This window comes from Paenibacillus sp. CFBP 13594 (assembly GCF_014842675.1).
In the GTDB taxonomy this organism is placed as follows: domain Bacteria; phylum Bacillota; class Bacilli; order Paenibacillales; family Paenibacillaceae; genus Paenibacillus; species Paenibacillus amylolyticus_B.
Genome location: NZ_JACYVQ010000013.1, coordinates 115,343 through 167,413, shown reverse-complemented (window position 1 = coordinate 167,413; position 52,071 = coordinate 115,343). Strand labels below are relative to the sequence as shown.

Sequence of the window (52,071 nt, the reverse complement as noted above, 5' to 3'; positions counted from 1 at the left end):
GCAATGCATGGAGCTGACCAGTACTAATCGGTCGAGGGCTTATCCAAATATGCAAGTGATAATTCGCATGTTTCGTTTCGAATCTAGTTTTCAGGGAGCAATCCTTGAATGATGTTGATGATTGTTATTCGGAGAGATACCCAAGTGGCTATAAGGGGACCCTCTGCTAAGGGGTTAGACTGCGTAAGCGGTGCGAGGGTTCGAATCCCTCTCTCTCCGCCATCTTTACCTAAAGATGGACAAGCAATCAAAACACAATTAATATGGCGGTGTAGCTCAGCTGGCTAGAGCGTACGGTTCATACCCGTAAGGTCGGGGGTTCGATCCCCTCCGCCGCTACCATATTACCCAGGAGGCTTAGCTCAGCTGGGAGAGCATCTGCCTTACAAGCAGAGGGTCGGGGGTTCGATCCCCTCAGCCTCCACCATATACGCCGGTGTAGCTCAACTGGTAGAGCAACTGACTTGTAATCAGTAGGTTGGGGGTTCAAGTCCTCTCGCCGGCACCATTAATGCCTGGAACCGTGGTGTAGTTGGCCTAACATGCCTGCCTGTCACGCAGGAGATCGCGGGTTCGAATCCCGTCGGTTCCGCCATTAATCCTAAAAATTAAATATGGCTCGGTAGCTCAGTCGGTAGAGCAGAGGACTGAAAATCCTCGTGTCGGCGGTTCGATTCCGTCCCGAGCCACCTTTAATCCCTGGAGGATTAGCGAAGTGGCCAAACGCATCAGACTGTAAATCTGCTCCCGTACGGGTTCGGTGGTTCGAATCCATCATCCTCCACCAGTTTTATGAGTCATTAGCTCAGTTGGTAGAGCACCTGACTTTTAATCAGGGTGTCGAAGGTTCGAGCCCTTCATGACTCATCTTTAAGAAAAGAGTGATTAATCATTAATTTGATTAATTGCTCTTTTTTTGTTATGTGATTTTAACTCAATATGGATATTTATTAATGCTGGGCAAGATATGATAAACTAATAGAAAACATGCAGAGTGGTGACGTTCATTATATGAAGCTCATACCTGATCTAAAACAGCAAATTGAAGTCATTATAGGCACAACTTTGGACGAATATGAAATTACAATACAAGAATGGACGCAATCCGTTGCTAATCTGGTTGGTCATCATGAGAATTTAGAGACCGTTGGTGATGAGGGTGAGCGTCAGGAGTTATCTGTTCAATCTACATCTCCAAGTTCAGCCGATGTAATCAGTTTGAATACGGGAAAGCGTATCTTTTTTAAGGTTCGGATGAATGAGCAAGAAGAGACTGCCGTGTGTTGGGGATGCCCTGCAAAATCTATTACCGTGGAAACACGACAATTGATTGAGCTTTTAATCCGCACTAACACGGTTCTACCCGATGAGGTACAACCTGTTGTATATGAGAATGATAGAGAGCAGTATTTGACTGAATTGGGTCTCTGGCTTAAAGAGCAGATCGAAGAACCAACCAAGCAGGAATCTGAAGCGGTTCCTGATCGCTTTGTGGTGCCCGCAGGATTAAATGCTGAGAAGATTCTGTTCTTGCTGCAAGGGGATACACCGGATGCACATCGTTTACGATCCAAGGAACTCAACAAGTTGCTTGAGAGTTACTTTGGCGAGGAAATTGTCTTGATTCCTTTGGGGGAGCAAGAGTGGATCTTCATGGGTGATAAGGAAATTGTTACAGAAGAAGCCGAGGAAGATACAACGGAGGCCAAAAAGGATTCACTGAACGCTTTTTGTCTGGGGTTGCATGAATTGGTTGCCAGTGAGTGGGCTGGGGTGTTCCATCTGTCTGCATCTCTGCCATGCATTCCTGCACAACAACTTGTATCGGTCACAACTCTTCTTAAAGAAAGTGTTCACTTGGGGAGAGCATTCCATGTTACGCAGCATATTCATCTCCCATGGGATCTGCACCTGGAGCGGTTGGTAGCGAGCATTCCAGATGAACAACGTACACGGTTTATACAGGAAACAGGCAAAGACACGGTAATCTTCAATGACAGTGAGACACTTGCTACGCTGGAAACCTTTTTTAGCCTGGACTGTAATGTCAGCGAGACAGCGAAACGACTTTTCATTCATCGTAATACGTTGGTTTATCGTCTGGACAAGATCAAACAGGAGATTGGTTACGATGTGAGGCACTTTGAAAGTGCTGTTCTAGTGCAGTTTTTACTACTAATGTACAAAGTGACGAAAAAGCATTGATATTTTTGTGCAGTTTGCGAATAGTCAAACCTCACGTAGATAGGGTATTATAAAAATACAAATTGTATTCGATTACAAAATGATCTCTGAGGAGGCAACAATCATGGCTGGAGTACGTTTAGAGCATATTTTCAAAAAATACCCGGGTTCTGATAAAGCAACTGTAGTTGACATTAACCTGGACATTAAAGATAAAGAATTTCTGGTACTGGTAGGCCCGTCCGGTTGTGGTAAATCAACAACACTGCGTATGATCGCAGGCCTTGAGGAAATTTCTGAAGGTAAACTCTATATCGGTGACCGTGTCGTTAATGATGTTGCACCTAAAGACCGCGATATCGCGATGGTATTCCAATCCTATGCCTTGTATCCGCATATGAGCGTATATCAAAACATGGCATTTGGTTTGAAATTGCGTAAGGTTAAAAAAGACGAGATCGACAAACGTGTACGTGAAGCAGCTAAAATCCTGGATATCGAGCATTTGCTTGAGCGTAAACCTAAGGCATTGTCCGGTGGTCAACGTCAGCGTGTCGCTCTAGGACGTGCGATTGTCCGTGATCCACAAGTCTTCTTGATGGATGAGCCTCTCTCCAACTTGGATGCTAAACTTCGTGGTCAGATGCGTGCGGAAATCACTAAACTGGCTAAACGTTTGGAAACAACAGTTATCTACGTAACGCATGACCAGATCGAAGCAATGACGATGGGTGATCGGATCGTTGTTATGAAGGATGGTATCATCCAACAAGCAGCTTCTCCGGAAGAGCTGTATAACCTGCCGGCTAACCTGTTCGTAGCTGGTTTCATCGGTTCCCCGACAATGAACTTTATCTCGGGTAAACTCGCTGAGCAAGGTACTAGCATGCATTTCATAGCTCCTGGTGTGGATGTTGAAATCCCGCAAGGTAAAGCACAAGTGTTGAAATCTAGAGGATACATTGGCAAAGAAGTGATTCTGGGTGTTCGTCCAGAAGATATTCACGAAGAGCCAGTATTCCTGGAAGCATCCCCGAACTCTGTATTCTCTACACACGTAGATGTTACAGAGAACCTGGGTCACGAAATGCTCCTCTACTTGAGCGGTGTTGGTAATGATACAACGATCGCACGTGTAGACGGACGTTCTAACACTCGTGATGGTTCCACAGTTAAAATGGCCATCGACATGAACAAAGTTCATATCTTTGACAAAGAGACTGAAGTGAACGTACTTCTTCAAGACAAATAATACTGGGATTCCTCGGTGACGATGGAACCTGACAGTTAACGCAATTATACATTGTAATGAGAGCCCCTTCCGTTATTGCTGGAAGGGGCTTTTTTAAGATTAATGAATTTATAAGTTTCGACAGAGTTGAAGGATTAATAATCGTAAGAAAAACACCCCTTAAACTACGAATGTAGTATCCTAGAAGGTGCTTCGATCAGAAGAATTTTCTTACTAATGGTTGTCGGAGGCTGCGATTGCATTCATCCCGGAATTCATTTAAGATTATTTGAAGGTCTGTCTTCATTTATTTGAGAGAATCGACTGTTGGAAGGGTATGCATTCTGTACCCCATGTTGTGAATGCGCTAATAATGGAAATAACTGATACACGATCTGATGTACATAGAGGGACAGCTAATGCTGAAAGGAAGAGACAAATGGCGAAAAAAGTGAAAGTATCTGAACTGGTGCAGCAATTTCAGTTGGAGGTTGTTTCTGGATCTCACGGATTGAAAAGAGTCATTACGGTAGATGACCTGAACCGTCCTGGTCTGGAAATGGCCGGTTATTTTGAATACCATCCACAAGAACGGGTACAGCTACTTGGAAGAACGGAGTTAGCTTTCTTTGCAATGTTACCTGAGCAAGAGCGGCGTGATCGTATGCAACGTCTTTGTACAGAAGAGACGCCTTGTATCGTTGTAACGCGCGGACTTGAAGTGCCGCAAGAACTGATTGATATCAGTGAAGAACGGGACCTGGCTGTATTACGCAGTAATATGGCAACAACGATTCTGTCCAGCCGCATCACCGGGTTTTTGGAGGGGAAATTAGCACCAACAGCAACCATTCACGGTGTACTTTGTGATGTCTATGGCGTAGGCATGCTCATCACGGGTAGTAGCGGTATTGGTAAGAGTGAAACAGCACTGGAACTGGTGAAACGTGGACACCGACTGATTGCCGATGATGCGGTAGAGATCCGCCAAACGTCAGATTTTCAGCTCCACGGTACTGCACCTGAATTGATCCGCCATTTGCTCGAAATTCGAGGTGTTGGTATTATCAACGTCATGACATTGTTCGGAGCTGGTGCAGTTCGGAATAACAAACGTATTACCTTGGTTGTACGTCTGGAAGCATGGCAGCAGGATAAACAATACGATCGTCTGGGTCTGGATGAAGAGACTACACGTATCATTGATACAGATGTGCCTCTCGTTACGATTCCTGTTCGTCCAGGACGGAACTTGGCGGTTATTATTGAAGTGGCAGGTATGAACTATCGCCTGAAACAGATGGGTTTGAATGCTGCACTGCAATTCACGAACAAGCTGACAGCAACCATCTCGGAAGATATGGAAGACATGGATTAAGAAACATTTTATACAAGGAAATGAAGATAAATGGTTGACATGTACTGCTTCTCTTAAGGCGCAGTGTATGCCAACCATTCGTCATGCGTGCGATTGATTGAATAAATAGGAGTGTGAATGAATGGATACATTATTACTGTTGAACCCGATTGCGTTCTCTATTGGAGCGTTAAAGGTTCACTGGTACGGGCTTATTCTTGGTGCTGCGGCACTTATAGGACTGCTGCTCGTGATCCGGGAGGGCAAACGCTACAACATTCCACAGGAAGTGTTCATGGACATGGTCCTGCTGGGTGTACCTTCTGCCATCATTGGTGCCCGCATCTACTACGTAGCATTTAAGTGGGAAGATTATAAGGATAACTTCTGGGATGTCTTTAAAATATGGAATGGCGGTATTGCCATCTATGGTGCCCTTATTGGTGCAATCATCTGTGCAGTTATTTTCTTCCGTCGTAAAGGATATAACTTCTGGCGTATGGCCGATATCTGTGCGCCTGGACTGCTCGTTGGACAGTTGATCGGACGCTGGGGGAACTTTGTGAATCAGGAAGCCTACGGCGGTCCTGTGGAAGAATCATTTTTGAGAGACAAGCTTCATCTGCCGGACTTTATTGTGAATCAAATGAACGTAGAGGGTGTATTCCACCATCCTGCATTTTTGTATGAATCGATGTGGAGTCTCGTTGGCCTGGTCTTGCTCTTGGTTCTGCGTCGTCAGAAGTTTCTCCGTTCAGGTGAACTGTTTATGTCTTATTTCATCTGGTACTCTATCGGTCGTTTCTTCATTGAAGCTCTACGTACGGACAGTCTTGGCTTCCAGGCTCCGCAATGGGTTGCTTCATTAGTGAACGGGCTGTGGTCTCCAATGACTGCAATGGGCTTTGAACAAGGATATCTTGATCCTGCTTACGGTAACGTAAGAATCTCGCAACTGCTGGCGATTGGTATCATTATTGTTGCTGTTGTATTCATTGTGGTGAGAAGAGTGACAGGTAAAGCAGATGTTCGTTATAGTGATCCGATTGTATCGTCCAAAGTTACCTCAGATGATATGGAGCATACGGGAACAGTTGCTGGCAAAGAGAATAAGGTAACACCTCCAGCCAAAGATGAATCCAAGCAAGTTGATGATAAAAAGGAGTAATGCAACATGATTGACACGGTATTGTTTGATCTGGACGGAACGATTATTGATACCAATGAGTTGATTATCAGCTCATTCCAGCATGTCATGGGAGGATGGGAGCATTCAGCTCCATGGACTCGGGAACAGATCATTCCACATATGGGTGGCACACTGGAGCAGCAAATGCGTACCTTCTCTGGCCAGGAGGAAGTCTCCGAGTACGTGAAAGGTTACCGTGCTTATAATGATATTCATCATGAAGCGATGGTTAGACCTTTTCCACATGTCATTGAGGTAGTAGAGGCGCTGCATCAGGCGGGCATTGTTATGGGTGTGGTCACAACCAAAATTCGTCCATCTACATTAAAGGTGCTAGAACGTTTTGATCTACTGAAATATATGAAAACAATTGTAACCGTGACCGATGTGACGAATCCGAAGCCACATGCTGAACCTGTACTGAAGGCCATGACGGAACTGGGTGCAGATCCTGCTAAAACGTTGATGGTAGGTGACAGTCCGGTGGATATCCAATCGGCACAAAATGCGGGCGCACTCTCGGCGGGGGTTGCATGGTCTCTTAAAGGGGAAACAATCCTGAACGGATATGGTCCCGATCATATGTTGCACGACATGAGAGACTTGTTGAAACTCATCCGTATTGAAACGGGACGTTCATGAGAAAAGTAACCCGCTATCCGGTAGAGGACCAGAATGCACTTTGGCATATCTACAAGACAGTGAGTCCGTGGAAGGGCGTTCGTAATTTTATCTGGATCCAGTTGTCACGTTACTGTCCGATCCTATCAGTGAAGAACTGGATTTATCGCCGAATGCTGGGGATGAAGGTGGGAAAACACACGGCCTTTGGCCTGATGGTGATGGTGGATGTGTTTTTTCCGGAGAAAATAACGGTCGGCGAAAACTCGGTCATCGGTTACAACACAACGATTCTGGCTCATGAGTATCTCATTAAGGAGTACAGGCTGGGCGAGGTCATTATCGGGGAAAATGTACTGATTGGTGCCAATACAACGATTCTGCCTGGGGTAACCATAGGGGATGGAGCGGTTGTAGCTGCTGGAGCAGTCGTACATAAGGATGTTGCACCAGGGGCTTTTGTTGGTGGCAATCCACTACGTGATTTATCCCGTGCGGCAGCTTCTACGGAAGAGACTGTCTTTAACACGGATGATTCTTCTCAGGGTAGTGTGCATTGAGTCAATAAAGTAATGAATGAAGATGGGTTGAAGTAAAAAGCTGCTTATGGCAGCTTTTTTCGTATATAAATACCGATTAGTGAGGGTAACGGTGTGTATATAAAACGATATGTCGATCCAAGGGCAATCAAGCATTGGTATTGTTGACGGTAGTGCGGATTTCATGTTATCATATCCCATATCCTTTAGTTTGTTAGCACTTTACCATGTGAAAGTATTATTGGAGAAATGAAGCATGATAAAGATTGAACTAAACCAATAGTATGAAGGCTTATGAGATCATACTGTGATTCAAGATTTATAAGATAGAATGGGGATTTACACTACATAAATCCTGTTGAAATAGAACGAGTGCGACCTTAAACTACTGACTCGGGGTGAATATTACCAATGTCCAAACCAAAAGGTTTTGAAAAACCGACCGGATTCCGCGACTATACACCACATGTAGTATCCAAGCTGCGGACGATTGAACGCAATGTACTGGAATGTATGGAACGCTGGGGTTACCGCCAGATCATCACACCAACGATTGAATATTACGACACGGTAGGTGTGGCAAGCTCTACATCGGATCGCAAATTATTTAAATTGCTAAACAGCCGGGGAACCACGCTGGTGCTCAGATCGGATCTAACGGCTCCGATTGCTCGCGTCGTTTCATCCATGCTCAAAGATGAGCAGTTGCCGCTGCGTTTATCCTATCATGCGAACGTATTTCGTTCCATTGAAGAGGAAGCTGGGCGTGAGGCTGAATTTTTCCAGACCGGCGTGGAGCTGGTTGGAGACGACTCACCTGAGGCGGATGCAGAAGTTGTTGCGCTTGCGATTGCCTCTTTGCAGGCAGCGGGCGTGTCTTCTTTTAAAATAGCGATGGGCCATATGGGATTCCTGAACGGATTACTGGAGGAAGTGATTCCAGGCCAGACAACGGAGCAGGAGCACTTGAAGGAAGGGCTGCTCGGACGTGATTATGTCGGCTATCGCCAGTCGATTGAAGCATTGAATCTGGAGCCCAAGTTGAAAGAACAGCTCGAAGCGATCCTGCGTCTGCGCGGTGGCAAGGAAGTATGCACACATGCGGTAGAGCTAAGTTCAAGCGCTGAAGCAGCACAGTCGATTGCACATCTGTGTGCAGTATTCGAAGTGTTGGAAGCGTACGGTGTATCCGAACATGTGCTGATTGATCTGACGATGATCGGTGATTTCTCCTATTATACGGGCATGACGTTTGAAGGGTATGCAGCCGAACTGGGATCTCCGGTATGTAGCGGTGGACGGTATGATAATCTGTTACAACAGTTTGGTCGTTCATTGCCAGCTACAGGATTTGCACTGAAAACGAACCGTATTATTGATGGTGTTCATGGCATTACGATTGAAGAGAAAAAACCTGTACTTATCCAATATACCCCGAAACGTCGGGCCGAGGCACTAACAGAAGCGGCAAGATTACGCAGTATGGGGCAAAATGTAGTGACACTCCTTCTTCCTGAAGACGGGGCTGGGGCAAGTGCCGTATCGGTTGAAGCAAGAACCGCTCAGGCTGAGCAGGTTATTACTTACGGATCTGAAGAAGGAGGACGCTGAAATGTCGGATATTCTGAAGGTGGCCATGCCGAAGGGCCGAATCTACAAAAAAGCCTCCAAATTGTTTCGTGAAGCGGGGCTGGATATTCCAGAAGACGTGGATGATACACGCAGATTGGTCATTGAAGTGCCGGAAGCTGGAATGGAATTCATTATGGCTAAGCCAGTAGATGTTCCAACATATGTGGAGTACGGTGTTGCCGATATCGGAATTGTTGGTAAAGACGTGCTGCTGGAGGAAGATCGGGATGTGTACGAACTGTTGAATCTGGGAATCGCTCAGTGCCGTATGTCTGTGATCGGACTTCCCGACTGGAAGCCAGGCATCCAGCAACGTGTTGCAACGAAGTATCCAAGGATTGCTTCACAGTATTTCCGGGAGCAGGGGCAACAGGTCGAGGTGATCAAGCTGAATGGTTCCATTGAGCTTGCGCCTTTAATTGGTCTGGCAGACCGGATTGTCGATCTGGTGGAGACAGGTCAGACACTGCGCGAGAACGGATTGGTGGAGATGACGGGTATTCTGGACATCACCAGCCGTCTTATCGCTAATCGGGTAAGTTATCGGATGAAAAACGCACGAATCCAGGCTTTGTGTGATGCACTTCAGCAGGTCATTCCGGCATCGAATGAGATTTCAGCGGGAAGCCTTCGGGGATAAATCACTGAGAAGCAAGAAATGCAAGGTAGCAAGGAACGAGAAATATACAAGCGGAATAACCAAAGAATGAAACGATAGAAGCAAGAAACGAGAAAAACAGATTTGAATCGGCCATATAGGATAGGCATTACAAGGGATAAGGAGGTTGTACACATGAAAATTGTACCTGCACGGGAGTTTGATCTGAAGCGGGAAGTGGAGTATGGCACGCCGGAGCAAAATGAAACGGTACGGCGTATTGTCAGCGACATTCGCCGTGAGGGTGATGCGGCACTGCTGCGTTATACGGAGCAGCTGGACCGCACGAAGCTGACGGCCGCGGAATTGCGCGTGCCGCAGGAAGAGCTGCAGGCGGCTTATGCAGCCGTGGAGCCATCCTTTGTGACGGCGATTCGGCAAGCCGCCGCCAACATTCGTGCGTTTCACGAGAAACAGAAACGAAACTCGTGGATGGATTGGCAGCCGGACGGCAGCCTGCTGGGCCAGGTCATCCGGCCGCTGAAGCGGGTCGGCGTCTATGTACCTGGCGGCAAAGCAGCGTATCCATCGTCTGTGCTGATGAATGTAATTCCGGCACAGGTGGCAGGCGTGCCGGAGATCGTTCTCGTGACGCCACCGTCTACGAACGGTGGCGAAGGTATTAACCCGTACATCCTCGTTGCTGCTGCGGAAGCAGGCGTGAGCGAGATGTACCGGGTTGGCGGCGCTCAAGCCATCGCCGCCCTTGCTTACGGCACGGAGAGTATTGCCCCGGTTGACAAGATCTGTGGACCGGGCAATATTTACGTGGCGCTCGCGAAGCGCGAGGTGTACGGTGCGGTCGATATCGACAGTATCGCCGGGCCGAGTGAGATTGTGGTGCTCGCCGATGATACGGCGAATCCGGTGTACGTCGCCGCCGACCTGTTGTCGCAGGCGGAACATGACGAGATGGCATCGGCCATTCTCGTCACGAATTCGGCCGCGCTGGCGGAAGCCGTGCAGGGCGAAGTGCAGCGGCAGCTTGAAGTGCTGCCGCGGCGTGATATCGCTGCTGCTTCGGTGGAGCAGTATGGCGCGATTATTGTGGTCGATTCCATCGATGAGGGAATCGACGTGGTGAACCGACTTGCACCGGAGCATCTGGAGATTATGGTGCAGGAGCCGATGGCTTACGCTGGCCGGATCGAGAATGCCGGAGCGATCTTCCTCGGCCCGTACAGCTCGGAGCCGGTAGGAGATTATTTTGCCGGACCAAATCACATTATTCCGACCAATGGAACTGCGCGGTTCAGTTCGCCAGTGGACGTGGACGATTTTATCAAGAAATCGAGTCTGATCTATTATAGTAAAGAAGCGCTGCTGCAGAACGGAGCGGCTATTATAGAGTTGGCCCGCCATGAGGGTCTTGAAGGGCATGCCCGTGCAATCGCTGTACGGTTAGAACAGGAAGGAAAGGCGGAATCGGACAATGGATAAGCAAAATAATGGTGTGGAACTTGAAAACAAAGGTGCAGTGCGCCAAGCAGAGGTTGACCGTAAAACAAACGAGACCAATATTCAATTGGCCTTTACTGTAGATGGCACAGGACAATCCACGATTGAAACGGATGTACCTTTCCTGAACCATATGCTGGATCTGTTCACGAAGCACGGACAATTCGACCTGAACGTACAGGCCCGTGGAGACATTGATATCGATGATCATCACACGGTTGAAGACATCGGAATCTGTCTGGGACAGACGTTGCGAGAAGCGTTGGGTGACAAACGCGGTATTAAGCGCTACGCCAGTGTTTTTGTCCCGATGGACGAGGCACTCGCTCAGGTTATTATTGATGTGAGCAACCGACCTCACTTTGAATACCGTGCAGAATACCCTTCCCAACAGGTAGGCAGTTTCTCCACGGAGCTGGTACATGAATTCCTGTGGAAATTGGCGCTGGAAGCACGGATTACGTTGCATGTCATTGTGCACTATGGTCAGAACACCCACCACATGATTGAAGCAATCTTTAAGGCACTGGGACGTGCACTGGATGAAGCAACGATGATTGATCCACGGGTAACAGGTGTGCCTTCCACGAAGGGAGTGCTGTAGACGATGGCGATTGCAATTGTCGATTACGGTATGGGTAACCTGCACAGCGTCGGCAAAGCGGTCGAACGTCTTGGCTACGAAGCGCTGGTCACGGGTGACCGGGAAGAGATTCTTGGCGCAGATGGTGTCATTCTGCCAGGCGTAGGTGCTTTTGGTGATGCAATGGTTCATCTGCGGGAGAGTGGCCTGGATACGGTGGTGAAGGAAGCTGCTGCCGGGTCCAAGCCACTGCTCGGAATCTGTCTGGGGATGCAGTTGTTGTTCAGCTCAAGTGAAGAGCATGGCGAGCATGAGGGACTGGATATTTTGCCAGGGAAAGTGGTGCGATTCGCATCAGGAGAGCTGAAGGTTCCTCATATGGGATGGAACCGTTTGGAATTCCTGCACGCGGAAAATCCGCTATTTACGGGGCTGGAGGCAGGTCACGTCTATTTTGTCCATTCCTATCATGCGCTTACTGAAAACAGAGACGATCTGCTGGCGGTAACGGATTACGGACATCCGGTGACAGCCATTGTAGGCAGAGGATCCAACTTCGGCATGCAATTCCACCCGGAGAAAAGTGGAGAGCTTGGCATGAAGCTGCTCGGCAACTTTTTGGCTCTGACAGGAGCACCTGTACAAAGGTAAAACATCAACTCTTCTTAACTATAGAAAGCGTACAAATCTAATTCATATTCAGGAGGCCTTGTATGTCATCTTTTATCCTATATCCGGCGATTGATATCCGGGACGGCAAATGTGTAAGACTGGTGCAGGGAGATTATAATCAGGAGACCGTGTATAACGATGACCCGGTTCAAGTGGCTTTATCCTGGGAGAAACAAGGCGGTACATACGTTCATCTGGTGGATCTGGATGGTGCGAAAGCAGGACATCCTGTTAACGATGAGCTGATTGGGCGGATTGCGTCGTCTGTAAACGTACCTGTTCAGGTGGGCGGTGGACTTCGTACAGTAGCGGATGTAGAGCGTTTGCTGGGTCTTGGTGTTAGTCGGCTGATCATTGGAACAGCAGCAATTGAGGATCGTGCTTTTACAGAGGAAGTACTGGGACGTTACGGGGACAAAGTGGCAATTGGTATCGATGCACGTAATGGTTACGTGGCAACTCGCGGATGGCTTGAAACATCGGAAGTACAGGCAGAGGTACTCGCGAAGGAATTGGCGGCATATGGGGCAGAAACGTTCATCTTTACGGATATTTCCCGTGATGGCATGATGCAGGGTCCTAATGTGGAAGCGATTGTGTCTCTTGCCAAGGCGAGCGGACGTACGGTTATTGCTTCCGGCGGTGTAAGTGTAATGGATGATCTGCTTCGTTTGAGTCGCCACGCGGATGATGGTGTTGGTGGAGCAATTGTGGGTAAAGCACTGTATACAGGAAGTATCGATCTGTCTGAAGCAGTACGTGCGGTCAATAAGTAAGGGATATTCGGATAGAGAGGAAGAGGTAGCATGCTGGCAAAAAGAATCATCCCCTGTCTGGACGTGAAGGACGGCCGGGTCGTCAAAGGCGTCAACTTCGTTAATCTCCGCGATGCGGGTGATCCGGTAGAGCTGGCGGCACTATATGACCGCGAGGGCGCAGACGAACTGGTGTTTCTCGATATCTCCGCTTCGGTAGAAGGGCGCGAAACGATGGAAGAAGTCGTGCGGCAGACGGCGGGCGAGATCGCTATTCCCTTTACGGTAGGTGGTGGCATCTCCAAGGTAGAGGACATGAAGCGGATTCTCCGTGCGGGAGCGGATAAAATCGCAGTGAATACAGCCGCGGTACTTAATCCGCAGTTGATTGCAGATGGTGCACGTCGCTTTGGCTCGCAGTGTATCGTGGTAGCGATCGATGCCAAGTATAACGAAGCTTGGGGCGAGTGGGAAGTCTATACCCATGGTGGACGGAAACCCTCCGGGATCAAGGCGCTGGAATGGGTTAAACAGGCTGAGAGCTTGGGCGCGGGGGAGATTCTTCTCACAAGTATGGACGCGGACGGAACAAAAGACGGCTTTGATCTGAAGCTGACGGCAGCGGTATCCGAATCTGTGCGTATTCCAGTCATCGCATCGGGCGGTGCGGGCAAGGAATCTCATTTCTATGATGTATTTACCACAGGCAAAGCGGACGCAGGGCTGGCCGCAACGATTTTCCATTACAAAGAAATCGCCGTACCGGCGTTAAAACAACATTTGAGAGAACAAGGGGTGGAGATCCGTGACTAAAGTGAGCGATGAAATCAAGGAACAGTTGTCCTTGGAACAGGTTGTGGAACACATTCGTTGGAGTGATGGTTTGGTTCCTGCCATTGTGCAGGATGTGGATACTCGGGAAGTCTTAATGATGGCTTATATGAATCGCGAATCTCTGAAGTTGTCGCTTGAATCCGGTGAAACGTGGTTCTGGTCACGCTCGCGTCAAGAGCTGTGGCACAAAGGTGCAACATCTGGTAACGTGCAGACCATTACTTCCCTGAAATATGATTGTGATGGTGATACCTTGTTGGTTGAGGTCAAACCGAACGGTCCGGCTTGCCATACAGGGGCGGTAACTTGTTTCCATAATGAAATCATTGGTTTGCCAGAGAAATCGGCAGACAAGGCTTCGGATGAATTGGGTGCGGCATCTGCTTCTGCAAATTCCGGTTCCGAAAGTCGCTTCGAGGTTTTGGCTGATCTGGAGTCCGTTATTGCAGAGCGTGAACGTGAACGCCCTGAGGGTGCATATACAACGTATCTGTTTGATAAAGGTGTAGACAAAATATTGAAAAAAATCGGTGAAGAAGCATCCGAAACGATCATCGCCGCCAAAAATAAAGATAATGACGAGCTTCGTCTGGAGGTCAGTGACCTGATGTATCACCTGCTCGTCCTGTTACAAGAGCGCAAGCTGCCGCTGGACGATATTATGTCAGAGCTGAGCCGCCGTCATGAACGGCCTCGCCGCGATTAGGAGGCGAGCTTCGTGCGTATAGATTATCACACACACCATGAGCGGTGTGGACATGCCGTTGGCAAACTGGAAGAGTATGTGCAACGTGGTGTGGAGATCGGACTATCCCAGATTGGATTGTCCGATCACATGCCCTTATTGCATGTTGATCCAGCTCAATATTATCCGGAAATGGCGATGCCTATGGATGAACTGCCGCGTTATGTGGAGGAGTGTTTCTCCCTGAAAGAACGTTATCGTGGGCAGATTGACGTACGTGTTGGTCTGGAAGGTGACTATATTGAAGGCTGGGAAACAGAGATCCGAGCGATCATTGAGCGTTATCCATGGGATTATGTGATTGGTTCCGTTCATTTCCTGGGAGAATGGGACATTACGGATTTCCGCCAGACCCATCACTGGGAGGGCAAAGACATCCTTGAAGTATATCGTCAGTACTATGATGCCGTAAGCAAGGCAGCTGCGACGGGCATGTATGATATTATGGGCCATACGGATGTCATTAAACGGTTTGGCTATGTTCCTTCAGAGGAGCAAACAGAAGAACGTATCTCACTGGAGAACGCAGCACTACAGGCTATTGCCAAAAGTGGCTGCGCCATGGAACTGAATGCTTCCGGGTTATCGAAGCCTTGCGCCGAGATGTTCCCTAGTCGCAGAATGCTGACGGAAGCCATTCGCATGGGCATTCCATTAACCACGGGCTCTGATGCACATGACCCAATGAAGCTGGGCGATTATCTGCCTGAAGCTGAAGCACTTTTGCATGAGTTGGGCTGTACGGAAGTCGCTGTTTTTGAAGGCCGTCATCGCTCGTTCATTCCTTTAAATGTATAAGCCAGTAGAGTATAATGAGGGTAGGAAATAACCTTTTAGCTAAGGGATTATATAGGGACTTCAACCCTCGGGAGGGCATTATGCAGCATTCGTTACGTATTTTTTCCGGTTCATCGAACCCTAAGCTGGCAGAACAGGTATGTGACAAGCTGGGTGTACAACTGGGCAAGATCAAGCTGTCCAGGTTCAAGAGCGGAGAAATATACGTTCATTATGAAGAAACGATCCGTAATTGTGATGTGTTTCTAGTACAGTCGTTGTCTCATCCGATTAATGAGCTGTTTGTTGAGCTGCTTGTGATGATTGATGCCGCAAAGAGGGCTTCAGCGCGCACTGTGAACATCATTGTTCCGTATTACGGCTATGCTCGTCAAGAGCGCAAATCCGCACCACGGGAACCGATCTCGGCCAAGATGGTAGCAGATGTATTAACGACAGCTGGCGCCAATCGAGTGGTAACAATCGACCTGCACGCAGCGGCCATTCAGGGATTCTTCAACATTCCGGTTGACCATATGACATCACTGGATCTGATTAGTGATTATCTGTTAAGCAAAGGAATCGAGAACCCTGTTGTCGTCTCCCCGGATGCGGGACGAGCATCGATGGCAGAGAAGCTGGCGAACCGTCTGGATTCTCCATTTGCCATTATGATCAAGAAACGTCCAAGCCATAATGAATCGGTTATTACCCATGTCATTGGTGATGTAGAAGGACGGACACCTATTATTATTGAGGATCTGATCGACACCGGAACAACCATTCTGAATGTGGTGGAAGGGTTGAAGGAACGCGGGGCCAAAAATGTATATGTATGTGCAACACACGGATTGTTCTCAGATGGGGCAGTAAGTAAATTGAATCACCCGTCAATTGAAGAGGTGGTAGTTACGGACTCGATCGCACTGCCAGATGACCACCCTGAATGCTTCAAAGTGTTACCTGTTGCGCCAATGCTGGCTCGCGCCGTACGCATTATTGTGGATGGTGGCTCCATGGCCACATTGTTTAAGGATTCTGGCATTTAGAGCATCGAGGATATAACGGTGTGCTGCCAGATGAACTGTTCCGTGTCTGAGTTGTTGTCTGCTCAGCACGGTTTTTTTTGTTTTGGCTCTTGGAATTCAATTCTTGCATTGCTGCTCAGAGGCTTGTGCTATAATAACATAAAATCAGTTATGATAGCGTTATCATATAGTATTCAGCCCCTAAGTTGAGTTGGATGCTGAACAGTAGAACCACGGCTGAGAACATTGGCATCGTGGAGTGAGGAGTGGGGTCTATTGTCTCGTAATTGGTACTACCGGTTATTGTTCTCGTATTTCCCTATTTTTTTTCTTACGGTGACCATACTCATTTTCATCGCGTTTGTTTTCATCAATGACATCTCTAAAGAGGAAACTAAAAAAGCAGACCGGATCTCCTCTAGTTATATGATAGACACGGTGGATCGCACAATCAGGGATATTGAACTATCCATCCTGGAAACGGTACAGAGTCAGCAGGCATACAAACTCTATTTTAATAACACAAATCTGACCAGCTCGGACACGGTATATGCAATTGCGCAGAATTTACGTGAGTTAACCAATTCGTCCTCATGGATCCAATCCATCTATTTATATGACAAGCGAAATAAACATGTTCTTACCGTAAGTGGTTCCAGAGAAGCGGAAGGTTACTCGGATCAGGCATGGATTGATCAGATGGCTACCGGGTCTATCGGTTCAGGCTGGCAGCCAGTCCGGGAATTCGATGCGGATTCTGTTCAACGTACCCCGACTCGCGTATTAACCGTGAACAAGGAAATGCCTTTGCCTTTTGGCTCTCAGGGCACATTGGTCATTAATATCAAGATGAGCAGCATTGAACAGAGCGTAGATAGTATGGTTAATGGTCAGCTCTCATTCCTGACGATTACGGATCGGGACGGTAAGGTTGTGTACAATGCACACTCGGACCAAGAGGGATCGATAGACGGTCAGGAACTGAATATGTTACCACTAGAAAGACTGGGATGGACAATATCCAGTGGAATTAAGGCCGGCAATTTATTTGGCTGGGTATCTGTCATATCTTATGTATGGGTAATCATTGCTATTGTGACTGTCATCTGTGCGATTGTATATATCGTGTATATTACTCGCCGTAACTATAAACCCATTCAGATCATCATGAACCGGATTGAGTCTCATCAGATTCGGGCGTTTGAACACTCAGGTGCTCGCACGGATGAGATGAAGATGATTGATGGTGTGCTTGAGAATCTGATTAATCATATGATGGATTATGACAAGAAAAGCAGGGAAAATGTACTCATGCAGCGCAGCAAGTTGTTCAATGCCCTGTTGCATGGTGAACACATGGAAAATGTAGCAGAACAATTAAAAGAGCTCTCTCCACTGAATGACGTGTATGACTCGTCGCGTTTTGTCGTTGTTGTTGGAGAGATTAACCGTTATGAGAAGGGGTTTCAGGAGAGGTACACGAGAGGTGAACAAAATACGCTGAAGTTTGCCTTGATGAACGTTTTGCAAGAGCTGTCACGTAATACGGGAGTCCAATGCTGGACGGAATGGATTAGTGTGGATCGAATTGCAATCCTTTTTGTGTTCAAAGAACAGAATGATAACAACTTGGATATGTCTGGGCAGATTCGTGTTGTAGCTGAGGAATGCAAATCTTGGGTAGAACAAAATCTACGCATTTCTTTAAGCTTTGGCATTGGACCTATTGCTCAGGGAATCGGTGCAATACGAGATTCCTATGCGGCCGCAGAAGCGGTAATGCAACGCAAACTTTTGATGAATGGAGATGTCGGACAAGCCGATTGCGGTGAACCACAGCATCCTTTGCTGGATACCTATACCTATCTGCAGATGATTGCGGACTTTGTTAAGCGATTCCGGATGTCGAGTGGACAGTGGCGGGAACAGTTGGAGGAGATCTTTACAGCGTTTGAACAGAACAAACTGCCGGATGATGAGATTCGTTCTCTGATTCAGGCCATGTTACAGATGCTCAGCCGAGAGGTGGCCATGATGTCGGAAGGACTCCAGGAAGAGCTGTCCGAAGAAAACATCAACAGATGGTTGAGTGCTGTGGAAGAGGCAGAGACGCTTACGGATGTGAAAAGTCTTTTGTTTGATGGTCTGACGGACTTGTTCAGAACGTATGTAGCGGTAACGGAAACCAAGAGCTACAAAGCCATGGTCAACGAAATGAAAAATTATATCGAAGAACAGTTTGCAAATCCTGATCTTTCATTGAAACATCTGAGCGATCGATTCCAGATTACGGGCAAACATGCGAGTTATTTGTTCAAGACCGAATTCAACATGAAGTTTGTTGATTTTGTTACAGAGCTTCGCATGAAGGAGACGGAGCAGCTTCTGCTCAATACCGATTACTCTTTGCAGGATATTGCCCTGAAGGTTGGGTATGCAAATGGAATTACGTTGGGACGTGTATTTAAGCGGGTAACGGGTATTACACCAGGAGATTATCGTCGTTTGAAACGAGAACATCGAGAACCCGAAGAGTAACGCAAAAGTGATCATATTCTGAGATCTGTACATCAGGATAACATAGGGTGAATTTCATGCAGTCACTTTCCACTTAGGAGAGCAGGCTTGCAGAGGTTCGCCCTGTTTTCGTTGAACAGTTCTCTGCTGCCCGAGATCGTGTGCAACTGTTTTCGCAGGATAACAAGCGTATATTCCTGTTTTTTCTCCGTTTACGAATATAGGCAGTGTGTGAAAATGGTTTATCCGAATTGGGGCAGGCAGTTCCGAGTCGTGAGACGTTGAGAGCCATCTTAGCCTAGTGCAGTGCAGCTTTGGGAAAATAATCAGTCTGCGAAAATGGGCTTAGCACATAAACTAAATTCCGTTTGTAAGCGCTTCCGAAACTGGTTTATTGCTAGAGTTCGGGAAGATGTGGAATACTCGGAGCAAGCCTTAAACATTCACGCAAAGTAAAAGGGGATGACAAAATGATTGGAAAAGCAACCAAGGGGAGTAAGAAGAAATGGATGGGTCTGGCACTTACGATGGTAATGGGGGTGTCCTTACTTGCGGGGTGCTCGTCTGCATCAGAAAAAGAATCAGCAGAAGGCGGGGCAACATCTAATGGTGAGCGTGTTACTTTGAAAGTAGAGGTTTTCGATCGTGGTAACAGTCCTTCTCCACATACGATCACTAACAACTACTTAACTAAATTTGTTCAAGAGAAATTCGGCGATCCGAATAACATTGATGTGCAATTCGTACCTGTTCAACGTTCAGAAGAAACAACCAAGCTCAACGTGTTGATGGCCAGCCCCAGCGACGTTCCAGATATTGTGTTTGTATACGACTCCAGTGTGTTCTACCGTTATGCTCAGCAAGGTGGTCTAACTGAAGTAGGTGAACTTCTTAATGAACATGCACCTAACTTAAAAGAATATCTCGGCGAAGACCTGTTGAAATTTGGTCAGCTTGAAGGTCAGCAATTCGCTATTCCGGGTAAGCGTGCCATTACTTCCCGCTACAATTCTTATATCCGCCAGGATTGGCTCGACAAAGTTGGAATGAAGGCTCCAACGACAACGGATGAGCTTTACGAAACGCTGAAAGCATTTAAAGAGAAAGATCCGGGTAATCTGGGCAGCAAAAACATCCCAATGGGTATGGCACTTGCCCCAGCCCAGTACGAGACATTGATTTACTCATTTATTAAACCCGTACAAGACGGACTTACGTACAGTCAGCGTTACGAGCTACCATTGCATGATGGCTTCAAAGATGCGATGCAGTTCCTTAACAAGCTTTACAATGAAGGTCTGATCAGCAAAGACTTCAGTCTTGATGAAGAAAAAACGCAATTGGTCAAAGACTTCCAGAACGGTAATATCGGCTACATGTCTGAGGACGTAGGTCAGATTCTGTATGCAGATGGTATGCTTGATAATTTGTACAAAAATGTACCGGATAGCAAAGTTGTAGCAGTTGACGCTTACACCAACTCGAATGTGGACAATAAACACATCAAATCACGCTATGGTAGCAACGGTATGTACATCATGATTCCAAAAAGCAGCAAACGTTCGGTTGAAGCAGTGAAATACCTAGACTGGATGGCTTCTGGAACGAACTTGCTAGAGATAAACACCGGTGTCGAAGGTGAAAATTACGATATGGTTGATGGTGTTCCAGTTGTTAAAGATGATGCACCACAGGATGTCAAAGATCGTATCTACAACGGTGGTGACATGGCCATTATTGCCAACGGTAAAGTTGTTGGAGATCAGGCAGCCAATGAAGCCGCATGGATTGCAGGCTTCCCAGAACGTAACCAAGAGCTGATGAGACAGTCCATTGATATCGCTAATACGGATACGATTGGCCCGGTTATCTTCAGCAAACCAATTGAAGCAGAATCTAAATATGGTACAGCGCTAAATGATAAGTTGAAAGTGCTTATTGTGAAAACTGCGATGGCTAAACCGGCAGACTTCGAAGCTGTATATGAAAAAGAAATGAATGATTTCATGTCACTGGGTGGAACAGAACTGAAGAAAGAACTTGAAGCAGCACTTCAGTAAGCGTTAAACAGATTCATCTTGTGATTACTAAATCAATATGTAATTTACCGCATAACTTTGGAAGGAACGTGTGCCGCCAGTATGGCGGCACAGCCGTTTCTCTGTTGATAGGAGGAAACCGACTTGACCATCACATACTTGAAAAGGTATTGGCAATTATATGCGCTCATCTCACTGCCTCTGATCTACTTCTTGATCTTTCGTTACGGCCCAATGTACGGGGTTCAGATCGCTTTTAAGGATTTCAACTTGTTTCAGGGCATCAACGGGAGTGAGTGGATCGGTTTCGATGCTTTCCGTGAAGTATTTGGAATGAGGGACTTCTACACCACATTGCGAAACACCTTCATGCTAAATTTCCTCGACCTGCTTGTTTCGTTCCCTGCTCCAATTTTATTGGCCATCATGCTCTATGAAGTTCGATTCAAATGGTTCAAAAAAATATCGCAAACGATTCTGTACATTCCTCACTTTATCTCCTGGGTTATCATCGGGGGAATTGTATACCAATTGTTTGGCAATCAATCCGGTATGGTTAACGGTGTGTTGGAAAGTATGGGCTTAAATTCAATACCATTTTTGACTGAGAAAAACCCATGGCTTGTGACGTATTTGTTCACAGGTGTCTGGCAGAGTGCGGGATGGGGAACCATTCTATATCTGGCTGCATTAACCGGGGTGAACAAAGAATTGTTTGAGGCTGCTGAGATTGACGGAGCTTCAAGACTGAAGAGAATCTGGCATATAACATTGCCAAGTATTAAACCAACCATTGTGACCTTGCTTATTCTTAATCTCGGACATATGGTCAGCATCGGTTTTGATCGGCCTTATATTATCGGTAACACAGCCGTACGTGAATATTCAGATGTACTTAGTACTTTTGTATACAGGGTCGGCCTTGAATCAGGACAATACACGCTGGCAACTGTCGTAGGACTATTCCAGGCTGTTGTAGGGCTAATCTTTGTACTTGGTTCAAACTATATTTCCAAAAAGGCAACCGGCGAAGGGATTTTATAAGTTATCAAAGGCATGAAAGATACGCCAATCGGCTTGTATGTATAGACCATCAGTAAAGGAGCTGTGCGCATATGAGTGAACGCACCTCAAATCGGATTTTTGATATCGTTAATATCTCCTTTATCAGTTTGTTTGTTATATTCTGTCTGGCTCCATTTTTGCACACCATTGCGATATCTCTAAGTTCTAACCGGGCTATTACTTCGGGAGAAGTGACCATCTTTCCTAAAGAATTTAACTGGGATTCGTATATTCAAGTATTCTCTGATCAATCCATGCTATATTCACTGGGCTTTACGACTATTCTGACAGTGGCAACCACAGTGTTGTGCATGTTATTCACGCTGGCTGCTGCATATCCGTTAACCAAGAAAAAATTGAAAGGGCGCAAGCTCTTCATGTATGTCATCATCATTACGATGTTCTTCAGTGGCGGGATGATTCCCGAGTATTTGCTCATTCGTGATCTCAATATGCTTAATTCAGTGTGGGCACTGATTCTGCCTGGACTGGTCAGTCCTTTTAACCTGATTATCCTGATCTCATTTTTCAGAGGCATTCCTGAAAGTCTGGAAGAATCAGCAGAAATTGACGGTAGTTCACATGTACACACGCTATTCAAAATCATACTGCCATTATCCATGCCAGTACTGGCTACATTAGCTCTATTCTATGCGGTTGGTCGCTGGAATGGATTCCAGGATTCACTGTTGTATATTAATGATCCCAAGTTGTATCCACTACAACTGAAGCTCTTCCAAATGGTTCAAAACAACATGGTGAGTGAGCTTACATTGATGGAAGGTGCTAACCGTACACCACTGACTCCGGAAAGTCTCAAGGCAGCCACAGTTGTATTCGCAACTGTACCCATTCTGCTGGTCTATCCGTGGCTGCAAAAGTATTTTGTCAGCGGTGCCATGCTTGGCGCAGTAAAAGGTTGATATAAATAACCGGTTAAGCTCCAGCCAATGGGAAGGAGAAGGAAAACAGATGCAGCACATAGATAAGGGGACATATTCGTTCTCGACATGTTGGAACATCAGGAAACATGATGTCGGGGAAGCTATGATTCGGGAGATTGCGGATCTAGGCTTTCGTCGGGTGGAGCTAAATTACAATGTAACGAAAGAAATGCTCAAAACGATTGAGCCGATGATCGAGCGCGGGGAGATCAGGGTGTCCAGTGTGCACAATACATTCCCTCATGACCCTGATCCCGATTATGGAACGGATTCCATCCTGCTCGGCTTCGAAGATGAAGTGAAACGCAAACGGGCGATCGAATTATTGGTAGAGTCGGCTGAATATGCCCAGCGTTATGGGGGAGAAGCTGTTGTTGTGCACCCCGGAGAGGTGCCTTTTCCTGAAGATATCAGCAAAGACCTTGGAAAGATCTATAACGAGGAAGGTCCGGACTCACCGAAGTATCGCAGCAAATGGGCTGAATTGATGGAGCGGCGGGAAGCCCTCAGTTCAGGGTATGTGGAGAAAATTATCGCCAGTCTGGATGAGGTATGCAATCGGGCGGCAGCTAAAGGTCTGGATGTTCGTTTTGGCATCGAGACAAGATCGAGACCACAACAGATTCCTACCCTTGCCGAAGCCAAGACTATCATCACAGCTCTCAAAGGAGCTCCGGTTGGTATCTGGTACGATACAGGTCATGCCATCATGATGGACCGAATGGGCCTTTATGACAGTGTGGGAGAAATGCAAGGCCTGATGGATGATATCGTAGGGGTCCATATCCATGAGACACGTGGTCTCTCTGACCACTGGTGCCCGTATGTACACAGTAAGGATATGGACTTCTATGATGCCTATCTGCCGATGATTCGCCGCGCACAGGTGAAGGTATATGAGTTGAAGTCTGCCTGTAAGGCAGAAGAGATCCATGAGAGTCATGACTTGCTTATGAAGAAGCTTGGAGTGACAGAGTAGGCGCAGTGATGTGGAAAACAGTTTGCATGTTCACAGCATGTGTTTAACGACTGTTTTCTCAGTGACAGTGACCCATAAATAATGTAGTAAAACAAGCGCAGATTTTCTAGCGACTTATGTAGAAATATGGTATATACTGACGAAAAAAATGAACTCACCTACGGGCGGTATGAGTAAGCTTCCGTTCTGAATTGAAGGGCTGAAGCAACATACTCCGCACATCGGGAGAATGCATTGGTATGGAGGGGACTGCACATGTACAAACAACTGGTGGACAGTAATGACAGAGCGGTAGAACGAGGCATATCCCGGCAGATGCTTGACCCGGAAAGCCGTTACTATGGAGGGACCATCGATCCCTATACAGGTGTTGCCTGGGTTAACCATACGACTGGAACGCCCACGGATATGTGTTACTGGGGCGCAGCGATCTCCAATCCCGACTCCATCTATTACCGGGATGAGGCGTTGTTAAATCGACTGCTGTTAGCTACGGAATATGTACTTCGCTTCCAGCATGAAGACGGTTCAATATCGCCAGGCTGGACTAATTACCATTCCCCTCCCGATACTGCATTTGTTGTTGTGGGGTACTCACAGCTGTATCAGCTTCTTCTGCAGCAACAATGGGAGCCATTACAACCTGTATTGAACAATATGAAGCTATTTCTGGAACGGACAATCCCAACCATGCTCACAGGAGGTTGTCATACGCCTAATCATCGCTGGGTGTTATGCGCGGCGCTCGGTTTCTTGCATGAAATTTTTGGTGTGGAGGAAGCTGTGCAGCGCGCAGAGCAGTGGCTGGCGGAGGGCATGGACATTACACCCGATGGGGAGTGGACCGAACGAAGCAACGGAATCTATAATGCGGTAAGCGACATTATGCTCATTCATGCGGCTCGTCTGCTCAATCGTCCAGAGTTGCTGGAGCCGGTGCGTCTAAATCTACGTATGATGGTGTATCTGGTGCATCCCACGGGTGAGATTGTAACAGATTATTCTGGTCGGCAGGATCTGGGGAGTATCCATGATTTGTCGTCGTACTATCTCCCATATGCGATCTTGGCGAAGATGGATGGTGACTCCATTTTTGCGGGCATGGCAACATGGGCAGATAGCACATTAACGGATCCGGGCGTATGCTCGGTCAACGCTCTCGTTAGATTGTTGCTGGAACCTGATCTTCAACAAACCAGTGGTACGAAGGAGTCGCTCCCGGAAAATTACGAGATGATACTGAATGAACACTTTGCACGCGAGCAGTATCTGGGGCAGATGGATTCGACTGGACATCATGGACGAATCTCTCACAGTCGGATGCACACGGACTTTGGTGCTCCTGTGGCCCGAATCCGTAATGGTGAGACAAGCGTAACCGTAATGACAGAAGTGCCGCCTTTCTTTGCACTCCGACATGGTCAGGTGCGTCTGCTTGCTGTGCAATTGGCTTCTTATTTTAATCCGGGGTATATACCCATGCAAAATATGACCAAGCTGCCCGAGGGATATCAACTGACGGGTGAACAGAAGAAAGGATACTACGGTCCGATTCCTACAGAACTTTTGCCGGAATCTGCTGCATCAGCCATAAGTCCGTGGTACTTGTTACCCCATCAGAGTCGTCAACTTACTCATGAGCAGACACTCCGTGTAGGGGCAGAAGTGCTGCATACGGAAAATGGCTGGAAGATGCATCTCACTGGGAATGAACCGGATGATACGATGATGCAATTGTCCTTTGTGTTTGGAAGTGAAGGTGAGCTTACCTGTGAGGATGCGATTGAAACGAGTGAGGGTCACTTCTTGTGGAAAGGCGGTATCTTACGTTATACCTGCGGAGAAGACTGGCTGGAGATTACCGGGGGCGAACTCGGACATCTGGCGGCAACGGTTCGTGAGGCAAAACTGCCGGACAAATGCAAGGTTGTGCTGGTCAATTTCATGACGCCGTTTGATAAAACCATTCATATCTCACTTTCGCCTTCGATGGCGTTGAAGAACTAAATCAATTCTTTAAGCCATGACCGTTAAAAGACCGAACCCTTGGGCTCGGTCTTTTTCATTTAAGAATGAATGCAATAAATGTTCTAAAATGATATCCCCACTGTTGAACTCAGTCCAGTAATATATGAACTATTATCATTCCAGTTGCTCTAACGCCGTTTCGATTGGTTTGGTGAACAGAGGATTATCTTTGGTATTGCTCCAGTAGACGATAAGTACATTTCCTTTCTCATATATAAAAGGGAACGTTGTGAAATGGGCATTTTCCATGTGCTTATTGAATTCTTTGGTCCCATTAACGCGATCCTTATCAGAATTGAAAATATAAAAATGTATAAATTCAGGGTTATACGGATCTTCTTTCCCTGACGCTTCAATTGAGTACAGTTCAGGTATAACATCATTTAATTTCAAAGGATACCCGGTTATACCAAAGGACACTAAATTCAAGTTTTGAGACTCGAGCACTTTCAGCGCATCATCTAATGTGAATTTATTTTCTTTGTTTTCTATATCTTTGGAACATCCATTCAGAGCAAACAAGCATATCAAGATGAATACAAGTGGTTTTATTTTTAAGATTACCAATATAACAACTCCTTAAAATAATAATGATGTGCTAGGACGGGTTCTCATAGAATAAACAACGCTCCAAGGTGATAGGTTTCCGCAAAATGGAATATCATCTTCTTTTGCATTTTTTTCATAAACGACATGAAACTACATATTGAGAAGTGGGCCTTAAGATGTGGTATACTGAAGAGTATGAATGAAATGCAAAGAGGAGGTGCCTTGGAAGATGAAGGGCAAGCTAGTGCGGGCTGAGGGACACCTTGCCAATATTATACCGATTCACTTGGATGCTTCTTTCTTCTTTGAAAGAGCTGTCCGCTCGCTGGACCGAAATCATGTCGACAAGGCATTAAAATATTTTCGCAAAGCTGTTGAATACGAACCGGAAAATCCGGTAAATCATTGTAATATGGCGGGTATATTATCGGAGAAGGGGGATTACGAAGCCTCCAATGCCATTCTGGCTAACGTGCTGGAAGTGGTAGATCCGTCGATGACGGAATGTTATTTCTATATGGCGAACAATTATGCAAATATGGATCGGTTTGAGGAAGCCGAGCAAGCACTTGTTACCTATCTGGAGGAGGACACCCAAGGTCAGTTCATGACGGAAGCCGAAGAGATGATGGAGCTTCTGTACTATGAGCTGGATCGTCCGACCAAACTGAATCGAATCAAATCACGCAAAGGTGTAGTGGAGCACGATCAGGCACGGGAACTGCTGGAAGAAGGAAAATTTGCACAGGCTGCTGAATTGCTCGAAGGCATGTCTTCTGATTATCCTGATTACTTGGCTGCCCGTAACAATCTGGCACTCGCCTATTATTATATGGGGCTGTTTCCCAAAGCAAAAGAGACCATTGCTGAAGTGCTTGAACAGGAACCAGGTAATCTGCATGCACTCTGTAATTTGGCCATTTTCCATCAAAATGAGAACCGGGCTGATCAAGTTCTGCTTTTGATCAAAAAATTGCGTGTCATCGTGCCATTCCAGCACGAACAAGTCTACAAACTGGCTACAACGATGGGAATTCTGGGTCAGCACGATACGGCCTATGTTCATTTCCGGCGTTTGCTCAAGGATGAAGAGACGGCTGGTGATCCGGCACTTGCTCACTATGCAGCAGTAGCAGCTTATAATACAGAGCGTTATGACGCCGCTGAGCGTTTATGGCATCATGTGTCCAAGCTTGATCCGGGTTCGGAAGTATCTCGATACTATCTGTCAGGTCTTGAGGCTGTACGGCAAGGCGAGCAAGAGCCTGAGAAGCTGAGTTATCACTATCATCTGCCATTTGATGAGCAGTTCAGACAGTGGGAGAACTATGGTAGCGGCATACCTGAAGAAATGAAGAATGATCCACTGATTCGTTCATCGTTCTTCTGGGCTTTGCGTCATGGTGATCGGGCAACGAAGCTGCAGGTTATTCATGCGCTTGGAATGATCGGCGATTATGAGGTGCAGCAGGCTCTGCAATCCTTTATTGAAGAGACTGGAGAAGAACAGGATCTGCTTGAGGCAGCACAAGGTGTGCTGAACGGATTGAAATCGGCTGAACATGAGGATCGAAATTCTCAGGTGGTTCGACCCTTTTCTCCTGTAGCCTTGAAGTCTATTGGGAAGGTTCCATCCACATCAGAGCAATCGGACACTGGTTCAACCTCCCATTGGCAGGCTGTTGTTGATCGTGCGTTACAGATGTCTGAAGCAAAGGCTGAGTTGCAGCAAGAGATGGAACGGCTCTGGACGGATTATGTATCCCGGGTACATCCGGAGGTTCCAGGTACGAAGCAGATTGAGGGTTGGGCTGCAGGACTTGAATATTTGGCAGCGAAGAATCACAGTCGGCCCGTTACCTATCAAAGCATTGCTGAGCGGTATGGGATATCGGCATCAACGGTTAGCAAGTATGCTAAACAGATTCATTCGGTATGTAACAGCAAGCCACCACTTGTATAGATAAAGTTCGCTTTAACTCGTTTTCAGAAAGACATCATCAGGTGAAGGATACAACAACCGGGAAAACGGGTAAACTTAACGAATGGGCCTCGTAAACGCCTGTAGGATATCATCTTGGCAAGTTCATCGCTAGTACAACACATTCTCACCTTAATTAAGGAGGCTGTATCTATATGTCTAAATACAGAACGATTGTGATCGGAACGGGACCTGCGGGTCTGACAGCAGCGATATATCTGGCTCGTGCTAATCTGAAACCACTGGTTATCGAAGGTCTTCAGCCGGGTGGTCAATTGACGACGACAACGGAAGTTGAGAATTTCCCCGGTTTCCCGCAAGGTATCATGGGGCCGGAACTGATGGACAACATGCGTAAGCAAGCTGAACGTTTTGGAGCAGAATTCAAAAACGGTTGGGTAGAAGAGGTTGATTTCAGCAAACCGCCCTTCAAGGTCAAAGTTGGAGGAATTGGTGAACTGGAAGCTGAATCGATCATTATCTCCACAGGTGCTTCCGCTCGTTATCTCGGTATTCCGGGTGAGCAGGAAAATGTGGGACGTGGTGTAAGTACATGTGCGACATGTGACGGCTTCTTCTTCCGAGGCAAAAAAATTGTGGTCGTGGGCGGCGGAGACTCCGCTATGGAGGAGGCGAGTTTCCTGACTCGTTTTGCAACAGACGTGACATTGGTTCACCGCCGGGATGAATTGCGTGCATCCAAGATTATGCAGGATCGGGCTCGCAGCAATGAAAAGGTGAAGTGGGCGCTGAACCGTACTCCACTAGAGGTCGTACCAGAAGCTTTAGGTGTCAAAGGACTGAAGGTGCGCAACAACGAGACAGGGCAGGAAGAGTTGCTCGAAGCAGATGGCGTATTCGTTGCCATTGGTCACACACCGAATACCGGATTCCTTGGGAATGCGATCACACTGGACGAACATGGCTATGTTGTCGTTAAACCGGGAACAACGGAGACCAATATTCCGGGTGTATTCGCCTGTGGTGATGTTCAGGATACGAAGTATCGTCAAGCTATTACGGCTGCAGGATCAGGATGTATGGCCGCGATGGATTGTGAGAAGTTCCTTGAAGGAAGCATTGTTCATGATTGGAGCGAAACGTTGGATAAATAAGCATTACATGCTTGAGGTTAGGCATATGTTAGGAAAAAGAGACAACGGGAAGTCTCATGAAATGAGAGAAGCCGGAAGGCTTCTCTTTTTTTGAAACTACAGTGGGCATGAGTTCGTATACATATAGGGCATATTAGCTGTGAGGTGAAGATTTTGGGGGAAATGATAAAAGATTGGTTACAGAATGCGACAGTGAGACGGTTTTTGATCTTGCTCTTGTTCTGTTTAATTTTGTTCAGTATGGGGAGTATGCTGCACATGATTCTGCTGTTGTTCCTGGTGACATATGTCATGAACAGGTTACAGCATTTCATTACAGGTGGTCTGAATCGATTGTTTCCGATCAATTATAAAGTTGTGGTCATCCTGCTCTATATGATTGTGATCGCAGTCATTGTGCTTGGCATTTCCAGATATTCACCACGGATCGTGGATCAGGTCGTTCAGTTGACGAACGAGATTATGAAATTTCTGGATAGTGCAGACGGTGATAATTTTGCATCCAAAATTGCGGGTTATCTTCAATCCTTTGATATCAAAAATTACACCAATGATGCATTGAAATATATTTTCGCTTTGAGCAAATGGCTGGAGTTTATTCTGCTCGTTATCATTCTGAGTCTGTTCTTCTTGTTGCAGAAGCAGGAGATATCCAAGTTCACGTCCAAGTTCAAAACAAGTAAAATTGGATGGTTCTACAATGAAGTAGCTTATCTGGGAGACAAGTTCGTGTCTTCTTTTGGTAAAGTTATTGAGGCTCAGCTTCTTATTGCAGTGTTTAATACAGTGCTGACGATACTGGGCTTATGGATTCTGGGTTTCCCGTATTTGTTCGCTCTGACCATTCTGGTGTTCATGCTCAGTCTGGTTCCCGTTGCGGGAGTTATCATCTCACTTGTACCGCTCTGTCTGATCGGGTATCAGATGGGTGGACTGAAATTAAGCATAATTGTAATCATCATGATTATTGTTATTCATGCTTTGGAGACGTACTTCCTGAATCCAAAACTGATGGCACACAAGACCAAATTGCCAATGTTCTACACCTTTATCGTACTAATTCTGTCGCAACACTTCCTGGGGATCTGGGGACTGATCATTGGTATTCCGATCTTTGTCTTCCTGCTCGATATTCTGGATGTGAACAAGTTGGAGAAGACAGAAGAGCCGGTACGTGTGGAAACGAAGTTATAACGCAGAAAAATCAACTGAGTTTAACCCCAATTCTACAACTTCAGAATTTTCATAAAAGTAAAAGTGCCTTCTATATGTAGAAGGCACTTTTCTGTTGGCAAGACCGTCATTCGATAACTTTCTGCATGAGAATGACAGGTGGCAGGGTGCATAAGACGAGTCACCCTATATGAGGGGGCGAAGTCCATCTTTTATGAATGGAACGAGTGAAGATGTAATATCATGAGTTGAGGCTTCCTCTGTTATGGAGGAACGAATAAAGCGTGCGTTTATTAATGAAGGTAATAAGATTGTATACGTATTCAAAAATGCTATGTGATGTGGTTCACAACCCTGGCAAAGCATGATGTATCCGAGGTCTTATCGTCTTGACCCAGGCGTATCCTTCAATTATAGTTGGTACGTAGGACTTAAACTATTTTAGATAGATAAAGGTGGCTTGCAGCATGTCTGAGAAAATCTACGTTGGGGTCGATCTCGGCGGAACAGCAATTAAGGTCGGTATATGCGATGAACAAGGTCAGCTAATGCATACGTATGAAGGACCGACTGAAGTGGATAAGGGCGTAGACACGGTCATCGCCAACATCGAGAAGTATGTCCGACATATCGTATCCGAATCACCTTACAGTTGGGAACAGCTTGAGGGTGTAGGCGCTGGAGTGGCCGGTTTCACGAATGTACGCGAGGGAATTATCGTTCATGCCCCTAACATCGGATTTCGGAATGTAGCCATTCGTTCGATTCTGGAAGAACGTCTGGGCAAGCCAATAAAAATAGATAACGATGCAAACGTGGCTGCACTGGGTGAAGTATGGGCAGGTGCCGGCAAAGGCGTAGACAACTGCGTATGTTATACACTCGGTACGGGTGTTGGTGGTGGCTTGATCTTGAATGGTAACATTTATCAGGGTTTCTCCGGTATGGCGGGAGAGCTGGGTCATATCAGTGTTGTACCTGATCTGGAAGCCATAAAGTGCGGTTGTGGTAAAATGGGATGTGTAGAAACAGTATCTTCTGCAACAGGAATTATACGTATGGCGAAGGATGCAGTAGAACGTGGTGATCATACGTCACTGGCACTCGTCGACAAGATTGCAGCCAAAGAAGTATTTGATGCTGCGAAGGCAGGCGATGAAGTGGCACAGCGCATTGTGAATCGTGCGGCCTTTTACCTGGGCAAGTCCATGGCTACTGTAGCAGCTGTCATTAACCCGGAGATGTTCATCATCGGTGGCGGCGTATCCAAAGCGGGCAATTTCTTGTTTGATGAAATCCGTACTGTGTTTGCTAAGCTGACGCCAGAACCGTTGCAAGATGGGGTTCAGATTCTGGAAGCTACACTTGGTAATAATGCAGGTATTGTGGGTGCAGCAGGTCTTCTCTTGCGTTCCTAGTACCCTCGTAACGATATATGAAGACAGCAATATGATAAGGAGGGGACATTTATGCTTGAAGGTGAAGGATCACCAGGCACAGGCGCCACGCTCATTATCATTACGGGCATGTCGGGGGCAGGTAAAACCATTGCAGTACAAAGCCTGGAGGATCTGGGTTTCTTCTGTGTGGATAATCTGCCACCGGTATTGATTCCAAAATTTGCGGAACTAATTGAACAGTCAAACGGCAAGATTGGTAAGGTTGCATTGGTTATCGATCTGCGCGGGCGTGAATTCTTTACGGCTCTGTCCGAGTCTTTGAACTATATTAAAGATCATTTTACCATTCATTGCGAGATTTTATTCCTGGATGCTACAGATTCTGTACTTGTTCAGCGTTACAAAGAAAGCAGGCGCAGACATCCACTGGCTCCTGAGGGCATGCCGCTGGACGGCATCCGACTGGAACGCAAGATGTTGGAGGAACTCAAAAACTCTGCGACTCAGGTACTGAATACAAGTACGATGAAGCCTGCTCAACTGAAAGAACGCATCATATCCCGCTTTTCTCATCTGGAAAGCCAAATGCTGTCGGTGAATATTACGTCGTTTGGATTCAAGTATGGCATTCCGATTGATGCTGATCTGGTGTTTGATGTACGTTTTTTACCGAATCCGCATTATATTGATCATTTGCGACCGAATACGGGACAGAATAGTGATGTGTACGAATATGTTATGAAGTGGCCAGAGACACAGGCGTTTCTGACCAAGCTGCTGGATATGCTGCATTTCCTGATTCCGCAATACCGGAAGGAAGGCAAAAGCCAGGTTATTATTGGAATCGGCTGTACCGGAGGCAAGCATCGTTCGGTAGCAATATCGGAATATTTGGGCAAGATGTTGGGAAGCAGCGAGACAGAAGCTGTCACCGTAAGCCATCGCGACGCTGACCGGGACCGTCATTGAAGAGGGTGAAGGGATGAAAGAGGCCGGACCACGAAGAGAACGTCCGAGAATAGTTGTAATGGGCGGCGGAACCGGATTATCCGTGATGCTGCGCGGTTTGAAAGAGAAGCCGCTGGATATCACGGCCATCGTCACGGTTGCAGATGACGGTGGAAGTTCAGGCATCCTGCGCAATGAGCTACAGATGCCGCCTCCGGGCGACATTCGCAACGTGCTTACGGCACTGGCTGATGTAGAACCATTGCTTTCAGATATGTTGAAGTACCGTTTCAATACAGGCGCGGGGCTTGCAGGCCACAGCTTGGGGAATTTGATTTTGGCTGCAATGACGGATATTTCAGGCGACTTTGTGACCGCAGTGCGGGAGCTTAGCCGCGTGTTTGCCGTTCGAGGTGAGGTATTGCCAGCAGCCGGGCAGGCCGTTGTGTTGCATGCGGAGATGGAAGATGGGACAATTATTACAGGTGAGTCCAAAATCCCTGAGGCGGGTGGACGCATCAAACGTGTTTTCCTTGAACCGGATCACGTGGAGCCGTTGCCAGAGGCAGTAGAGGCCATTCGTCAAGCTGACGCCATTCTGATCGGGCCAGGCAGCCTCTATACAAGCATCCTTCCCAATCTGCTCGTACCTAAGCTTGCAGAAGCTGTGGTAGAGGCTGATGCGGTGAAGATGTTTATCTGTAATGTGATGACACAGCCGGGAGAAACAGATAACTATACGGTAAGTGACCACCTTAAGGCGGTACACGAGCATATAGGTCATCAGCTCTTCGACTATGTTATCGTGAATAATGGTGATATTCCGCTGCAAGTGCAAAATAAGTATGCGGAAAAAGGAGCAAAACCGGTTGTACTGGATATGAATGTACTCGAAAGTGCCGGCTATCAGGTGGTTGCAGATACCCTTGTTCTGTTCAAAACCTATCTGCGTCATGATGCCGACAAGTTAAGTCATCACATCTACCAACTGGTACAAAATTGGATGTTACGGAAGAGGTGAAGTCCCATGTCGTTTGCAGCACAGACCAAAAAAGAGTTAACTATGATCGAGAGCGAACCGTGCTGCGAAAAGGCGGAACTTTCAGCCCTCATCCGTATGCTTGGTGCAGTGCAGTTATCGAATAAAAAAGTGATCTTGGATATTTCGACGGAGAATGCCGCGATTGCAAGACGGGCATACTCTCTGCTTAAAAAGCATTTTCAAGTGCATACGGAATTACTGGTCCGCAAAAAAATGCGGCTGAAAAAGAACAATGTATATATTGTTCGTATTCCAACCATGGTACAGGAGATTCTCAATAATCTTCATATTGTATCTGAGGGCTTTCTCTTTACCCCAGGGATCAGTACGGAATTGTTTCAGCAAAACTGTTGTAAACGGGCCTATCTTCGCGGTGCATTTCTGGCCGGTGGATCGGTTAATAATCCGGAAGGTTCCTCGTACCATCTGGAGATTGCGTCTATGTATGAAGAGCACTGTCAGGCACTGGTTGACCTGGCCAATGAATTTCATCTGAATGCCCGGTGTATAGAACGGAAAAAAGGATTCATCCTATACATTAAGGAAGGCGAGAAAATCATTGAGCTGCTCAGCATCATTGGTGCTCATCAGGCCTTGTTCAAGTTTGAAGATGTACGAATTATGCGAGACATGCGTAACTCCGTTAACCGGATTGTCAATTGTGAGACCGCCAACCTGAACAAAACGATTGGAGCGGCCGTAAGACAAATCGATAATATCCGGTTGTTACAAAAGGAAGTTGGTCTGGAATCTTTGCCTGAGAAACTTCGCGAAGTGGCAGAGGTTCGACTCGCTCATCCGGATATCAACTTGAAGGAAGTTGGCGAGCTCCTTAAAGGTACAGTCAGTAAGTCGGGAGTGAACCATCGGCTTCGTAAAATTGATGAGCTGGCTGAGAAAGTACGCACGGAACGTTATGGTTAAGACGGAGTAGGGTAAAGTAACAAGGTCGGCTGTTTCTGCTGAACAGAAAGGTCGGAGAAGTCAACCGTTATGGATCTAGAAGACTTACTTAGGTCATTGGATACGCGCTGTGCAAAAGATGAAATAGGGCAAGAAAATGTCCGTCAAAGCACCCTGAGTTTTTTCTTCTAGTGTCCTGCACGGGTTAATGGTATAATGTTGTTTAAATATAATTGTGTATTTAATGTCCAGATTTCATAATAGGGGGTAAGTTTCCATGACAAAGCACCCGGTAGTTGTCCGTTTGAAAACGGGTCTCCATGCCAGACCTGCGGCACTGTTCGTTCAAGAAGCGAATAAGTACTCGTCTGAAGTGTTCGTCGAGAAGGACGACAAAAAAGTTAATGCAAAAAGTATCATGGGGATCATGAGCCTTGCAATTAGCACAGGTACGGAAATCCAGATTAGTGCAGAAGGCGCGGATGCCGAACAGGCTGTAAACGCTTTAGTTAGTCTGGTAAGCAAGGAAGAGCTCGAAAACCAATAAGATATGATCAATCCAATGAAGAAGTCCCGAAAGGGGCTTTTTTGCGTTTTTCACGTTTATGCTATCGTCAAGTGCAACATTATGGAATTTGTCCCGTCTGTTAAGGTATCAAATCGAATAAAGTTTGAGATGTTAACACATAAGGAGGCTATCGTGATGGGTAAACAATGGATGAAACCGTTTGGTGCAGTGCTGGTGGCAAGTACGTTGCTTGTAGGAGGAACCGCATGGGTTGCGCCAGGGAACTATGCTTATGCTGCAGAGGTTCAAGGGGTACAACAGAATGTGATTAACGTCGTGGGTAAAGGTGAGATTCAGGTGAAGCCTGATATTGCTTATCTGTCCATTGGTGTGAACAGTAATGCAGAGACAGCTGCATCTGCTCAAAAAGCGAATGCTGCCAAAGTTCAAAAGGTATCCAACTTGCTGAAGAATACGTGGAAGATCAGTGCAGACGACATTCAAACCAGTCAGTTCTCTGTACAACCCAACTATACGTATAGCGAAAAAGACGGACAACAAATCAAAGGATACACAGCGCATCATACACTGACAGTCACGTATCGTCAGATGGACAAGATTGGCGAGCTGCTCGATGCTGCTTCAGGGGCGGGTGCCAACAATATTGAGAACGTACGCTTTACTGTAGAAAATCCGGAAAGTTATGAATCACAAGTGATTGAGAAAGCTGTTGCCAATGCAGATGTGAAAGCTGGCGCCATTGCAAAAGCAGTTAAACGTCAACTTGGTGCTGTTCTTTCCGTGAGCCAAGGTGATGCTAATGTGCCTGTATTCTATGCAAGCGAGGCGTTGATGTCCAAAGCACAAGATACAGCAGGTGGTACGGAGATTGAAACAGGCCAGGTTAAAGTAAGTACAATCCTGAATATCACGTATGAAATGAAATAAAAGATCGAATTAAGGACTGTAAGCTCAAGTAACCTTTTCAAGTGTCATTTGAAGGGTACAACGAAATAATGACAAAGACTTTGTCCTGTGGACAGAGTCTTTTTTTGTTGGAAAAGCAAACTTTGATGAAGTTAGATAGAAGTGTACCTTTTTGAAGCAACGTGAAATGCTGTTTATTGGTATCTTTTTTGTATAGTTGTTCGTGACAAAAAGGTCATATCCCCTTATATTTTGCGTCTGATATTCATCAACATTGTAACTCGAGCTGTAAACCTTTCCGAAATTGGGTTAATTATAATAGAGAGGTGAGCGTATGAGATATGCGATTAGGTCAGGATTACATACGCAATGATCCCTAATTGTGAATTCAGAGAGGAGTTTTATATATGACATCATGGAAAAAATGGACAAGTGCGTTGCTTGCAGCAGGAATTATTGTAGGTAGTGGTTCGGTATGGCAGGACAGTTCGGTTCAGGCAGCATCGGTATCCTCTAAAGTGACAACCCCGGCTGAGGTAACTCTGAAATCGGGTGGAAAAACACTGACTCAAAAAGGGCTTCTTCAAGGTGGATCGACATGGGTCTCTCTTACGGCAGTAAAAGATGTAGCGGGTGGAACGCTGAAATATGATGCGAAAACCAAGTCATATACGGTAACAGCAGCCAACAATGCGATGACCGTTAGCCTGATGGATGGACAACCAAACGTGTACATTAACGGTTATTACCCTCAGGTGGAAGCAAAATTGATTCAGGGTCGATTATATATTCCATTCTCAGCAATGAGAGATTATCTGGGTGTACAGGGGAATTGGGATGGCAAAACCAAAACGTTGACACTCAGCAAGGTGAAACAAAATAACGTTAAAATTAAAGCGGCAACAGTTAATGTCACTGTAAAAAATGCTGAAGTCGATGTTCAATATCCGCAAGTGAGTGGACTTGCCAGCAAAGAAGCTGAAGCGGCAATCAACAAAGTGCTGAAAGACGAAGTGGATGCTTCTGTAGCTGACTTCAAGAAACAGACATCTGAATTCGGCGGTGCAACAGCCAACCGTCCATATGCATTTGAGAGCTCTTATGTAGTGACGTACAACGAAAAAGGCGTGCTGGGACTCATTACACAACGATACGAAGATTATGCTGGCGCTCATGGTATGACAACCCGTACGGGCCACACCTTTGCACTGGACACAGGCAAGGAGCTTACGTTAGATGATGTGCTGCAAAACAACAAAACTATGCGTGAGACGTTGGGTAAAAAAGTCGGCGAACAGCTGAAAGCTCGCGGTGGATACCTGGAAGGTTATAAAGGGTTGAATAAAGATCAGGATTTCTATGTGACACCAACGGGTGTGGTCGTGTTCTTCCAGTTGTATGAGTATACGGCGTACGCAGAGGGATTCCCTGAAATGCCATTTACGTATAAAGAACTTCTCCCTAAAGGAACTGAACCTTTCAGTAATGTATCTGGAACCAAATAAAGAAATCATTATTATGCACTCTTAAGTTGTCTTTCTTATAAAATGAAAAAATAAGCCCTCATCATGATTATGATGAGGGCTTATTCCCGTATAGACAACACAATGGGGTGTTGCTGACGTTAGGTGTTGATATGTTAACTCGTAGACCGGGGTCTACATAACACTTAAATGCCTTGGGAACCTACGTTTTCGATAACTTTATCAATGATACCGTAATCGGCGGCTTCAGCAGCACTCATGAAGTAGTCACGATCTGTATCTTTCTCAATCCGCTCCAGCGGTTGACCTGAACGCTCAGAGATGATGCGGTTCAAGGTATCACGCATTTTCAGGATGCGGCGAGCACGGATTTCGATGTCGGAAGCTTGACCTTGTGCACCACCAAGTGGTTGGTGAATCATAATTTCACTGTTTGGTAATGCAAAACGTTTACCTTTTGCACCGGCATTCAGCAAGAATGCACCCATGGAAGCCGCCATACCTACACAGATGGTAGATACATCCGGTTTGATGAACTGCATTGTATCATAAATCGCCATACCGGCTGTAATCGATCCGCCTGGGCTGTTGATGTATAAGTGAATGTCTTTCTCCGGATCTTCCGCAGCCAGGAACAACATCTGTGCCATAATGGCATTAGCCACTACGTCATTAACATCGCTACCAAGGAAAATAATACGATCCTTCAGCAATCTGGAGTAGATGTCGTAGGCGCGCTCACCCCGGTTGCTCTGTTCAACGACCATTGGAATAAAACTCACGTGAAAAACCTCCTTGGAATGTAAATGTTATTGGTGTTTATACTTAAACTGTTACCGTATTACCCACATAATAAACAATTCCAAACAAAAAGTCAAAGAAAGTCAAACTAACTTGCAAAAAAAAGAAACCTTTCCGGTTTCATTGGTTAAATGGGTTATGAGCTGTTAAATAAAAATGGCGCGCCCGCCAAGAATCGAACTTGGATCTCAGGCTTCGGAGGCCTACGTCATATCCATTGGACCACGGGCGCACATTATGTGACAGCAATAATGATTATAGCTCATGAAATATTTAATTGCAAGCAGTTCGTTGTGGTATTGGTTTGGATTAACCTAAAAATGATCATGATGAAGAAGAGTGGATAAAGAGTACATTTAAGTAAATGCTATTAGAGGTTTTGGACATGCCGTATGAAATGTGATTCTGAGCGATATGTAGATTGAATTCATTCGTTTCTTCTATATATGGTATGCGTGAGCTAGTCCTAGATCATGGAAGTCTAGGATTGTGAAAATAGGCGCGTACAAACGCTGAATGCGTGTCGAAATAACACGTTGAAACACTTGCATGTCACGTCAGTTTTAGGTAGAATAGACGTGGGACTTAAAAAGTTAACCCGGGACGTTTTAGGGCCACGAAAGAGAGCTTAGAACGAGAACTTGCGGGAGTGGAAAGCATGCGAACGATTTTAGAAGTACAAAAGCAGCTTCTGCCTGATCTCATGGATATCTTGAAAAAGAGGTATACGATTCTGCAACAGATCATGTTATCGGATGTGATCGGACGGAGAACGTTAGCTAATTCCATTCAGATGACCGAGCGGGTTCTGAGGGCTGAGACCGATCTGTTAAAGGCTCAGGGACTTATTGAAATTGACAGTGCAGGAATGAAGATCAGCGAGGCAGGGTATGATTTGCTGCAGCAGTTAGAGCCCGTAGCCAAAGAGTTGTTCGGATTATCCGAGCTGGAAGAGCGCATCAAGCAAGCCTACGGTCTGCAAAAGGTAGTTGTGGTTCCTGGTGATTCGGATATTTCTCCATTTGCCAAAAGGGAACTGGGCAGAGCCGGAGCGAAGGCTCTCGGCAATATCATGAGTGATAACGACGTTGTCGCCGTTACTGGCGGTTCAACAACGGCCGAAGTCGCAGAACAACTAAATCCGCCAACATCGCTCAAAGGTGTCTGGTTCGTACCGGCACGCGGTGGACTTGGAGAAAGCCTTGAAATTCAGGCAAATACGATTGCATCTACAATGGCAAAGCGGGTAGGGGCGCAATACAAACTCCTGCATGTGCCGGATTTGCTTAGTGATCATGCCTATGAATCATTAATCCAGGACCCTAGTGTTCAGGAGATTCTGCAGCTGATTCGGAAATCGCGGATTGTTATTCATGGAATTGGTGATGCCGTGGAGATGGCGACAAGACGTAAACTTGCGACGGAGATTATAGATGAACTTCAGGAGCAAGGTGCCGTATCTGAATCTTTCGGTTATTACTTTAACGATCAGGGTAAGGTGGTACATACCATGCTTACACTGGGTATGCGACTTCAGGATATTGAACGAACCGATGTTGTGATTGGAATCGCAGGTGGCAAAAGCAAAGCTGCTGCTATACATTCTGTGTTGCGATTTGGTCAGGAAGATATTCTGATTATTGATGAGGCTGCTGCCGAAGTCATCGTTGCTGAAATGGAATAAGGTTTTACTTTGCAACACAACTATTGTTGTCTTGACGGACTTCACCGTCTGTCTTGAATATATAAGTTTCATAAAAAATTAATCAAAACTTGGGAGGAACTTACTCATGATTAAAGTAGGTATTAACGGTTTTGGACGTATTGGACGCTTGGCATTCCGCCGTATTCAAAATGTAGCAGGCATCGAGGTAGTAGCAATCAACGACTTGACTGACGCTAAAATGCTCGCTCATTTGCTCAAATATGATACAACTCAAGGTCGTTTCGATGGCGATGTTGAAGTACACGATGGCTTCTTCAAAGTGAACGGCAAAGAAGTTAAAGTATTGGCTAACCGTAACCCGGAAGAACTTCCATGGGGCGACCTGGGCGTAGATATCGTTCTGGAATGTACTGGTTTCTTCACAACTAAAGAAGCAGCTGAGAAACACTTGAAAGGTGGAGCTAAGAAAGTTGTTATCTCCGCACCAGCTACTGGCGACATGAAAACCATCGTTTACAACGTAAACCATGAAATCCTCGACGGTACTGAAACTGTAATCTCTGGCGCATCTTGCACAACAAACTGCCTGGCACCTATGGCAAAAACACTGCAAGACAAATTCGGAATCGTTCAAGGTTTGATGACTACAATTCACGCTTACACTGGCGACCAAAACACGTTGGATGCTCCACACCCTAAAGGTGACTTCCGTCGTGCTCGCGCAGCAGCTGAAAACATCATCCCTAACACAACTGGTGCTGCTAAAGCAATCGGTCTGGTAATCCCAGAACTGCAAGGCATCCTTGATGGTGCAGCTCAACGTGTACCAGTAGCTACTGGTTCCCTGACTGAGCTCGTAACTGTTCTGAACAAAAAAGTAACTGCTGAAGAAGTTAACGCAGCTATGCAAGAAGCTTCCGATCCAGAAACTTTCGGATACACAGAAGACGAAATTGTATCTTCCGATATCCAAGGAATCACTTTCGGTTCCCTGTTTGATGCAACTCAAACTAAAGTTCTGACTGTTGGCGACCAACAATTGGTTAAAACTGTAGCTTGGTATGACAATGAAATGTCCTACACTGCACAATTGGTTCGCACTTTGGAGCACTTTGCAAAAATGATTAAGTAATATCTGCAATAACATAGAGCGGAAACAGATGCTATATTGTTTCCGCTCTTTATATATCTACATTTTGCAAATTTCTCAAAAACACCAGGATTGACAAGGGATTTTAGCTCTTGATTGGTCCACCAAATACATGGGTGCGGAGGAAATACAGATGAACAAAAAAAGTGTACGCGATATCGAATTGACAGGAAAACGGGCTTTTGTCCGTGTAGATTTCAATGTGCCGCTCGAAGATGGTAAAATTACAGATGACAAACGTATTCGTGCAACGCTTCCTACAATCAACTTCTTGATTGAAAAAGGCGCTAAAGTCATTTTGGCAAGCCACATGGGTCGTCCTAACGGCGAAGTGGTTGAATCTTTGCGTTTGACTCCAGCAGCTGAGCGTTTGTCTGAATTGCTTGGTAAAACAGTTGTTAAAGCTGACGGTTCTGTTGGTGACGCTGTTAAAGCTCAAATCGCTGAACTGAACAACGGCGACGTATTGTTGCTTGAAAACGTTCGTTTCCACGCAGGCGAAGAGAAAAACGATCCGGAACTGGCAAAACAATTTGCTGAACTGGCTGACGTTTTCGTTAATGATGCGTTTGGCGCGGCTCACAGAGCACACGCTTCGACTGAAGGAATCGCTCACTTGCTTCCAGCAGTGTCCGGTTTGTTGATGGAGAAAGAACTTGAAGTGTTGGGTAAAGCAATCTCCAACCCTGAGCGTCCTTTCACAGCTATCATTGGTGGATCCAAAGTTAAAGACAAAATCGATGTAATCGACAACCTGCTGAACATTGCAGACAACGTGATCATCGGTGGCGGTCTGACTTACACGTTCTTCAAAGCACAAGGACATGAAATTGGACAATCCTTGCTGGATGATTCCAAACTTGATGTTGCTCTTGGTTTTATCGAAAAAGCGAAAAAATTGGGCAAAAACTTCTACCTGCCGGTAGATATCGTAGTGTCTGACGATTTCAGTGCGAAAGCAAACACACAAATCGTTGACATCGATGGTATCCCAGCAGATTGGGAAGGTATCGACATCGGTCCTAAAACACGTGAGATCTATGCTGATGTAATCAAAAACTCCAAATTGGTTGTGTGGAACGGACCAATGGGCGTATTTGAAATCGAGCCATTCTCCCACGGTACTCGTGCAGTAGCGGAAGCTTGCGCTGAGACAGAAGCTTACACTGTAATTGGTGGCGGTGACTCCGCAGCAGCAGCAGAGAAGTTCAAATTGGCTGATAAAATGAACCACATCTCTACAGGTGGCGGTGCATCGCTCGAGTTCATGGAAGGTAAAGTACTTCCAGGCGTAGTGGCATTGAACGACAAGTAAGTTTTAGTAGCCTATAGCATGAAGGAGTTGAAACCCATGAGAACACCGATTATCGCAGGTAACTGGAAAATGTTCAAAACGGTTTCCGAATCCAATGACTTCATTCAGGAAGTTAAAGGAAAAGCGGAAGTTGAAGGCGTGGAAACTGTAATCTGCGCACCGTTTACAAATCTGCCATCCCTGGTAGAAGCCGTTAAAGGCACAAACATCAAAATTGGTGCACAAAATCTTCATTTTGAAGACAACGGTGCATTCACAGGTGAAATCAGCGGCGTAATGCTGAAAGACCTGGGCGTGGATTATGTCATTATTGGTCACTCGGAGCGCCGTCAATATTTTGCGGAAACCGATGAGACTGTCAATAAAAAATTGCATGCAGCATTCCGTCACGGATTGACTCCAATCTTCTGCCTTGGTGAGACGCTTGAAGAGCGTGAAGCGAACCAAACAAAAGACGTATGCAAAGTGCAAACAGTAGCTGCTTTTGCAGGTCTGTCTGCAGAGCAAGCGGCACAAGTTGTTATCGCTTATGAGCCAATCTGGGCGATTGGTACAGGCAAATCCTCCACTTCCCAAGATGCGAATGAAGTTATTGCTTACATCCGTACGCTGGTGAAGGATCTGTACAACGAGACGGTTGCGAATGCAGTTCGTATTCAATACGGCGGCAGTGTTAAACCGGAGAACGTAACAGAATACCTCGGACAAAGCGACATCGACGGCGCACTTGTTGGCGGTGCCAGCTTGCAGCCGGCTTCGTTCATCGCGCTTGTTGAGGGGGCGAAGTAAGATGACAGCTCCAAAACCTGTAGCACTGATCATCATGGATGGCTTTGGTCTACGTAACACGGTGGAAGGCAACGCGGTAGCGCAAGCCAAGAAACCGAACTACGACCGTTTCATGAGCCAATTCCCACATACAACACTCACTGCTTGCGGTGAAGCTGTAGGTTTGCCAGAAGGGCAAATGGGAAATTCCGAGGTAGGTCACCTGAACATTGGTGCCGGCCGGATCGTATACCAGGATTTGACCCGTATCTCCAAATCCATTCGTGACGGCGAGTTCTACGACAATGAAACACTTGTCAAAGCGGTTCGCGAAGCGAAACAAAGCGGCAAAAAGCTTCATCTCTACGGCTTGTTGTCTGATGGCGGCGTACATAGTCACATCGACCACCTGTTTGCTATGCTGGATCTGGCCAAAAAAGAAGGAATGAATGATGTATATATTCATGCTTTCATGGATGGCCGTGATGTTATGCCAGACAGTGGTAAAGACTTCATGCAGAAGCTGATCGCCAAGATTGAAGAAGTCGGTGTAGGTAAAATTGCAACGGTTCAAGGCCGCTATTACGCGATGGACCGTGACAAACGTTGGGAACGGGTTGAGAAATCATACCGTGCCATCGTTTATGGAGATGGACCAAAATACACTGACCCACTCAAAGCGGTTGAAGAATCGTATGAGAAGTCCGTATTTGATGAATTCGTTGAACCAACGGTTATCGTCAAAGCGGATGGTGAGCCGGTAGGTTTGGTTGAGAGCGGCGATTCCGTTATCTTCCTCAACTTCCGTCCTGACCGTGCGATTCAGTTGTCGCAAGTATTCACAAACCAGGATTTCCGCGGTTTCGATCGTGGTCCGAAGTTCCCTGTGGGCTTGCACTTTGTATGCTTGACTTTGTTCAGCGAGACGGTTGAAGGTTATGTGGCTTATTCGCCGAAGAACCTCGATAACACCCTGGGTGAAGTTCTGGTACAGAACAATAAAAAACAACTGCGTATTGCAGAAACTGAGAAATACCCGCACGTTACCTTCTTCTTCAGCGGTGGTCGTGATGTGGAGCTTCCGGGCGAAACTCGCGTACTAATCAACTCACCAAAAGTTGCAACGTATGACCTGCAACCGGAGATGAGTGCGTATGAAGTAGCTGATGCATGTGTTCGCGAGATCGAAGCAGACAAACATGACGCCATCATTCTGAACTTTGCTAACCCTGACATGGTTGGACACTCCGGCATGCTGGAGCCTACCATCAAAGCGGTTGAAGTAACAGATGAGTGCATGGGCCGTGTTGTGGATGCGGTACTTGCCAAAGGCGGCGTTGTACTGATCACTGCCGATCATGGTAACGCGGATATGGTGTTCGATGAGAAAGGACGTCCGTTCACAGCTCATACAACGAACCCCGTTCCATTCATCGTTACGGATGCCAATGTAACTCTGCGTGAAGGGGGAATCCTGGCAGATATCGCGCCAACGATCCTTGACCTGATGCAATTGCCTAAACCGGCTGAGATGACAGGTACATCCGTCATCGCTACCCGCAAATAAGTTACGTAACAACATATATGAAATTGGGAAGTTTGGAGTTTACCCCTGAACGAAGGAAGCAGAAATTGTCTGAAGAAGCGTTAGCGTTCGCCTTTATCACATGATTCCAACTTATGAAAATAAGTTCAAAAGGAATCAGGGGATAACAGCGATCAGAGGACAATTCTGCTAACGTAGTGGAAAAGGGAAAACACAAGTGGTCCTGATTTATAATAAATTTAAATTTAAAGGAGATTATCACAAATGACTATTATTTCTGACGTGTACGCTCGCGAAGTCCTCGACTCCCGCGGTAACCCTACAGTAGAAGTTGAAGTATACCTGGAGTCCGGCGCAATCGGACGCGCAATCGTTCCATCTGGTGCATCCACTGGTGCCCACGAAGCCGTTGAGCTTCGCGATGGTGACAAATCCCGTTACCTCGGTAAAGGCGTTCTGCAAGCTGTTAAAAACGTAAACGAAACAATCGCTCCAGAAGTTATCGGTATGGATGCATTGGATCAACTGGGTATCGACAAATTGATGATCACTTTGGATGGTACGCCAAACAAAGGTAAACTGGGTGCTAACGCAATTCTGGCTGTATCCATGGCAGTAGCTCGCGCAGCTGCTGACGCTCTGGACCTGCCATTGTACGTTTACCTGGGCGGATTCAACGCTAAAGCATTGCCAGTACCAATGATGAACATCATCAACGGTGGTGAGCATGCGGACAACAACATCGACGTTCAAGAGTTCATGGTTCTTCCAGTTGGAGCACCAAGCTTCAAAGAAGCTCTTCGCGTAGGTGCAGAGATCTTCCACAACTTGAAATCCGTATTGAGCTCCAAAGGCTTGAACACAGCTGTAGGTGACGAAGGTGGTTTCGCACCGAACCTTGGTTCGAACGAAGAAGCAATCACTACAATCATCGAAGCAATTGAAAAAGCTGGTTACAAACCAGGCGTTGACGTATTCCTGGGTATGGACGTTGCTTCCACTGAGTTCTACAAAGATGGTAAGTACACACTTGCTGGTGAAGGTAAATCTTACACTTCCGCTGAGTATGTTGACCTTCTGGCTTCATGGGTTGAGAAATACCCAATCATCACAATCGAAGACGGTATGTCCGAAGATGACTGGGATGGTTGGAAATTGCTCACTGAGAAATTGGGAGACAAAGTACAACTCGTTGGTGATGACCTGTTCGTAACAAACACTGAGCGTCTGGGCAGAGGTATCGACGAAGGTATCGGTAACTCCATCCTGATCAAAGTTAACCAAATCGGTACATTGACTGAAACATTTGATGCAATCGAAATGGCTAAACGTGCAGGATACACAGCTGTAATCTCTCACCGTTCCGGTGAATCCGAAGACAGCACAATTGCTGATATCGCTGTTGCAACTAACGCTGGTCAAATCAAAACGGGTGCTCCTTCCCGTACAGATCGTATCGCGAAGTACAACCAATTGCTCCGCATTGAGGATCAACTGGGTGAACTGGCTCAATACAATGGTCTTAAAGGATTCTACAACCTTAAAAAATAAGCTGGATATCCAGCTTTTACGGGCAAGCCGGGTAACCGGCTTGTCTTTTTTTGCAACGAAGTAATGGTATAACGTAAGGATCACGCAGATGGTGAAATTTAGGGCATTGTATAAACTGTACTACTTGTAGTACAACCATAGCTATGTTACAATTAAAGTAACTGTTTTTATGGTGAGATGTATGCCCACATGGGTAGGAGGTGGAAAGAATGGATATTGCTTTGAAATTGCTGCTCGTTGTTTTCTCGATCGGTCTAATCACTGTAGTATTGCTGCAGCACGGGAAAAGCGCTGGTTTGGCGGGTGCCATCTCCGGTGGTGCGGAACATCTTTTCGGTAAAACGAAAGCGCGCGGATTGGATCTCTTCCTGCAACGTGCAACGGTGGTACTGGGTGCAGGATTTATGATTTTGTCTATTGTTGTTACGGTGGTTTCCAAGTAAGAATTGGAACTGCTGTTCAATGAATAGCTTAAGCTAATGGCTTAATTGATGAACCTTCGTTTCGTGAAGAAACGGGGGTTTTTTAATAAATTCTTACACGTCCAAACTTTTCCAACAATTTAATCTATAGACTCCATGATTTTCGGTCTTCTTCTCACTTCTGTTTGGTTTGCCTTCCTTAAAATGCATCACACCCCTAACATGTATGGTATGTCCCTCGCTTATTCGTTACGCGAACTCACTCCCTATAATGAATGTCATGTGTACAGAAAATTTCCGGACGTAGTCCTTTTCCAGATGCGCACAGCACGTGTATCGCATAAAATGTCTGTAGAGATACGTGAAAGCGTGATTTTGAGGAGCGCATGGCCACTGTGGTTTTTTTGCGAGGTACGGATGGGCCAGATTGAATTCGTGTATACTAGGGTATGAGATAGTATGGTTGTACCACTACTTCTCTTCACAGTAGTGATATTGTATTGCATGAAAATGGTAAGAATTCCGATACATAAAGAGATAAGACTTGCTTACACTTTTATGTTTCCCGAGGTGAATATATTAATGATAACAGAACAACAATTGCTCGACTTCATGCGGGAAACCGCTTATAAACCCATGACTTATCAGGAGTTGGAACAGCACTTCGCTATTGAAGATGCAGCTGATTTCAAAGCCTTTTTGATTATGCTGAATGCGCTGGAGGAATCCGGTAAAGTTTTGCTGACCCGTAACAATCGCTATGGCATGCCAGAGCGCATGGATTTGGTACGTGGACGTTTACAGGCTCACGCCAAAGGTTTCGCTTTCCTTATTCCTGAGGATCGGGAGCACCCGGATGTGTACATTCACGCCAATGACATGAAGAGTGCGATGAATGGCGACACGGTATTGGTTAAAGTCACATCTCAAGGACCTTCAGGCGGTCGCCTGGAGGGTGAGATTGTCCGTATTGTTACTCGTGCTGTGACACAAGTCGTTGGTGTGTTCCAGAGTCATGAGGTGTACGGATTTGTCATTCCGGATGATAAACGGATTAATCGCGATATTTTCATCCCACGTACCAACTTTGCTGGGGCGGTTGATGGACAGAAGGTCGTCGCAAAAATCGTCAGCTATCCGGAGGGCCGTGCGGCAGCCGAGGGTGAAGTGATCGAGATTCTCGGTCATAAGGATGAGCCGGGCATTGATATTTTGTCTGTCATTCGCAAGCATCAATTGCCTGAAGCTTTCCCGGATGAAGTGGTGGAAGAGGCGGAGAAAGCACCCGACTCCATCACGGATGAAGAAATTGTACAACAGGGTCGCCGTGATCTGCGTGGACTGAACATTGTCACGATTGATGGCGAAGATGCCAAGGATCTGGATGATGCTGTTAACGTAGAGAAGCTGCCTAACGGTAACTATCGTCTGGGTGTTCATATTGCCGACGTTGGCTATTATGTACAGGAGAATTCCAAGCTCGATCAGGAAGCCTACAACCGCGGATGCAGTGTGTATCTGGTGGATCGGGTTATTCCGATGTTGCCACAGCGTCTGTCCAACGGAATCTGTAGTTTGAACCCGCAGGTAGACCGTCTGACCCTGTCTTGTGAGATGGAGTTTAACGACCAGATGAAGGTTGTCAAACACGACATTTTCACGAGTGTAATCAAAACCAAAGAGCGGATGACGTATTCCAACGTTCGTAAAATCCTTGAAGGTGAAGAGCCGGAATTGCTTGAGCGTTATAAGGATCTGGTGGATGATTTTCATTTGATGAAAGAAATAGCCTTAAAGCTGCGAGCGATGCGTATGCGTCGTGGAGCGGTTGACTTTGATTTTGAAGAATCCAAAATCATTGTGGATGCAGAGTGCAAACCGATCGATATCGTGAAACGGGAGCGTTCGATTGCAGAGCAGATCATTGAGGAATTCATGTTGGCAGCGAACGAAACAGTGGCAGAGCATTTCCACTGGTTGAAGGTTCCTTTCATTTATCGTGTGCATGAAGACCCGGATCAGGAAAAACTGCAAAATTTCCTCGCCTTTGCGGCGAATTTTGGACACCAGGTCAAAGGACGTGGCAATGCGATTCATCCAAGGGCGCTTCAATCGTTGCTTGAGGATATCAAAGAAACGAAAGAACAAACCGTGATTAGTACGATGATGCTCCGTTCCATGAAACAGGCGAAGTATGACTCTGAAATGTCAGGGCACTTTGGCCTCGCGGCAGAATTCTATAGTCACTTTACGTCTCCAATTCGTCGTTATCCCGACCTCGTCATTCACCGGGTGATTCGCGAAGTCATTGAAAATAATGGTGCTTTGCCGGAGAACCGTCAGGAGTATTTGGCAGCACGTATGGCCGATATTGCCCAGCAGTCATCGGAACGTGAACGTGTGGCGGTAGAAGCTGAGCGGGATACGGAGAAAATGAAAAAAGCCGAGTACATGCTCGATAAAGTAGGCGAAGAGTTCGAAGGCATGATCAGCAGTGTGACCAGCTTTGGTATGTTCATTGAACTGGAGAACACGGTTGAAGGTCTGATTCGTCTGAGCGCGCTCACGGACGACTATTACCATTTTGACGATCAGCATATGGCTCTGATTGGTGAACGTACCTCGAAAGTCTTCCGCATCGGTGATGAAGTGAAGATCCGTGTGGCACGTGTAAGCATGGAAGAGTATACGATTGATTTTGAAATGGTGGATATGAAACCTCGCGGTGAACGTCCTGGCGGCTTCGGTGGTGGACGTGGCGGTAAGGGTGGACGTCCTAGTAGCGGCGGCGGACGCGGAGGTGCCAAGGGTGGACCAGGTGGATTCAGTGGTTCGCGTGGCGGCAAAGGTGGCTCAGCCAGTGCTGGAGGCAACCGTGGTGGCCGATCAACGGAAGAGAGCAGCAAAGGTGGACGTGGCGGTCGCAGCGGAGCAGCGAGTGCAGGTACGGGCGCAGGCTCATCCGGTGGATACGGAGGTAAAGGCAGCGGCAAACCGAAAGGTGAGCGTCGTGCTGGTGATGCTGGCGGATCGACTGGCCGGGGCAAAGGCGCGGTGAGCTTTGGTTTTGGCTCAGGTAAAGGCGGTTATAGCTCTACATCGGGTGGATCGGATAGTGGTTCACAAGGAAGTGGCCAAAGCAGCGGCAGCGGTCGTGGTGAAGGAAGCTTTAAGTCCGGCAAGGGCGGCGGTAAAGGTGGCAAAGGCGGAAGTGGACGCAAAAACACTTCGCCAAGTGGCGTATTTATTGGAGAGAATGCAACTCCTGGTGGCGCTCAGGAAGGCGGAGCACCACGACGTAAGCGGAAGAAGAGCAAAGGTGCAGCGGGTAACGGAACGGCAGCTTTTGTACGGAAAAAGAAAAAATAAAGCTAACGTAACTTGAAGAGATGGATTACCATTTGTTCCTCTACTAGGTTAAGCGTTGGAGAAATAGTCACTTTCCGTTGTGTGTTGTTTCGCTCAGTCTGGAAGTGGTGTAATGAGGAGGGGCGGCAGAGGTCGCCTCTTTCTTGATTTTAACAGCCGTACTTGCTACAATTAAGGTCTGGCACGTGGTACCTTGGTGCAACAATGGGTGCGCTGCTATAGAGCATGGTACCGGCTTATTTTACGGAGAAGGAGTGAGGACATGGGCAAGAATGACGGACAGAGTAAAGTGCTCGCACAGAATAAAAAGGCTTCCCATGACTACTTCATTGAAGATACGTATGAAGCGGGCATGGTGCTTACCGGAACGGAGATCAAATCTCTTCGTAACGGCCGTGCGAATATTGGTGATGCATTTGCCACGATTCGAAACGGTGAGATTCATATTCACAATATGCATATTAGTCCTTTTGAACAAGGGAACCGAAATAATCCGCTCGATCCGACACGTACGCGCAAGTTGTTGATGCATAAAGTGCAGATTCACAAGCTGCTTGGGCTGTCGAAACAGGATGGGTACAGCATTGTGCCACTGAAGATTTATATCCGTAACGGTTATGCAAAGCTTTTGCTTGGACTGGGTAAAGGTAAGAAGCAGTTTGATAAGCGTGAGACTGCAGCCAAGCGGGATGCACAACGTGATATTCAACGGGCAATGCGCGAGAAGCAGAAGGTTGCGCGTTAAGTGGAGCGCTGGGTGTGGAAGGCTGTATTATAGGTATAAGTTAGTTTTCTGATGGAGTTAGGAAGGTTGATGTACGAGTTAAGGAGTCTCAAGGTTTGTCCTGCAATGGGCAAGATTGAAGCTTTTTTATTTGTATTAGCGAAAGTAATTAGATGAGGTTGTTGAAGTGTGCTGTGAACTGAATTTTTGTGATATGTGTAGAAGAAGTAAGTAGGGGCATGGAATATGGCGTAGTGATGAATCAAAATTATCAGCTGTTGCGTAGTTTGCCTGAATCGTGGGTAAAATACTTAGGTGCCGTTGTTCGTGATCCGATCTGGGTAAACTTTACTTCCGAATGGTGACGCGGTATAATATGTAGACGATTGAGCCTGTTGTATTGGATAACTTTGTACACGTGCTCAGTCTGCTGGAATGTCTTCCAGCAATCTGTACTATATCGGCTTGCTGCTCTATGTTATGATTACTCATGTAGCAGACAGGAATGCCGAGTTTGAAAGAAGCATCTTTTTACCTTGGAGGAAAAAGATGTGCAGCACCTTTGCTCCGTATTCACGGATTAATCCTGGAGCCCTTCTTAATTTGAGGGGGCGTTTATGGATTCGACGGGGATAGTTCGAGCATGGGTAGCGGGTAGTGGGGACGCGTCCGCTTCATCAACGCTAAAGCCTATTAAACGGCAAACAACAAACAAACTACGCTTTCGCAGCCTAAGAAACTGTGTGCGTGCTTCTACCCTGCATCGCCCATGTGACAGGGATAGGGGCTAACTAGTAGTGGGATACGCTGTCACATCTCCGCCTGGGGTGTGCTGAAGAAGACAATCAGGCTGACCCAACGTATAGCCGGTTACGGGGCGATACTCGGGTGACA

43 protein-coding genes, 9 tRNA genes and 1 other RNA gene (1 of these 53 running past the window's edge) are annotated in these 52,071 nt (G+C 46.4%); 50 read left to right on the top strand and 3 right to left on the bottom strand.

All coding sequences use genetic code 11. The annotated features are described in order from the left end of the window. Positions 1-130 precede the first annotated feature (130 nt). From IFU39_RS29020 to IFU39_RS28875, 30 genes are all read left to right on the top strand, one after another. Positions 131-222, top strand: a tRNA-Ser gene (locus IFU39_RS29020). A gap of 43 nt (positions 223-265) precedes the next feature. Next, positions 266-342: transfer RNA gene (locus IFU39_RS29015), tRNA-Met, on the top strand. Between the two features lie 9 nt (positions 343-351). Beyond that, a tRNA-Val gene (locus tag IFU39_RS29010) sits at positions 352-427 on the top strand. 5 nt (positions 428-432) lie between these two features. Next, a tRNA-Thr gene (locus IFU39_RS29005) sits at positions 433-508 on the top strand. 9 nt (positions 509-517) lie between these two features. Beyond that, positions 518-595, top strand: a tRNA-Asp gene (locus IFU39_RS29000). Between the two features lie 21 nt (positions 596-616). Further along, positions 617-689 (top strand) — tRNA-Phe (locus IFU39_RS28995). Between the two features lie 12 nt (positions 690-701). Then, positions 702-787, top strand: a tRNA-Tyr gene (locus tag IFU39_RS28990). Positions 788-794: 7 nt separating this feature from the next. Then, a tRNA-Lys gene (locus IFU39_RS28985) sits at positions 795-867 on the top strand. A 144-nt stretch (positions 868-1,011) separates the two neighbouring features. Next, entirely contained in the window at positions 1,012-2,205 is a 1,194-nt protein-coding gene (locus IFU39_RS28980; RefSeq protein WP_206759603.1) for a PucR family transcriptional regulator, read from the top strand. A gap of 103 nt (positions 2,206-2,308) precedes the next feature. After that, positions 2,309-3,436, top strand: a complete 1,128-nt coding sequence (locus IFU39_RS28975; protein ID WP_017691279.1) for an ABC transporter ATP-binding protein — start codon at positions 2,309-2,311, stop codon at positions 3,434-3,436. Between the two features lie 418 nt (positions 3,437-3,854). Next, positions 3,855-4,793 (top strand): HPr(Ser) kinase/phosphatase, encoded by a 939-nt coding sequence (gene hprK, locus IFU39_RS28970; RefSeq protein WP_091011999.1) that lies wholly within the window; start codon positions 3,855-3,857, stop codon positions 4,791-4,793. Positions 4,794-4,914: 121 nt separating this feature from the next. Further along, the gene (gene lgt, locus IFU39_RS28965; RefSeq protein ID WP_076320055.1) at positions 4,915-5,940 is read left to right on the top strand and encodes a prolipoprotein diacylglyceryl transferase; all 1,026 of its coding nucleotides are present in this window, start codon (positions 4,915-4,917) and stop codon (positions 5,938-5,940) included. Between the two features lie 6 nt (positions 5,941-5,946). After that, the gene (ppaX, locus tag IFU39_RS28960) at positions 5,947-6,603 is read left to right on the top strand and encodes a pyrophosphatase PpaX (RefSeq protein ID WP_017691276.1); all 657 of its coding nucleotides are present in this window, start codon (positions 5,947-5,949) and stop codon (positions 6,601-6,603) included. Continuing rightward, positions 6,600-7,142: an acyltransferase gene (locus tag IFU39_RS28955; protein ID WP_036616162.1), complete on the top strand. Its 543-nt coding sequence runs from the start codon at positions 6,600-6,602 to the stop codon at positions 7,140-7,142. Before ppaX ends, IFU39_RS28955 begins: the two co-directional genes overlap by 4 nt. 390 nt (positions 7,143-7,532) lie before the next feature. Beyond that, positions 7,533-8,732: an ATP phosphoribosyltransferase regulatory subunit gene (locus tag IFU39_RS28950; RefSeq protein WP_192136233.1), complete on the top strand. Its 1,200-nt coding sequence runs from the start codon at positions 7,533-7,535 to the stop codon at positions 8,730-8,732. Between the two features lies 1 nt (position 8,733). Then, positions 8,734-9,393, top strand: a complete 660-nt coding sequence (hisG, locus tag IFU39_RS28945) for an ATP phosphoribosyltransferase (protein WP_091012003.1) — start codon at positions 8,734-8,736, stop codon at positions 9,391-9,393. Positions 9,394-9,546: 153 nt separating this feature from the next. Next, positions 9,547-10,851, top strand: coding sequence for a histidinol dehydrogenase (hisD, locus tag IFU39_RS28940; protein WP_105602316.1), 1,305 nt, complete (start codon positions 9,547-9,549; stop codon positions 10,849-10,851). Next, positions 10,844-11,473, top strand: a complete 630-nt coding sequence (hisB, locus tag IFU39_RS28935) for an imidazoleglycerol-phosphate dehydratase HisB (RefSeq protein ID WP_197997954.1) — start codon at positions 10,844-10,846, stop codon at positions 11,471-11,473. The genes hisD and hisB overlap by 8 nt, the downstream gene beginning before the upstream one ends. A 3-nt stretch (positions 11,474-11,476) precedes the next feature. After that, on the top strand, positions 11,477-12,103 hold the full coding sequence (gene hisH / locus IFU39_RS28930; RefSeq protein WP_192136232.1) for an imidazole glycerol phosphate synthase subunit HisH: 627 nt from the start codon (positions 11,477-11,479) through the stop codon (positions 12,101-12,103). 62 nt (positions 12,104-12,165) lie between these two features. Then, entirely contained in the window at positions 12,166-12,900 is a 735-nt protein-coding gene (hisA, locus tag IFU39_RS28925; protein WP_091012008.1) for a 1-(5-phosphoribosyl)-5-[(5-phosphoribosylamino)methylideneamino]imidazole-4-carboxamide isomerase, read from the top strand. A 30-nt stretch (positions 12,901-12,930) separates the two neighbouring features. Beyond that, entirely contained in the window at positions 12,931-13,692 is a 762-nt protein-coding gene (gene hisF, locus IFU39_RS28920) for an imidazole glycerol phosphate synthase subunit HisF (RefSeq protein WP_017691268.1), read from the top strand. After that, a complete protein-coding gene (gene hisIE, locus IFU39_RS28915; RefSeq protein ID WP_446740357.1) occupies positions 13,685-14,419 on the top strand; it encodes a bifunctional phosphoribosyl-AMP cyclohydrolase/phosphoribosyl-ATP diphosphatase HisIE in 735 nt (244 codons plus the stop codon). The genes hisF and hisIE overlap by 8 nt, the downstream gene beginning before the upstream one ends. A 12-nt stretch (positions 14,420-14,431) precedes the next feature. Continuing rightward, on the top strand, positions 14,432-15,256 hold the full coding sequence (gene hisJ, locus IFU39_RS28910; RefSeq protein ID WP_192136231.1) for a histidinol-phosphatase HisJ: 825 nt from the start codon (positions 14,432-14,434) through the stop codon (positions 15,254-15,256). A gap of 80 nt (positions 15,257-15,336) precedes the next feature. Then, entirely contained in the window at positions 15,337-16,284 is a 948-nt protein-coding gene (locus IFU39_RS28905) for a ribose-phosphate diphosphokinase (RefSeq protein WP_192136230.1), read from the top strand. A 255-nt stretch (positions 16,285-16,539) separates the two neighbouring features. Then, on the top strand, positions 16,540-18,801 hold the full coding sequence (locus IFU39_RS28900; protein ID WP_192136229.1) for a helix-turn-helix domain-containing protein: 2,262 nt from the start codon (positions 16,540-16,542) through the stop codon (positions 18,799-18,801). A 449-nt stretch (positions 18,802-19,250) separates the two neighbouring features. Continuing rightward, positions 19,251-20,840, top strand: coding sequence for an extracellular solute-binding protein (locus tag IFU39_RS28895; protein WP_192136228.1), 1,590 nt, complete (start codon positions 19,251-19,253; stop codon positions 20,838-20,840). 123 nt (positions 20,841-20,963) lie between these two features. Then, a complete protein-coding gene (locus IFU39_RS28890) occupies positions 20,964-21,863 on the top strand; it encodes an ABC transporter permease (protein WP_124118325.1) in 900 nt (299 codons plus the stop codon). A 71-nt stretch (positions 21,864-21,934) separates the two neighbouring features. Next, positions 21,935-22,807: a carbohydrate ABC transporter permease gene (locus tag IFU39_RS28885; RefSeq protein WP_192136227.1), complete on the top strand. Its 873-nt coding sequence runs from the start codon at positions 21,935-21,937 to the stop codon at positions 22,805-22,807. Positions 22,808-22,856: 49 nt separating this feature from the next. Beyond that, a complete protein-coding gene (locus tag IFU39_RS28880; RefSeq protein WP_192136226.1) occupies positions 22,857-23,807 on the top strand; it encodes a sugar phosphate isomerase/epimerase family protein in 951 nt (316 codons plus the stop codon). A gap of 255 nt (positions 23,808-24,062) precedes the next feature. Then, on the top strand, positions 24,063-25,814 hold the full coding sequence (locus IFU39_RS28875; RefSeq protein ID WP_192136225.1) for a hypothetical protein: 1,752 nt from the start codon (positions 24,063-24,065) through the stop codon (positions 25,812-25,814). Positions 25,815-25,949: 135 nt separating this feature from the next. On the opposite strand, the gene IFU39_RS28870 is transcribed toward IFU39_RS28875, so the two are convergent. Then, positions 25,950-26,402, bottom strand: coding sequence for a hypothetical protein (locus IFU39_RS28870; RefSeq protein ID WP_192136224.1), 453 nt, complete (start codon positions 26,400-26,402; stop codon positions 25,950-25,952). Between the two features lie 211 nt (positions 26,403-26,613). Here IFU39_RS28870 and IFU39_RS28865 point away from each other — a divergent pair, with 211 nt between their 5' ends. The 10 genes from IFU39_RS28865 to IFU39_RS28820 all read left to right on the top strand — a co-directional run bounded on the left by IFU39_RS28865 (position 26,614) and on the right by IFU39_RS28820 (position 37,886). After that, positions 26,614-28,347 carry a tetratricopeptide repeat protein gene (locus IFU39_RS28865; protein ID WP_091012022.1) on the top strand — a complete coding sequence of 578 codons (1,734 nt, stop codon included), beginning with the start codon at positions 26,614-26,616 and terminating at the stop codon, positions 28,345-28,347. 173 nt (positions 28,348-28,520) lie between these two features. After that, positions 28,521-29,480 (top strand): thioredoxin-disulfide reductase, encoded by a 960-nt coding sequence (gene trxB / locus IFU39_RS28860; protein WP_091012024.1) that lies wholly within the window; start codon positions 28,521-28,523, stop codon positions 29,478-29,480. A gap of 162 nt (positions 29,481-29,642) precedes the next feature. Then, the gene (locus IFU39_RS28855) at positions 29,643-30,674 is read left to right on the top strand and encodes an AI-2E family transporter (RefSeq protein ID WP_192136244.1); all 1,032 of its coding nucleotides are present in this window, start codon (positions 29,643-29,645) and stop codon (positions 30,672-30,674) included. A 446-nt stretch (positions 30,675-31,120) separates the two neighbouring features. Continuing rightward, a complete protein-coding gene (locus IFU39_RS28850) occupies positions 31,121-32,071 on the top strand; it encodes an ROK family glucokinase (RefSeq protein WP_091012026.1) in 951 nt (316 codons plus the stop codon). A gap of 51 nt (positions 32,072-32,122) precedes the next feature. Next, a complete protein-coding gene (gene rapZ, locus IFU39_RS28845; RefSeq protein ID WP_017691251.1) occupies positions 32,123-33,022 on the top strand; it encodes an RNase adapter RapZ in 900 nt (299 codons plus the stop codon). Between the two features lie 13 nt (positions 33,023-33,035). Next, on the top strand, positions 33,036-34,022 hold the full coding sequence (locus IFU39_RS28840) for a gluconeogenesis factor YvcK family protein (RefSeq protein WP_017691250.1): 987 nt from the start codon (positions 33,036-33,038) through the stop codon (positions 34,020-34,022). Positions 34,023-34,028: 6 nt separating this feature from the next. Beyond that, on the top strand, positions 34,029-34,967 hold the full coding sequence (whiA, locus tag IFU39_RS28835; RefSeq protein WP_192136223.1) for a DNA-binding protein WhiA: 939 nt from the start codon (positions 34,029-34,031) through the stop codon (positions 34,965-34,967). A gap of 256 nt (positions 34,968-35,223) precedes the next feature. Continuing rightward, on the top strand, positions 35,224-35,493 hold the full coding sequence (locus IFU39_RS28830; RefSeq protein ID WP_017691248.1) for an HPr family phosphocarrier protein: 270 nt from the start codon (positions 35,224-35,226) through the stop codon (positions 35,491-35,493). Between the two features lie 156 nt (positions 35,494-35,649). Beyond that, the gene (locus tag IFU39_RS28825; RefSeq protein WP_127546328.1) at positions 35,650-36,402 is read left to right on the top strand and encodes an SIMPL domain-containing protein; all 753 of its coding nucleotides are present in this window, start codon (positions 35,650-35,652) and stop codon (positions 36,400-36,402) included. Between the two features lie 386 nt (positions 36,403-36,788). After that, positions 36,789-37,886, top strand: a complete 1,098-nt coding sequence (locus tag IFU39_RS28820; RefSeq protein WP_192136222.1) for a stalk domain-containing protein — start codon at positions 36,789-36,791, stop codon at positions 37,884-37,886. Positions 37,887-38,050: 164 nt separating this feature from the next. Here the strand turns inward: IFU39_RS28820 and clpP are convergent, their stop codons facing one another. Further along, the gene (gene clpP / locus IFU39_RS28815; protein WP_017691245.1) at positions 38,051-38,647 is read right to left on the bottom strand and encodes an ATP-dependent Clp endopeptidase proteolytic subunit ClpP; all 597 of its coding nucleotides are present in this window, start codon (positions 38,645-38,647) and stop codon (positions 38,051-38,053) included. Between the two features lie 176 nt (positions 38,648-38,823). After that, positions 38,824-38,898: transfer RNA gene (locus tag IFU39_RS28810), tRNA-Arg, on the bottom strand. A 426-nt stretch (positions 38,899-39,324) separates the two neighbouring features. On the opposite strand from IFU39_RS28810, the gene IFU39_RS28805 reads away from it, so the two are divergent. The 10 genes from IFU39_RS28805 to ssrA all read left to right on the top strand — a co-directional run. After that, positions 39,325-40,350 (top strand): sugar-binding transcriptional regulator, encoded by a 1,026-nt coding sequence (locus IFU39_RS28805; protein ID WP_192136221.1) that lies wholly within the window; start codon positions 39,325-39,327, stop codon positions 40,348-40,350. Between the two features lie 106 nt (positions 40,351-40,456). Further along, positions 40,457-41,464: a type I glyceraldehyde-3-phosphate dehydrogenase gene (gap, locus tag IFU39_RS28800; RefSeq protein WP_017691243.1), complete on the top strand. Its 1,008-nt coding sequence runs from the start codon at positions 40,457-40,459 to the stop codon at positions 41,462-41,464. 151 nt (positions 41,465-41,615) lie between these two features. Continuing rightward, positions 41,616-42,797, top strand: coding sequence for a phosphoglycerate kinase (locus IFU39_RS28795; protein WP_036616219.1), 1,182 nt, complete (start codon positions 41,616-41,618; stop codon positions 42,795-42,797). A 36-nt stretch (positions 42,798-42,833) separates the two neighbouring features. After that, positions 42,834-43,586 (top strand): triose-phosphate isomerase, encoded by a 753-nt coding sequence (gene tpiA / locus IFU39_RS28790; protein ID WP_036616221.1) that lies wholly within the window; start codon positions 42,834-42,836, stop codon positions 43,584-43,586. A gap of 1 nt (position 43,587) precedes the next feature. Next, a complete protein-coding gene (gene gpmI / locus IFU39_RS28785; RefSeq protein WP_036616224.1) occupies positions 43,588-45,132 on the top strand; it encodes a 2,3-bisphosphoglycerate-independent phosphoglycerate mutase in 1,545 nt (514 codons plus the stop codon). A gap of 243 nt (positions 45,133-45,375) precedes the next feature. Next, complete coding sequence (gene eno, locus IFU39_RS28780; RefSeq protein ID WP_062837741.1) at positions 45,376-46,662, top strand: phosphopyruvate hydratase; 1,287 nt, start codon at positions 45,376-45,378, stop codon at positions 46,660-46,662. A 209-nt stretch (positions 46,663-46,871) separates the two neighbouring features. Beyond that, positions 46,872-47,105 carry a preprotein translocase subunit SecG gene (gene secG, locus IFU39_RS28775; protein WP_036616231.1) on the top strand — a complete coding sequence of 78 codons (234 nt, stop codon included), beginning with the start codon at positions 46,872-46,874 and terminating at the stop codon, positions 47,103-47,105. 561 nt (positions 47,106-47,666) lie between these two features. Then, a complete protein-coding gene (rnr, locus tag IFU39_RS28770) occupies positions 47,667-50,453 on the top strand; it encodes a ribonuclease R (RefSeq protein WP_192136220.1) in 2,787 nt (928 codons plus the stop codon). Positions 50,454-50,715: 262 nt separating this feature from the next. Then, positions 50,716-51,198, top strand: a complete 483-nt coding sequence (gene smpB, locus IFU39_RS28765; protein ID WP_062837738.1) for an SsrA-binding protein SmpB — start codon at positions 50,716-50,718, stop codon at positions 51,196-51,198. 586 nt (positions 51,199-51,784) lie between these two features. Next, positions 51,785-52,071, top strand: a transfer-messenger RNA (tmRNA) gene (ssrA, locus tag IFU39_RS28760); it runs 78 nt beyond the window's last position.

What these genes read in the sequence shown, in the direction of transcription:
- IFU39_RS28980 (WP_206759603.1), top strand. Translation starts at nt 1,012, where the DNA reads ATGAAGCTCATACCTGATCTAAAACAGCAAATTGAAGTCATTATAGGC.
- IFU39_RS28975 (WP_017691279.1), top strand. Translation starts at nt 2,309, where the DNA reads ATGGCTGGAGTACGTTTAGAGCATATTTTCAAAAAATACCCGGGTTCT.
- hprK (WP_091011999.1), top strand. Translation starts at nt 3,855, where the DNA reads ATGGCGAAAAAAGTGAAAGTATCTGAACTGGTGCAGCAATTTCAGTTG.
- lgt (WP_076320055.1), top strand. Translation starts at nt 4,915, where the DNA reads ATGGATACATTATTACTGTTGAACCCGATTGCGTTCTCTATTGGAGCG.
- ppaX (WP_017691276.1), top strand. Translation starts at nt 5,947, where the DNA reads ATGATTGACACGGTATTGTTTGATCTGGACGGAACGATTATTGATACC.
- IFU39_RS28955 (WP_036616162.1), top strand. Translation starts at nt 6,600, where the DNA reads ATGAGAAAAGTAACCCGCTATCCGGTAGAGGACCAGAATGCACTTTGG.
- IFU39_RS28950 (WP_192136233.1), top strand. Translation starts at nt 7,533, where the DNA reads ATGTCCAAACCAAAAGGTTTTGAAAAACCGACCGGATTCCGCGACTAT.
- hisG (WP_091012003.1), top strand. Translation starts at nt 8,734, where the DNA reads ATGTCGGATATTCTGAAGGTGGCCATGCCGAAGGGCCGAATCTACAAA.
- hisD (WP_105602316.1), top strand. Translation starts at nt 9,547, where the DNA reads ATGAAAATTGTACCTGCACGGGAGTTTGATCTGAAGCGGGAAGTGGAG.
- hisB (WP_197997954.1), top strand. Translation starts at nt 10,844, where the DNA reads ATGGATAAGCAAAATAATGGTGTGGAACTTGAAAACAAAGGTGCAGTG.
- hisH (WP_192136232.1), top strand. Translation starts at nt 11,477, where the DNA reads ATGGCGATTGCAATTGTCGATTACGGTATGGGTAACCTGCACAGCGTC.
- hisA (WP_091012008.1), top strand. Translation starts at nt 12,166, where the DNA reads ATGTCATCTTTTATCCTATATCCGGCGATTGATATCCGGGACGGCAAA.
- hisF (WP_017691268.1), top strand. Translation starts at nt 12,931, where the DNA reads ATGCTGGCAAAAAGAATCATCCCCTGTCTGGACGTGAAGGACGGCCGG.
- IFU39_RS28905 (WP_192136230.1), top strand. Translation starts at nt 15,337, where the DNA reads ATGCAGCATTCGTTACGTATTTTTTCCGGTTCATCGAACCCTAAGCTG.
- IFU39_RS28895 (WP_192136228.1), top strand. Translation starts at nt 19,251, where the DNA reads ATGATTGGAAAAGCAACCAAGGGGAGTAAGAAGAAATGGATGGGTCTG.
- IFU39_RS28885 (WP_192136227.1), top strand. Translation starts at nt 21,935, where the DNA reads ATGAGTGAACGCACCTCAAATCGGATTTTTGATATCGTTAATATCTCC.
- IFU39_RS28880 (WP_192136226.1), top strand. Translation starts at nt 22,857, where the DNA reads ATGCAGCACATAGATAAGGGGACATATTCGTTCTCGACATGTTGGAAC.
- IFU39_RS28875 (WP_192136225.1), top strand. Translation starts at nt 24,063, where the DNA reads ATGTACAAACAACTGGTGGACAGTAATGACAGAGCGGTAGAACGAGGC.
- IFU39_RS28865 (WP_091012022.1), top strand. Translation starts at nt 26,614, where the DNA reads ATGAAGGGCAAGCTAGTGCGGGCTGAGGGACACCTTGCCAATATTATA.
- trxB (WP_091012024.1), top strand. Translation starts at nt 28,521, where the DNA reads ATGTCTAAATACAGAACGATTGTGATCGGAACGGGACCTGCGGGTCTG.
- IFU39_RS28855 (WP_192136244.1), top strand. Translation starts at nt 29,643, where the DNA reads ATGATAAAAGATTGGTTACAGAATGCGACAGTGAGACGGTTTTTGATC.
- IFU39_RS28850 (WP_091012026.1), top strand. Translation starts at nt 31,121, where the DNA reads ATGTCTGAGAAAATCTACGTTGGGGTCGATCTCGGCGGAACAGCAATT.
- rapZ (WP_017691251.1), top strand. Translation starts at nt 32,123, where the DNA reads ATGCTTGAAGGTGAAGGATCACCAGGCACAGGCGCCACGCTCATTATC.
- IFU39_RS28840 (WP_017691250.1), top strand. Translation starts at nt 33,036, where the DNA reads ATGAAAGAGGCCGGACCACGAAGAGAACGTCCGAGAATAGTTGTAATG.
- whiA (WP_192136223.1), top strand. Translation starts at nt 34,029, where the DNA reads ATGTCGTTTGCAGCACAGACCAAAAAAGAGTTAACTATGATCGAGAGC.
- IFU39_RS28830 (WP_017691248.1), top strand. Translation starts at nt 35,224, where the DNA reads ATGACAAAGCACCCGGTAGTTGTCCGTTTGAAAACGGGTCTCCATGCC.
- IFU39_RS28825 (WP_127546328.1), top strand. Translation starts at nt 35,650, where the DNA reads ATGGGTAAACAATGGATGAAACCGTTTGGTGCAGTGCTGGTGGCAAGT.
- IFU39_RS28820 (WP_192136222.1), top strand. Translation starts at nt 36,789, where the DNA reads ATGACATCATGGAAAAAATGGACAAGTGCGTTGCTTGCAGCAGGAATT.
- IFU39_RS28805 (WP_192136221.1), top strand. Translation starts at nt 39,325, where the DNA reads ATGCGAACGATTTTAGAAGTACAAAAGCAGCTTCTGCCTGATCTCATG.
- gap (WP_017691243.1), top strand. Translation starts at nt 40,457, where the DNA reads ATGATTAAAGTAGGTATTAACGGTTTTGGACGTATTGGACGCTTGGCA.
- IFU39_RS28795 (WP_036616219.1), top strand. Translation starts at nt 41,616, where the DNA reads ATGAACAAAAAAAGTGTACGCGATATCGAATTGACAGGAAAACGGGCT.
- tpiA (WP_036616221.1), top strand. Translation starts at nt 42,834, where the DNA reads ATGAGAACACCGATTATCGCAGGTAACTGGAAAATGTTCAAAACGGTT.
- gpmI (WP_036616224.1), top strand. Translation starts at nt 43,588, where the DNA reads ATGACAGCTCCAAAACCTGTAGCACTGATCATCATGGATGGCTTTGGT.
- eno (WP_062837741.1), top strand. Translation starts at nt 45,376, where the DNA reads ATGACTATTATTTCTGACGTGTACGCTCGCGAAGTCCTCGACTCCCGC.
- secG (WP_036616231.1), top strand. Translation starts at nt 46,872, where the DNA reads ATGGATATTGCTTTGAAATTGCTGCTCGTTGTTTTCTCGATCGGTCTA.
- rnr (WP_192136220.1), top strand. Translation starts at nt 47,667, where the DNA reads ATGATAACAGAACAACAATTGCTCGACTTCATGCGGGAAACCGCTTAT.
- smpB (WP_062837738.1), top strand. Translation starts at nt 50,716, where the DNA reads ATGGGCAAGAATGACGGACAGAGTAAAGTGCTCGCACAGAATAAAAAG.